This window comes from Pontixanthobacter luteolus (assembly GCF_947494915.1).
Taxonomy (GTDB): Bacteria; Pseudomonadota; Alphaproteobacteria; order Sphingomonadales; family Sphingomonadaceae; genus Pontixanthobacter; species Pontixanthobacter luteolus.
Map to the genome: position 1 here is coordinate 904,733 of NZ_CANLWR010000002.1, position 54,125 is coordinate 958,857.

General features: G+C 59.2%; 62 protein-coding genes and 2 tRNA genes (2 of these 64 running past the window's edge). 32 read left to right on the forward strand and 32 right to left on the reverse strand.

The window, feature by feature from the left end; genetic code table 11:
- Positions 1-349, reverse strand: partial view of a DoxX family protein gene (locus PO778_RS13290; protein ID WP_271439983.1) — the 5' portion only. 113 nt of this gene lie to the left of the window's left edge; the window shows 349 of its 462 coding nt (coding positions 1-349); its start codon is at positions 347-349; its stop codon lies off the left edge, out of view.
- A gap of 44 nt (positions 350-393) precedes the next feature.
- Complete coding sequence (locus PO778_RS13295) at positions 394-678, reverse strand: BufA1 family periplasmic bufferin-type metallophore (protein WP_160730795.1); 285 nt, start codon at positions 676-678, stop codon at positions 394-396.
- A 199-nt stretch (positions 679-877) separates the two neighbouring features.
- On the opposite strand from PO778_RS13295, the gene bufA2 reads away from it, so the two are divergent.
- From bufA2 to PO778_RS13315, 4 genes are all read left to right on the forward strand, one after another.
- On the forward strand, positions 878-1,156 hold the full coding sequence (gene bufA2 / locus PO778_RS13300; protein ID WP_160730794.1) for a BufA2 family periplasmic bufferin-type metallophore: 279 nt from the start codon (positions 878-880) through the stop codon (positions 1,154-1,156).
- Between the two features lie 126 nt (positions 1,157-1,282).
- Positions 1,283-2,119: an MNIO family bufferin maturase gene (bufB, locus tag PO778_RS13305; RefSeq protein WP_271439984.1), complete on the forward strand. Its 837-nt coding sequence runs from the start codon at positions 1,283-1,285 to the stop codon at positions 2,117-2,119.
- The gene (locus PO778_RS13310; RefSeq protein WP_271439985.1) at positions 2,119-2,895 is read left to right on the forward strand and encodes an HvfC/BufC N-terminal domain-containing protein; all 777 of its coding nucleotides are present in this window, start codon (positions 2,119-2,121) and stop codon (positions 2,893-2,895) included. The genes bufB and PO778_RS13310 overlap by 1 nt, the downstream gene beginning before the upstream one ends.
- Positions 2,896-2,958: 63 nt before the next feature.
- Positions 2,959-3,891 (forward strand): alpha/beta hydrolase, encoded by a 933-nt coding sequence (locus PO778_RS13315; protein WP_271439986.1) that lies wholly within the window; start codon positions 2,959-2,961, stop codon positions 3,889-3,891.
- Here PO778_RS13315 and PO778_RS13320 read toward each other — a convergent pair.
- The gene (locus PO778_RS13320) at positions 3,888-4,403 is read right to left on the reverse strand and encodes a GNAT family N-acetyltransferase (RefSeq protein ID WP_160730791.1); all 516 of its coding nucleotides are present in this window, start codon (positions 4,401-4,403) and stop codon (positions 3,888-3,890) included. The two genes, PO778_RS13315 and PO778_RS13320, sit on opposite strands and share 4 nt — an antisense overlap.
- A 53-nt stretch (positions 4,404-4,456) precedes the next feature.
- Complete coding sequence (locus PO778_RS13325; RefSeq protein ID WP_160730790.1) at positions 4,457-5,689, reverse strand: mechanosensitive ion channel; 1,233 nt, start codon at positions 5,687-5,689, stop codon at positions 4,457-4,459.
- 136 nt (positions 5,690-5,825) lie between these two features.
- Between PO778_RS13325 and PO778_RS13330 the strand changes: the two genes are divergently transcribed.
- The gene (locus PO778_RS13330; protein ID WP_271439987.1) at positions 5,826-6,893 is read left to right on the forward strand and encodes an isoaspartyl peptidase/L-asparaginase family protein; all 1,068 of its coding nucleotides are present in this window, start codon (positions 5,826-5,828) and stop codon (positions 6,891-6,893) included.
- A gap of 3 nt (positions 6,894-6,896) precedes the next feature.
- On the opposite strand, the gene PO778_RS13335 is transcribed toward PO778_RS13330, so the two are convergent.
- The 8 genes from PO778_RS13335 to PO778_RS13370 form a co-directional block, all read right to left on the reverse strand.
- A complete protein-coding gene (locus PO778_RS13335) occupies positions 6,897-7,364 on the reverse strand; it encodes a GNAT family N-acetyltransferase (protein WP_271439988.1) in 468 nt (155 codons plus the stop codon).
- Positions 7,361-8,284, reverse strand: a complete 924-nt coding sequence (locus PO778_RS13340) for an RDD family protein (protein ID WP_271439989.1) — start codon at positions 8,282-8,284, stop codon at positions 7,361-7,363. Before PO778_RS13340 ends, PO778_RS13335 begins: the two co-directional genes overlap by 4 nt.
- Positions 8,281-9,342 (reverse strand): stage II sporulation protein M, encoded by a 1,062-nt coding sequence (locus PO778_RS13345; protein ID WP_271439990.1) that lies wholly within the window; start codon positions 9,340-9,342, stop codon positions 8,281-8,283. The genes PO778_RS13340 and PO778_RS13345 overlap by 4 nt, the downstream gene beginning before the upstream one ends.
- Positions 9,339-10,667 carry a DUF58 domain-containing protein gene (locus tag PO778_RS13350; protein WP_271439991.1) on the reverse strand — a complete coding sequence of 443 codons (1,329 nt, stop codon included), beginning with the start codon at positions 10,665-10,667 and terminating at the stop codon, positions 9,339-9,341. Before PO778_RS13350 ends, PO778_RS13345 begins: the two co-directional genes overlap by 4 nt.
- Before the next feature lie 12 nt (positions 10,668-10,679).
- Positions 10,680-11,636: an AAA family ATPase gene (locus tag PO778_RS13355; RefSeq protein ID WP_438944410.1), complete on the reverse strand. Its 957-nt coding sequence runs from the start codon at positions 11,634-11,636 to the stop codon at positions 10,680-10,682.
- Positions 11,637-11,668: 32 nt separating this feature from the next.
- Complete coding sequence (locus PO778_RS13360; RefSeq protein ID WP_271439992.1) at positions 11,669-12,931, reverse strand: DUF4350 domain-containing protein; 1,263 nt, start codon at positions 12,929-12,931, stop codon at positions 11,669-11,671.
- Complete coding sequence (locus tag PO778_RS13365; RefSeq protein WP_160730783.1) at positions 12,928-13,590, reverse strand: hypothetical protein; 663 nt, start codon at positions 13,588-13,590, stop codon at positions 12,928-12,930. The genes PO778_RS13360 and PO778_RS13365 overlap by 4 nt, the downstream gene beginning before the upstream one ends.
- Positions 13,591-13,657: 67 nt before the next feature.
- Positions 13,658-14,566, reverse strand: a complete 909-nt coding sequence (locus PO778_RS13370) for a prephenate dehydratase (protein WP_160730782.1) — start codon at positions 14,564-14,566, stop codon at positions 13,658-13,660.
- Positions 14,567-14,771: 205 nt separating this feature from the next.
- Here PO778_RS13370 and PO778_RS13375 point away from each other — a divergent pair, with 205 nt between their 5' ends.
- A complete protein-coding gene (locus tag PO778_RS13375; RefSeq protein WP_160730781.1) occupies positions 14,772-15,443 on the forward strand; it encodes a c-type cytochrome in 672 nt (223 codons plus the stop codon).
- 28 nt (positions 15,444-15,471) lie between these two features.
- Here the strand turns inward: PO778_RS13375 and PO778_RS13380 are convergent, their stop codons facing one another.
- On the reverse strand, positions 15,472-16,137 hold the full coding sequence (locus PO778_RS13380; protein ID WP_271439993.1) for an RlmE family RNA methyltransferase: 666 nt from the start codon (positions 16,135-16,137) through the stop codon (positions 15,472-15,474).
- Positions 16,134-17,342 (reverse strand): Ppx/GppA phosphatase family protein, encoded by a 1,209-nt coding sequence (locus PO778_RS13385; RefSeq protein ID WP_271439994.1) that lies wholly within the window; start codon positions 17,340-17,342, stop codon positions 16,134-16,136. The genes PO778_RS13380 and PO778_RS13385 overlap by 4 nt, the downstream gene beginning before the upstream one ends.
- Before the next feature lie 200 nt (positions 17,343-17,542).
- On the opposite strand from PO778_RS13385, the gene PO778_RS13390 reads away from it, so the two are divergent.
- Positions 17,543-17,616 (forward strand) — tRNA-Gln (locus tag PO778_RS13390).
- 47 nt (positions 17,617-17,663) lie between these two features.
- Here the strand turns inward: PO778_RS13390 and PO778_RS13395 are convergent.
- Together PO778_RS13395 and PO778_RS13400 are read right to left on the reverse strand one after the other, a co-directional pair.
- Positions 17,664-18,005: an ArsR/SmtB family transcription factor gene (locus tag PO778_RS13395; RefSeq protein ID WP_160730778.1), complete on the reverse strand. Its 342-nt coding sequence runs from the start codon at positions 18,003-18,005 to the stop codon at positions 17,664-17,666.
- Positions 18,002-18,658: a peroxiredoxin gene (locus tag PO778_RS13400; RefSeq protein ID WP_160730777.1), complete on the reverse strand. Its 657-nt coding sequence runs from the start codon at positions 18,656-18,658 to the stop codon at positions 18,002-18,004. The genes PO778_RS13395 and PO778_RS13400 overlap by 4 nt, the downstream gene beginning before the upstream one ends.
- Positions 18,659-18,733: 75 nt before the next feature.
- On the opposite strand from PO778_RS13400, the gene PO778_RS13405 reads away from it, so the two are divergent.
- From PO778_RS13405 to PO778_RS13465, 14 genes are all read left to right on the forward strand, one after another.
- Positions 18,734-19,666: an MBL fold metallo-hydrolase gene (locus PO778_RS13405; protein ID WP_160730776.1), complete on the forward strand. Its 933-nt coding sequence runs from the start codon at positions 18,734-18,736 to the stop codon at positions 19,664-19,666.
- Positions 19,663-20,112 carry a YeeE/YedE family protein gene (locus PO778_RS13410; RefSeq protein ID WP_271439995.1) on the forward strand — a complete coding sequence of 150 codons (450 nt, stop codon included), beginning with the start codon at positions 19,663-19,665 and terminating at the stop codon, positions 20,110-20,112. Before PO778_RS13405 ends, PO778_RS13410 begins: the two co-directional genes overlap by 4 nt.
- The gene (locus PO778_RS13415) at positions 20,109-20,525 is read left to right on the forward strand and encodes a DUF6691 family protein (RefSeq protein ID WP_271439996.1); all 417 of its coding nucleotides are present in this window, start codon (positions 20,109-20,111) and stop codon (positions 20,523-20,525) included. The genes PO778_RS13410 and PO778_RS13415 overlap by 4 nt, the downstream gene beginning before the upstream one ends.
- 2 nt (positions 20,526-20,527) lie before the next feature.
- Positions 20,528-20,941: a protein tyrosine phosphatase family protein gene (locus PO778_RS13660; protein WP_333908199.1), complete on the forward strand. Its 414-nt coding sequence runs from the start codon at positions 20,528-20,530 to the stop codon at positions 20,939-20,941.
- A 21-nt stretch (positions 20,942-20,962) separates the two neighbouring features.
- Positions 20,963-22,192: an NAD(P)/FAD-dependent oxidoreductase gene (locus tag PO778_RS13420; protein WP_333908200.1), complete on the forward strand. Its 1,230-nt coding sequence runs from the start codon at positions 20,963-20,965 to the stop codon at positions 22,190-22,192.
- Complete coding sequence (locus PO778_RS13425; RefSeq protein WP_271439997.1) at positions 22,156-23,949, forward strand: SulP family inorganic anion transporter; 1,794 nt, start codon at positions 22,156-22,158, stop codon at positions 23,947-23,949. Before PO778_RS13420 ends, PO778_RS13425 begins: the two co-directional genes overlap by 37 nt.
- The gene (locus PO778_RS13430; RefSeq protein WP_271439998.1) at positions 23,949-24,098 is read left to right on the forward strand and encodes a helix-turn-helix domain-containing protein; all 150 of its coding nucleotides are present in this window, start codon (positions 23,949-23,951) and stop codon (positions 24,096-24,098) included. Before PO778_RS13425 ends, PO778_RS13430 begins: the two co-directional genes overlap by 1 nt.
- Position 24,099: 1 nt before the next feature.
- A complete protein-coding gene (locus tag PO778_RS13435; protein WP_271439999.1) occupies positions 24,100-24,540 on the forward strand; it encodes a DoxX family protein in 441 nt (146 codons plus the stop codon).
- A 188-nt stretch (positions 24,541-24,728) separates the two neighbouring features.
- Positions 24,729-25,274, forward strand: a complete 546-nt coding sequence (locus PO778_RS13440; protein ID WP_271440000.1) for a ferritin-like domain-containing protein — start codon at positions 24,729-24,731, stop codon at positions 25,272-25,274.
- 73 nt (positions 25,275-25,347) lie between these two features.
- Entirely contained in the window at positions 25,348-25,977 is a 630-nt protein-coding gene (locus PO778_RS13445) for a peroxiredoxin (protein ID WP_271440001.1), read from the forward strand.
- An 87-nt stretch (positions 25,978-26,064) separates the two neighbouring features.
- Positions 26,065-27,537, forward strand: a complete 1,473-nt coding sequence (locus PO778_RS13450; protein ID WP_271440002.1) for a cytochrome ubiquinol oxidase subunit I — start codon at positions 26,065-26,067, stop codon at positions 27,535-27,537.
- Positions 27,537-28,544 (forward strand): cytochrome d ubiquinol oxidase subunit II, encoded by a 1,008-nt coding sequence (gene cydB / locus PO778_RS13455; protein ID WP_271440003.1) that lies wholly within the window; start codon positions 27,537-27,539, stop codon positions 28,542-28,544. Before PO778_RS13450 ends, cydB begins: the two co-directional genes overlap by 1 nt.
- Positions 28,544-28,666 carry a DUF2474 domain-containing protein gene (locus tag PO778_RS13460; protein WP_160730768.1) on the forward strand — a complete coding sequence of 41 codons (123 nt, stop codon included), beginning with the start codon at positions 28,544-28,546 and terminating at the stop codon, positions 28,664-28,666. The genes cydB and PO778_RS13460 overlap by 1 nt, the downstream gene beginning before the upstream one ends.
- A gap of 66 nt (positions 28,667-28,732) precedes the next feature.
- Positions 28,733-29,602, forward strand: a complete 870-nt coding sequence (locus PO778_RS13465; RefSeq protein ID WP_271440004.1) for an LOG family protein — start codon at positions 28,733-28,735, stop codon at positions 29,600-29,602.
- A gap of 1 nt (position 29,603) precedes the next feature.
- Here the strand turns inward: PO778_RS13465 and thiD are convergent, their stop codons facing one another.
- Genes thiD through glmM form a run of 3 tightly spaced genes read right to left on the reverse strand, consistent with a single transcriptional unit; the run spans position 29,604 to position 31,983 of the window.
- The gene (gene thiD / locus PO778_RS13470) at positions 29,604-30,416 is read right to left on the reverse strand and encodes a bifunctional hydroxymethylpyrimidine kinase/phosphomethylpyrimidine kinase (protein WP_271440005.1); all 813 of its coding nucleotides are present in this window, start codon (positions 30,414-30,416) and stop codon (positions 29,604-29,606) included.
- Entirely contained in the window at positions 30,416-30,646 is a 231-nt protein-coding gene (locus tag PO778_RS13475; protein ID WP_160730765.1) for a DUF1272 domain-containing protein, read from the reverse strand. The genes thiD and PO778_RS13475 overlap by 1 nt, the downstream gene beginning before the upstream one ends.
- A complete protein-coding gene (glmM, locus tag PO778_RS13480) occupies positions 30,646-31,983 on the reverse strand; it encodes a phosphoglucosamine mutase (protein WP_160730764.1) in 1,338 nt (445 codons plus the stop codon). Before glmM ends, PO778_RS13475 begins: the two co-directional genes overlap by 1 nt.
- A gap of 123 nt (positions 31,984-32,106) precedes the next feature.
- On the opposite strand from glmM, the gene PO778_RS13485 reads away from it, so the two are divergent.
- Positions 32,107-33,360, forward strand: a complete 1,254-nt coding sequence (locus tag PO778_RS13485) for a dicarboxylate/amino acid:cation symporter (protein WP_271440006.1) — start codon at positions 32,107-32,109, stop codon at positions 33,358-33,360.
- Between the two features lie 81 nt (positions 33,361-33,441).
- Entirely contained in the window at positions 33,442-34,053 is a 612-nt protein-coding gene (locus tag PO778_RS13490; RefSeq protein WP_271440007.1) for a superoxide dismutase, read from the forward strand.
- A 74-nt stretch (positions 34,054-34,127) separates the two neighbouring features.
- On the opposite strand, the gene PO778_RS13495 is transcribed toward PO778_RS13490, so the two are convergent.
- The 3 genes from PO778_RS13495 to PO778_RS13505 are packed head-to-tail and all read right to left on the reverse strand — an operon-like array spanning position 34,128 to position 36,146.
- Positions 34,128-35,291 carry an AI-2E family transporter gene (locus tag PO778_RS13495; RefSeq protein ID WP_160730762.1) on the reverse strand — a complete coding sequence of 388 codons (1,164 nt, stop codon included), beginning with the start codon at positions 35,289-35,291 and terminating at the stop codon, positions 34,128-34,130.
- Between the two features lie 58 nt (positions 35,292-35,349).
- Complete coding sequence (locus PO778_RS13500) at positions 35,350-35,961, reverse strand: sigma-70 family RNA polymerase sigma factor (protein WP_160730761.1); 612 nt, start codon at positions 35,959-35,961, stop codon at positions 35,350-35,352.
- Positions 35,961-36,146, reverse strand: a complete 186-nt coding sequence (locus tag PO778_RS13505; protein ID WP_160730760.1) for a NepR family anti-sigma factor — start codon at positions 36,144-36,146, stop codon at positions 35,961-35,963. Before PO778_RS13505 ends, PO778_RS13500 begins: the two co-directional genes overlap by 1 nt.
- A gap of 228 nt (positions 36,147-36,374) precedes the next feature.
- Between PO778_RS13505 and PO778_RS13510 the strand changes: the two genes are divergently transcribed.
- Positions 36,375-37,988, forward strand: coding sequence for a CHASE domain-containing protein (locus PO778_RS13510; protein ID WP_160730759.1), 1,614 nt, complete (start codon positions 36,375-36,377; stop codon positions 37,986-37,988).
- A gap of 57 nt (positions 37,989-38,045) precedes the next feature.
- On the opposite strand, the gene PO778_RS13515 is transcribed toward PO778_RS13510, so the two are convergent.
- The 3 genes from PO778_RS13515 to PO778_RS13525 form a co-directional block, all read right to left on the reverse strand.
- The gene (locus PO778_RS13515) at positions 38,046-38,837 is read right to left on the reverse strand and encodes a response regulator (protein ID WP_271440008.1); all 792 of its coding nucleotides are present in this window, start codon (positions 38,835-38,837) and stop codon (positions 38,046-38,048) included.
- Between the two features lie 523 nt (positions 38,838-39,360).
- Positions 39,361-39,753 (reverse strand): response regulator, encoded by a 393-nt coding sequence (locus PO778_RS13520; RefSeq protein ID WP_235903702.1) that lies wholly within the window; start codon positions 39,751-39,753, stop codon positions 39,361-39,363.
- A 159-nt stretch (positions 39,754-39,912) separates the two neighbouring features.
- Positions 39,913-41,061: an N-acetyltransferase gene (locus PO778_RS13525; RefSeq protein ID WP_271440046.1), complete on the reverse strand. Its 1,149-nt coding sequence runs from the start codon at positions 41,059-41,061 to the stop codon at positions 39,913-39,915.
- 206 nt (positions 41,062-41,267) lie between these two features.
- Here PO778_RS13525 and PO778_RS13530 point away from each other — a divergent pair, with 206 nt between their 5' ends.
- Positions 41,268-42,374 (forward strand): fatty acid desaturase family protein, encoded by a 1,107-nt coding sequence (locus PO778_RS13530; RefSeq protein ID WP_271440009.1) that lies wholly within the window; start codon positions 41,268-41,270, stop codon positions 42,372-42,374.
- Here PO778_RS13530 and PO778_RS13535 read toward each other — a convergent pair.
- From PO778_RS13535 to PO778_RS13560, 6 genes are all read right to left on the reverse strand, one after another.
- Entirely contained in the window at positions 42,359-42,877 is a 519-nt protein-coding gene (locus tag PO778_RS13535) for a GNAT family N-acetyltransferase (protein WP_271440010.1), read from the reverse strand. The two genes, PO778_RS13530 and PO778_RS13535, sit on opposite strands and share 16 nt — an antisense overlap.
- A complete protein-coding gene (gene lptG, locus PO778_RS13540; RefSeq protein ID WP_160730755.1) occupies positions 42,874-43,971 on the reverse strand; it encodes an LPS export ABC transporter permease LptG in 1,098 nt (365 codons plus the stop codon). Before lptG ends, PO778_RS13535 begins: the two co-directional genes overlap by 4 nt.
- Before the next feature lie 3 nt (positions 43,972-43,974).
- Positions 43,975-45,219, reverse strand: a complete 1,245-nt coding sequence (gene lptF / locus PO778_RS13545) for an LPS export ABC transporter permease LptF (RefSeq protein ID WP_271440011.1) — start codon at positions 45,217-45,219, stop codon at positions 43,975-43,977.
- Between the two features lie 106 nt (positions 45,220-45,325).
- Entirely contained in the window at positions 45,326-45,709 is a 384-nt protein-coding gene (clpS, locus tag PO778_RS13550) for an ATP-dependent Clp protease adapter ClpS (RefSeq protein ID WP_235903701.1), read from the reverse strand.
- 286 nt (positions 45,710-45,995) lie between these two features.
- Positions 45,996-46,442, reverse strand: a complete 447-nt coding sequence (locus PO778_RS13700) for a phasin family protein (protein ID WP_438944411.1) — start codon at positions 46,440-46,442, stop codon at positions 45,996-45,998.
- 456 nt (positions 46,443-46,898) lie between these two features.
- Entirely contained in the window at positions 46,899-48,812 is a 1,914-nt protein-coding gene (locus PO778_RS13560) for a PHA/PHB synthase family protein (RefSeq protein ID WP_271440013.1), read from the reverse strand.
- 158 nt (positions 48,813-48,970) lie between these two features.
- Here PO778_RS13560 and PO778_RS13565 point away from each other — a divergent pair, with 158 nt between their 5' ends.
- The 6 genes from PO778_RS13565 (at position 48,971) to PO778_RS13590 (ending at position 53,166) form a co-directional block, all read left to right on the forward strand.
- Positions 48,971-50,161: an LL-diaminopimelate aminotransferase gene (locus PO778_RS13565; RefSeq protein WP_160730751.1), complete on the forward strand. Its 1,191-nt coding sequence runs from the start codon at positions 48,971-48,973 to the stop codon at positions 50,159-50,161.
- Between the two features lie 114 nt (positions 50,162-50,275).
- Positions 50,276-50,827, forward strand: a complete 552-nt coding sequence (locus tag PO778_RS13570; RefSeq protein WP_160730750.1) for a helix-turn-helix transcriptional regulator — start codon at positions 50,276-50,278, stop codon at positions 50,825-50,827.
- Positions 50,828-50,866: 39 nt separating this feature from the next.
- The gene (locus PO778_RS13575; RefSeq protein ID WP_160730749.1) at positions 50,867-51,205 is read left to right on the forward strand and encodes a hypothetical protein; all 339 of its coding nucleotides are present in this window, start codon (positions 50,867-50,869) and stop codon (positions 51,203-51,205) included.
- Between the two features lie 127 nt (positions 51,206-51,332).
- The gene (locus tag PO778_RS13580; RefSeq protein WP_160730748.1) at positions 51,333-51,731 is read left to right on the forward strand and encodes a hypothetical protein; all 399 of its coding nucleotides are present in this window, start codon (positions 51,333-51,335) and stop codon (positions 51,729-51,731) included.
- Positions 51,683-52,267, forward strand: coding sequence for a JAB domain-containing protein (locus PO778_RS13585; protein WP_160730747.1), 585 nt, complete (start codon positions 51,683-51,685; stop codon positions 52,265-52,267). The genes PO778_RS13580 and PO778_RS13585 overlap by 49 nt, the downstream gene beginning before the upstream one ends.
- A 92-nt stretch (positions 52,268-52,359) precedes the next feature.
- Positions 52,360-53,166 carry a crotonase/enoyl-CoA hydratase family protein gene (locus PO778_RS13590; RefSeq protein ID WP_271440014.1) on the forward strand — a complete coding sequence of 269 codons (807 nt, stop codon included), beginning with the start codon at positions 52,360-52,362 and terminating at the stop codon, positions 53,164-53,166.
- A gap of 12 nt (positions 53,167-53,178) precedes the next feature.
- Here PO778_RS13590 and PO778_RS13595 read toward each other — a convergent pair whose 3' ends face one another.
- Positions 53,179-53,958 carry an acyl-CoA thioesterase gene (locus PO778_RS13595; RefSeq protein WP_271440015.1) on the reverse strand — a complete coding sequence of 260 codons (780 nt, stop codon included), beginning with the start codon at positions 53,956-53,958 and terminating at the stop codon, positions 53,179-53,181.
- Positions 53,959-54,094: 136 nt separating this feature from the next.
- On the opposite strand from PO778_RS13595, the gene PO778_RS13600 reads away from it, so the two are divergent.
- Positions 54,095-54,125 (forward strand) — tRNA-Cys (locus PO778_RS13600); it runs 43 nt beyond the window's last position.

A 54,125-nucleotide genomic window follows, 5' to 3' on the forward strand; every position in this document is an offset into this window, starting at 1 on the left:
ACCACGCCTCGGGGAATACCAGCAGCTGGATCACCATCGTCATGGCGAGAAGCCCCGCCGCACCGATGCGGGTGCCAATACCCAACGCGACCAGCACGGGCAGGAAGTGTTCCGCATAGGCAGTCAACGGAACGGCAATATCGGTGGGGATCGGCAGGCCGAATTCCTCGAACAGGTAATATTGCGTCTCGTCGATTTGCAGGATGGTGCCTTCGGTAATCTTGGTCCTGGCTGAACGCCAGAATACCCCTGCCAGCGCCAGCCGGTTGAGCAGCAGCGCCAGGCTTTCAATCAGCCTGCCGGAAAGAATCCGGGTTGTCCGGTCATATACCATGGTCAAACGCTGCATCGCTCAAATCCCTTGCTGGCTACGTGCTTGTTGGGGCGCTTTGCTTAGCGCTTGATCGGCTTCAGAGAGCCTTTGCCCTTGGGCGTCTTGATCGTTTCGCAGGAACCCTTGTCGACCAGCTTCCAGGCGTTGCCCTGATAATCGCGGGTCGAAGTGCCGGCGCAGCTGGTGCCGGGCCCGGCAGCACAATCGTTCTTTCCAGCCTTGGCAACGCCGTAGCATTTTTCCTTGCCGCCGCTTTGAGCCGCAGCCGGGGTCATAGCTAGACCCGCGCTGATTCCGGCGGCCAGAACGAGGGCGCCGATCTTTCCGATTTCATTGCTGTGCATGTCATATCTCCTGAATGTCTTAGGGGGACCCCGATCATGCCGGGGACGCTCAGGAGTTCGGTGCAAATACAGGTCTGGTTACATTGGTTGCAGCGGGCCGATGAAAGTTTTGCGTGTAACCTTCTGCTGCAGAGGGGCGAATTACCCAGCGTCCGAAACGGACACATACAATCCCGTTACTGAATTGAAGGATGCCCTGATGACCAACACATCGATCTTCGCTGCGACCGCAGCAGCTTTCGCTCTTTCTTCCGCCGCCGCTTTCGCTGCTGACGCACCTGCCGGCAGTTCCGGCCGCGCAATCGGCGCCAGCGACACGGTCCATTGTTACGGCGTGCATGACTGTGCAGGCAATGCAGACTGCGCGACGACTGAAAATGCCTGCAAAGGGCAGAATGCCTGCAAGGGTCACGGCTTCAAGGCAATGAAGGCCGGTGATTGCCTGACCAAGGGCGGCACGATCGGCGATATCGGTTGATCGCCGACTGACCCTCTAGATCAAACCCGCCGATCGAGCGAATGCTTGCTCGGCTGCGGCCCGGTAGTCCCGACCCCCCCCCCCCACACACACACACTGCCGGGCCGCTTTTTCACGGAGCGTAGGATGAGCGCAATCGAACCATTCTCTGGCTACGGCCTGGGATTGCGCCGGGACCATTACCGCGATTTTGAGGCTGGCAGAGTACCTGTCGATTTCGTTGAGGTAATCTCGGAAAACTTCATGGTGGATGGGGGCAATCCCCTGCGTATTCTTGAGCATGTACGTGCCGATTTGCCGGTCGCCATGCACGGAGTATCCATGTCGATCGGTTCCGCACACGGCCTTGACCGCGATTATCTGGATGCGCTGAACCGGCTTGTGCGCCGGATCGAACCGTTATGGGTGTCGGACCATCTCTGCTGGACCAGGACCAGCGCGCACAACAGTCACGACCTGCTGCCAATGCCCTATACGCACCAGGCGCTTGATCTGGTGTGCGACAATATCGATCACGCGCAGAATACGCTCTCGCGGCCGATGCTGTTTGAAAACCCGTCCAGTTACCTGACATTTCCCGAAGATGAGATGACCGAATGGGAGTTCATTTCGGCCATGGCGATGCGCACTGGCTGCTACCTGCTACTCGATGTGAACAACATCTACGTCAGCGCGCACAACCACGGATTTTCAGCGGAAACCTATCTGGCTGGCCTGCCCATGGACCGGGTGCGCCAGATACATCTTGCCGGACATACCGATGGTGAAATCAAGATCGACACGCATGACCAGCCGGTATGTGACGAAGTTTGGCAGCTTTATGCCAAGACCCGCGAGATGACCGGGCCGGTGGCGGTTATGATCGAGCGGGACGACGCCATTCCGCCCTTGCCTGAATTGCTCGCAGAACTGAATGCAGCGCGCGAGTTTGATGGGGCTTGTCCCGCGATGGCAGGCGCCTGATGTCGGCGCAGACAATCGCAGATCTGCAGCAGGACTTCATGGCCCATGTCCTCGACGATACGAGTGCCTTGCCTGAAGGCTGGACAGGCAGGCATGCACAAGGTCTGGCAATCTACCGCAATGCTTACCGGGCAAGGCTCTTCGATGCGCTGCGCGGTACGTATGAGCGGACCGCCAAATGGGTCGGTGAAGATGCGTTTCGCCGCGCGGCTGCGCATCATCTGATAACCTGCCCGCCCTGCAGCTGGACGCTGGATGATGCAGGAAATGGCTTTGCAGACACGCTCGAGCAATTGTTCGCAGATGATCCGGAGGTTGCCGAACTGGCCTGGCTCGAAGGGGCGATGCACCGCTGTTTCGTTGCCGCGGATGCGCAGCCAGTCGATGGCCCCGCATTCGCCGAAGCGACGGGCCGCTACAACGAAAACGAATGGGCGCGGCTACGCTTCAAATTCGTGCCCGGCATGGAGGTGCGGCGGGTTGACCACGATATCATCGCCCTTTGGCGTTCGCTTGGCGATGGTATCGGCGAAGCAGGCAAGTGTGCCTCTGTCGCCGGCCAATACTGCGCCGTCTGGCGTGATGGCTTCAAACCAGTGTTTATGCTGACAGATACGCACGAAGGCGAAGCCTTGTGTATGATGCTGGGCGGCCAGACTTTTGGCGAGGTATGCGCCCATCTGGTCGGCGTGACGGGTGAGGGTGAGGGGGTCGCGCAGGCGGGAGCGATCCTTGCGAACTGGCTGCGCAACGGACTGATCGCGGGTCTGGCCTAGGCTCCGCTCACTTGACCTGACGTGCGTCAACGTCTTCTCTCTGTTCACAGAGGGAGAAAAAGATTGGCCAAAGACGATATTTGCGAGCTTCGCTTCAGCAAGCCTAGCCTGAGGATGAGGCTGGGCGAATGGGTCGTCGGAAGGCAGGAAAGCGATTTCAAGGGCGCTGAAAAGTTGCAGGCGAATGTCCCGCATCGGCCTGCGCCGGTCGATGCGCCCATGCCCGAAAAATTTGAAACCCGGTTCAATGTAGAGCGCTGGACGGCGTCAGATCAGCCGGTGGTCACACTTCATCCCAAGGGCGGCAAGGGTGAATGGCACATCATCTATTTTCATGGCGGCGGGTTCTTCCTGCCCATGTTCAAGGAGCACTGGCCGCTGGTCGCCGCAATGGTCGATGCAACGGGGGCAAGCATATCCGTGCCGCTGTACAATGTGGTGCCGGAACACGATTACCGATCCGTCCATGCGCAGGCAGATGAGGTCTATGAGGCCGTGAAGGCCGATTGGGGCGATGAACGGATCGCGCTGAGCGGTGACAGCGCGGGAGGCAATCTGGCGATTGCGACTGCTCTGTTGCGCCGCGATGCCGGTAAGTCATTGCCAGCCAGACTGATTCCCTTCGCCCCATGGCTCGACATGGGAATGAGAGACGAAGCAGCCCGCGGGGTAGAACCGCATGACGTAATGCTGGAAGTGGACAGCCTGCGCGTCCTTGGCCAGTGGTGGGCGCACGATCGGCCGCTCGATGATCCGGTTGCAAGTCCGCTTTATGCCGACCTTTCAGGCCTGCCGCCGATGGCCATTTTCCAGGGGCGGCACGATGTGTTCATGGTCGACAGCAGGACTTTCGCCGCCAAGGCCCGTGCTGCAGGTGTCCCGACGCGTCTGCTAGAATATGAAGGCGGCCCCCATGTATTCATGGCGCTTACCTTCACGCGGGAGGCGAAAGACACATTCGCAGAAGTCAGAAATTTTCTGGAAACCGGCGCTTAATCGAGCCTGAGTTCAAACAGGAATTCATGGTCGCATTGCTTGCCGACCCAGAATTCAATGTCGGCGATCTTGGCAAATCCATAGCGCTGGTAGAATTTCTGCGCGCCGAAATTCTCGCTGTAGACCGATAGCTGAACCGCATCACAGCCGCGCTCACGGGCCTCTCCCAGTGCCCAGTCGGTCAAAGCAGCGCCAATGCCCTGTCCGGTGCGGTCCGGTGCTGTGTAAAGCTGGTATAGTCCCATCGGTTTGCGGGCATCGGAATGTTCGGCGTACCCGCTTTCGATAGCGATCTTGCAATAGCCGATCAGGCCGGTTTCATCTTCCGCCAGGCGGTAGATGAAGTTCGGCTCGTTGAAGTCTCCGGTAACCCCTTCGATGGAATACACTTGCTGCAGGAATGGCTGGAGATCGCCTTCATCATAGAGATGTTCGAATTTGGCGCAAAAGCTGGATCGGCCCAGTTCGGCCAGAGCAGGTATGTCGGACAAAGAAGCGGGGCGCAGGATCATGACCCTGCGCCCCTACCGTTGTTCGCCGCTTTGTTAAAGCTGGCCAGTCAGCATTACGCCCCTGGTGGGAGCGGCTTGTCCGATTTTGGCGCGGCTTTCTTCTTCGCTTTCGGGGGATTGCCGGTTTCCGTGCCGTCCATCTGGTCCAGCTTGCGGGCAGCCCAGTCGCGGCCGCCAAGGCCGAACGCCAGGGCGCCTGCCACCGACATACCGATCACGATTGCCGAAAACGCTGTTTCGGTAATGATCTCGCCAACGCCGGTATATTGCAGGCCCATGAAGGTGAAGAGGACGATCGTCGCCCAGCGAACGATGGTGCTGGCCATCGATCCTTCGTCGGTTCCGCTGACTACCTTCGCCAGAAGGTTTGCGATCAGGAAGCCGACACCGATCACGACCGCACCGAATATCACCCGTCCGCCAAGCTCGAGGATCTGGTCGAGGATGTTGGTAAGTTCCGGAAAGCCGAGCAGGCGCGTCGCAGCAATTGCGAAGAACAGCACGATGGCGATCTGGACAACGCGGCCGATAATGTCGGTCGCGGTGGTGCCTTCGGGCAGGAGGCCGGTTGCACCCAGCGAACGATCAACCCCGAGGCCGCCAAGGACTTCCCGCAGCACATCGGCGACGAAGCGGCTGATGAGGTAACCGATGCCCAGCAGCAATGCCGCACCGATGATGTTCGGGATCGCGTTGAAGATCATCCGCAGCATATCGCTGGCCGGTGCCGAAACGCTTTCGAGTTGCAGCGTATCGAGAGCCAGGATCGAGATGAACACGACGATCAGAGAGTAAACGATCGTCCCGATCGTTTTGCTGATGGTGCTGTTGCCGGTGACGGTATCGACACCGCCGCGATTGGCCCACTTGTCGAAATCGACCGTGGTCAGCGCAGTGATGATGATGTCACGCACGATCTTGGCGATCATCAGACCGACAAAGAAGATCAGCGCGGCCCCGACAAGGTTCGGGATGAAGCCCATGATATTGTTGAGCAGCGTTTGCACAGGGCTCATCACCCCGCCCAGATCGAACACCTGCAATATCGCAAGCAGGCCGAGCAGCCAGATAAGCAGGCTGACAATCTTGCCCAGAGACTCGCCCAGGCTCGAACCGCTGCCGGTGCTCCTTTGGAAGAAACTGACATTGTCGACTAGCTTGGCAAAGGCCCATTTCGCTGCCTTGGCCAGTGCCCATACAACAATCAGGATAAGCGCGGCCTCGCCGAGCTTGTAAAGTAGCTGCATCGCCACTTCCTGATCAAAAACATAATTACCCAAACGCATGTCCATTCTCCCCAATAGAACGAAAAAGAAACTTACCATGCCGCCGGTGAAAGATGAAATCGGTTAATGATTGCAGTGGAAAACCCTCTGTTTGATTGGGCTGGTCATGGCCGCGTGACCTGCTAGTTTTCGCGTCATGCGCTATTTCACCATACTCGCGGCCGTGCTTGCCGTATTCGCCGCAACACCCATCGCCGCACACGATCCGGCAGACCAGCCGCGTTGGTCGATCGCCATTCACGGCGGGGCCGGGACGATGGACCGTGACAAGATGACCGAGCAGCAACAGGCCGCATACAAGGCCGCGCTGCAATCTGCGCTCGATGCCGGGATAGCGGTGCTGGAAGAGGGCGGAACAGCCATGGATGCGGTGAAGGCGGCGATTATTCCGATGGAAGATGATCCCAAGTTCAACGCAGGCAAGGGCGCAGTCTACACCTGGGAAGGCGTGAACGAGCTGGATGCCGCGCTGATGGACGGGGCATCGCGCAAGGCGGGCGCGATCACCGGTGTGCGCCGGGTGAAAAACCCGATCCTGCTGGCAGAGGCCGTGATGCAGGACGGGCGTCATGTGTTCCTGAGCGGTGAAGGTGCAGAAGAATTCGCGGCTGATGCAGGTATCGAACTGGTTGAGCCAGCGTGGTTCGAAACCGAACACCGCAGGAAAGCGCTCGAACGCATGAAAGCGGAAAAACTCAGCGCGATGGATGTCGATCACAAGTTCGGCACGGTCGGCGCGGTCGTGCTGGACACTCGCGGTAATCTGGCCGCCGGCACGTCGACTGGCGGGCTTACCGGCAAGCGGTGGGGGCGGATCGGGGATGCGCCGATCATCGGAGCGGGCACCTATGCGGACAATCGCAGCTGTGCGGTTTCCGCGACCGGGGCGGGCGAATATTTCATCCGTGCCGGCGTCGCGCAGGAAATCTGCACCCGGCTGCGTTTGACCGGGCAGATGGCGCTGGATGATTTTGGCGGAAGTGATGCTGACGGCCAGGCTGCCCGTGTCGGACTGACCGGCGAGATTATTCAATCAGTGGCCGACGCCGTCATGGCAGAGGTGAAGGATCTCGGCGGTGATGGCGGGGTGATCATCGTCTCTCCCGAAGGCGAGGCGATCTTCAGCTTCAACACCCAGGGTATGTATCGCGGCCGCGCGACCAGCGGCGGCCTGAACGAAGTTGCCATATTCGATGACGAATGACCGTTAGAGGCGAAGCTCCATACACAGGCTGAAATCATCGGAAACATAATCGCCGAACGGTTCGCATTCGGTAAAACCGTGTTTCTGGTAAAGCCGCTGGGCGGGGATGAATTCTTCGTGCCGGCCAGTTTCCAATCCAATCCAATTGGGCCCACGCGCTTTCGCTTGGGCCAGCAGGTGAACGAGGATAGCCTCCCCCGCGCCGCGGCCGCGAAATGCGGGGGCCGCACGCATGGATTTGATCTCGCAGCGGGCGTCATCGATTTGCTTTAGCGCGCCGACCGCCGCGAGGTCTTCCCCGTGCCAGGCGGCGAAAAATGTCACATCAGGCTGCTGCAGGCGTTCGACTGGCATTGCGTGCACTTTGCAGGCCGGCGACCAACGATGCATTTCCTGCAAATGCGCCGACAGCAGGTCTCTTACCTGCGGCTGGTCCAAGGCACCTTCGCGAATGTCGAAACCGCTTGTCATGCGAATTTGTCTACCTTTCGCTTGCCGAAGCGCATGTCGCTTTCCAGCTTGGCCCGCAGCTGGGCATAGAACGCTTCGAGAAAGGCGCGTTCATCCCCTGATCCGGGATTCCAGCCGATCTTGCGGCAGATCGTCTCGGCAACCGCCTCAATCGCTTCGGGCCGCCCATCACGCAGCACCCGTTCAAGGGTCTGCAGTTCATATTCGCCATAGACGGCCAGTTCTTCGTCGCCAAAGCGATATGCCGCGCCGGTGAGCTGGCTGGAGCCATGAGCGGCAGCCCCGCCGGTGGATATCGCATCGTCAAGCCGGGTCTTGGGCACTTCCAGCACCCATGTTCCGGCAATCAGGTCGCCGGCGCGCATCGCATCCTTGTTGAAGAACGGGAACAGCAGGAAAACCAGGAACCACAGCATCGCGGCCCAGCCGGCCAGCCCGGCTTCACCAGAGGGGGCAGTCAGCAGGAATACCAGCGGCAGGAACAGTTCCACATCGCGCAGCAGATTGCGCGCGACGACGGCTTCCGGTGTCAGGCGATCTCCCGCCCGTGATGCCACGCGTATTCCCACGGCCCGTTTTCCGGGAGTTGCGCCTCGCGGCCCCATTTCAAAGAATATGAAATAGCCGTTCCAAGCGATAAACCACATCAGCGACCAGACCACGAACAGGAACTCGGTCGATCCGGGCAATTCGGTCAATTCGGTTTCGACCACGGTACCCGAAGCAATCCAGATCAGCAGCAATGTCAGCACCGTTGTGGTGACCGACAGAATTGTGAAATCGAGCAGCAAGGCACCGGCACGGGCGCTTCGCGATGCAATCGTCAGGGGCAGCGCAACGCCTTCGGGAGTGACGAGGGTTCGCTGGCGTTTGGCCAGTCGCTCGCGGATTTTGGCCGGGTTTGAAGAAGAGCGGCTCATGACGCAGGCCTCTTGCGGCCGAGGCCGTAGCCGAAGAAATAGGCGAGCCAGAACAGCAGCATGAACACGCCGATAATCGCGCGCGCCTCGGTCCCGGCAAGCTGGCGCGGGAAAGCCTCGAGAACTGCGGCAAAGATCAGCATGGTGACCACGCCAATCATGACCTGGGCAGCGCGCTGCCCGCCCTCTGCAGCGGCGGCCATGATCGATTTCTTGCCGGGGAACGCCATCTTCCGTCCGATATGCATTCCAGCCGCCCCGGCGAGAAGGATGGCGAACAATTCGGTGGTTCCGTGGACGCTCAGCCACGCGGCAAATTCCCAATGCAGACCGACGCTCGCATACAGCCACATCATCGCGCCGAGTACGGCCATATTATGCACCAGCAACATCAATGACGGTATTCCGAAGGCGAAGCCCAGCGCGAAGGCCAGGATCGCGACCCCGGCATTGTTGCTGAACAATTGGGCTGCGAAAGCGGACATGCCCTGTGCGCTGTCTTCAACCTTCAGGCTTTCCAGCAATATCTCGCGGCTGGCCCCGGGAACACGGGTGTCCGTGAATTGGGTCGGCACCAACGAATAATACCATTCGACGTTGCGGCTCACCAGAATCCAGCCGGTAATGGTGCCCATGATCATGACGAACAGCGCCACACAGATGTCCAGCCAGATTTCGCGGATCGACTGGCTCAGTTGCCCGCCGAAGAACTTGCGCATCCAGGATGTCAGGCCCTGGCGGGGGCCGTACACCTGAAACCATGCGCGCTGGACCAGCGTTTCGAGATAACCCAGCGTAGAAGCGTCGAGCGATGTCTCGCGCGCTACTGCCAGACTGGATGCTGCCATCCGGTAAAGTGCGGGCAGGGCAAGCACGTCATCGTCCGAAAGTTTGCGCAGCCGCCCGCTTTCCAGCCGGTCGAGAATTTCTTCCAGCCTGCGCCATTCATTTTCGCGCTGCAGCCGGAATCTGTCGGACCGCAGGGTTGCGGCCTCGATGTCCGGCGCGGTGGCCATTTCCTGCTTGCGCTTGAAGATATTCAAACTGGGCGCCTTCATCCGATTGCCCCGCTGCGTTTGATGTCGAGATATGCGTCGATCAGCCGGTAACCGATCTGGTCATACGGTGCCTCGATGATGTCGACCCCCATCTGCCGCAGCCTTTGCAGCACGACTGCGCGCTGACGGGAAAGCGTGTCGGCGGTAACTGCGGCAGCCAGATCGCTCATCGTGGCGGGGTCCTGATCGGCCAGCTCTGCCAGTTCTGCATCTTCGATTGTGACGAACAGGACCAGATGTTTTTCCGTCAGCCTGCCGACGCTTTCGACCATGATTTCCGCCCCGGTCGGGTCGGTAAAATCGGTGAACAGGACGATCAGCGACCGCCGCTTCAGCTTGGCGGTGAGCGAGGCAAGGGCGAGCGTGAAGTTCGGCTCTTCCGCATGATAGTCGAGGCCCGCCGCGGCTGACTGCAATTGATAGAAAGCGCGCGTGTCGCTGATAAACGGAGTGATCACTTCAGGGCGCTGGGCAAATCCGAACAGCGAAACCCGGTCGCCCCCCTTCAGCGCGACATAGGAAGCGGTCAGCGCGGCGGTCACTGCACGGTCGATCCGCGGCAGGCCGTCGACAGGTTCACACATGGCCTGTCCGCAATCGAAAGCGAAAACGATCTGGTTGTTGCGCTCGCTCTCGTTTTCGCGCGCATACAGACGTGTGTGGCGGGCGCTGGCTTTCCAGTCGATCCGCCGCCGGTCCATGCCGGGTTCGTATTCGCTCAGCGCCTCGAACTGGGTGCCTTCACCGCGAATGCGCCGCGCGATCAGACCGAATTGCGCGTCACGCAGGTAATTCTGCAGCTCTGGCGAGCGCACCGGAGACAAATCGGGCCAGATGCGGATTTCATTGTCCAGCTCATGGCTCACCTGCCTGGCCCCAAGCCCCAGCGGCCCCGACCATCGCAGCCACATCTGCCCGATACCCGCTGTACCCCTGCGATTGGGCACTGGTTCAGCCAAGCCTTGCCATGTGTCAGCCGCAGTATCGAATTCCAGCAGCGTTTCGATACTGCCTGTTTCTGCGAGCCTCGTGTCGACCTGCAACGCCGCTTCGGGCCGCGACCATGCTGCGCGCCCGCGAAATTCCGCCAGAATTCCCAGTTTCAGTGGCTCGCCCACCTCGCAATCGGCTGGTGCAATGACACGCCAGTCAGTCAATTTTCCGGCGAGCAAGCCATCCAGCACCACGAGCACCAGCAAGGCAACCGCAGCAGCAGGCACCATCAGCCAGGCATCGGGCGCGGTTGCGGCGATCACGATGGCAATTGGCGCTGCCAGTGCGGTCAGCCAGGCCGCGCGGGCCGTGGGAAGGATGGGGAATTTCACGCGGTTGTGCTCTTACCTTGGCGCCTCTGTGCTTTCGACCAGCTCCGCGACGAGCGCTTCCACTTCGCGGCCCTCGATTTCGGCGGCCGGGCTCAGGACGAGACGATGGCGCAGAACCGCAGTTGCCAGCGCCTTCACGTCATCGGGTATCACGTAATCGCGGCCTTCCAGTGCGGCCCGCGCTCGCGCAGCATTGGCCAGCAGCACGGCTGAGCGCGGGCTGGCCCCGCTGGTCAGGTCTGCATTTTCGCGCGTCGCGCGGATCAGGCGCACGATGTAGTCGGTTATCTCCGACGCGACGGTTACCTGCGCCAGCGCAGCGCTGGCGCGCCCGAGCCTTCCCGTATCTGTAACTGCCTCGATCCCGAAATCCGCCGGGGTTTGCGGACCTTGCCTGTCGCCGAAGCGGGTGACGATGGCGGCCTCTTCCTCAAGGCTGGGGTAATCGATCAACACCTTGAACAGGAACCGGTCAAGCTGCGCCTCGGGCAGGGGGTAAACGCCCTGGTTCTCGATCGGGTTCTGCGTTGCGACAACCATGAACCGGTCCGACAGGCTGTGCGTTTCACCGTCCAGCGTCACGCGCCGTTCCTGCATCGCCTCGAGCAAGGCGGCCTGCGTTTTCGGCGGTGTCCGGTTGATCTCATCGGCCAGCAGCAGTTCGCAGAAAATGGGTCCGCGCGTCAGCGTGAAGGTGCTGGTCTGGAAATTGAACAGGTTCGAACCGAGGATATCGCCCGGCAGCAGGTCAGGGGTGAACTGGATACGGCCATAGTCGAGACCAAGCGCAGCACTGAAGCAGCGGGCAAGGAATGTCTTCGCGGTCCCCGGCGGGCCTTCCAGCAAGACGTGGCCTTCGCTGATGAGTGCGATCAGCAGATGGTCGACGGTCTCAGTCTGGCCTACGACCGCTTTCGACACCTGCTCGCGGATCGACGCGGCGAGACCGCGCACTTCGTCGAGCGTCATTGCCGTATCTGCCGATTTCATGGTTGTATCGGTCATTGGGTCAGCATCCTTTCGATGGATTTCAGCGCGGCAGCAGCGCGCAGTATTTCATTGGGTGATTTGGCATTCCGCAAATTGGCGAAAGATTGCGAGAAAGCGGGTGCTTCAGGCGCACGGCGCGCGACCGCGCTGTCGATCGCCTCGTCATCTGCGTTCTTCAGGCCCAAAGCTTTCACGATCCGTTCGCGCAGCATGTTCGCATAGGGCCCGGAAAGCAGATGCGTCCGTTTCGACCGTTCGATGAAGCCAGCGCTGTTCCTGACCAGCCGCGACTTGCCGAATGCGATTGCGCGCTCTTCCGCGGCCGGCGGACCGAACCGGCGGAAGGCCCGCCAGGCGACGACCACCATTGCCAGCAGCAAGCACAGGGTCGCTGCAAGGAACGGCGGCGAGAATGCGAGGGTCAGCAAATTCTGTGCGGCACCAAGGCCATTCAGCGTCAGATCGACAGTGATCGACAGATCCTCACCTTCCATCGCCAGATCGACAATCTCGTGTGCGATGTCGGCTCTTTGTTCACTGGCGAAACCGTAATTGTTGAACAGGTCGGGTTCGAAAACGAACATCACGTTCCAGCGGTCGATTTCTGCGTCGGCATCGCCCTGAACTCCGGCGGCTTCCTCCAGAACGGGATAGGCATCGCCGTCGTCGAGATAGCCGACCAGCTGATCGCCATTTTCCGCCATGATAATCGGCACGATCTGTGAGGAATTGGCAGACATCGCGGCGTCCGGCTGGGGCAGCTGTCCGCGCTGGCCAAGTCCGATCCAGCCGGTTTCCTTATCCTTCAGCTGCAGCTCGATGCCATAATCAAGATCTTCGACCCAGTCTGGAACTATTGGATCGGCCAGGACGACCCAGCCTTCCTTCACATCGCTACCGATTTGGGTCGGCGGACTGTAAGCCAGCCATTTGGGCAGCACGACGATGGTCGGGCCGAGATACCGGCGCTTTTCGATCAAGGCCTTTATCTCGTCGCCATCTGCATAGGCGGGCGGGGTGATGATCAGAATGCCTTCGTCGTCCAGCCTGCCCGCGCTGCGTGAAACTTCGGGTTCGTGCCCCTCTTCCTCGAGCAGCTGGATAAGCGCTGCATATCCATTGAGGCCGCGCCCATAAGCATGCGCGCCGCCGTCGTTGGTGCCGCGGCTGGTTTCACCCACCCCGATGAAATACAAAGTCGCAACGAATGCGATCGCGCCAAACAGCAGCAGTCCCAGCACGATTTTCGGGTCAAAGGTTTTGCTGCTGCTCATCGCGCATCACCATTCAGGCGCTGAAGCGCGAATTCCGCATAGGCTGAGCGGGCCGCCTCCCAGTCCTCTGCACCGAGCCGTTTCAATGCGAACAGGCTGCGTTCTACCCGGTCGGCAATAGTGGCGAAGGCCGTGCGCGCTGCCAGCGGAAGCGATGGCAGCACAGCCAGCTCCCGTGCGGTGCTCGACGGATCGACCCAATCGGGCCGCGCCTCTGCAATTTGCCCAACGCTGCGCTTCAACAACAGGTGTGTGGCAGCATCGTATTGGCCGGCGGCGGCAAGCCTGTCCGCTTCATCGAGCAGGGCCAGCGCCTCTTTCTCTGCCGGAACCCAGTCATCAGTTTCTGCAGGTTTGCTGGATTTGCGCAAATCCAGCACCGGAGCAAGTAGCTTCCACAAGAGATACAGTAGCAGGGCAACCGCCGCTGCGAGCAGGACCCACTTCACGATAAACCAGGACGCGCCGAACATTCGCCCGACAGGTTCGAGCAGCTCGCCGAGCCACCTGAAGAAATCTTCCAGCCAGCCGGGCGGTTCCGGCCTCTCCGGCTCTGTGATGGGGGAAAACTGGATGGAATCGTCTGCGCGCACGGCGTCATAGCCGCTTGCAGCGTTTTCTTCGCCGCCCCCCTCAGTCAGACCCCTACCTGTCGTCACAGCGGCGTTGGTGGCAGAGCGTGAAGTGAGGCGCAAGCAATTGATACCCCCAAGCCGTTGAAATCGTTCAGCCGCGTGGGCGTGCCTGGCGGTAGGTCCCCAGAATGCGCATTTCCTTGCTGTGAAACGCCAGTTCTTCCAGCGCCCGGTCCACCGCCGGATCGCCGGGTGCGCCGACGATATCGGCATAGAACATGGAGGCGGAGAAACTCGCGCCCCTTTGGTAACTTTCCAGTTTGGTCATGTTGACGCCGTTGGTGGCGAAACCGCCCATCGCCTTGTACAGTGCGGCGGGAATGTTCTTCACCTCGAAGATGAAAGTCGTCATCGCTGTTTCGCCATCAAGACTGGCAGGATCGAGCGCTTGTTTAGACAGGATCACGAAACGCGTCATGTTGTCATGCGCGTCCTCCACCTTGTCCTCTGCAATGCTCAGACCATAAAGGTCGGCGGCCATTTTGGGGGCGATTGCAGCCACCGTGGGATCTGCCATTTCGGCGACATAGGCAGCAGCGCCCGCCGTGTCGGCATGGCTTAGCGGCACGATCCCGCGTTCACGCAGAAACTTCCGCGATTGGCCCAGTGCCTGCGGGTGACTGTAAGCTGTCGTGAATGGGCCAAGCGAGCCGTCGCTGTGCGGTACAGCCATCAGTGCATGTGTGATCGGCATGAAATGCTCGCCGACAATCGACAGACCGCTTTCCGGCAGCAGGAAATGGATATCTGCGACGCGGCCATGCTGGCTGTTTTCGATCGGGATTATTGCGCAACCGGCCTGATCCGATTTTACCGCTTCCAGTGCGTCTTCGAAACTGAAGCATGGCAAGGGAAGGTAATCGCCGGCGGCTTCGCTGGCTGCGCGGTGAGAATTTGCGCCGGGGCATCCCTGAAAGGACACGGCCCGCATCGGGTTGGCGCTGGCTGCCTGGCGCATCTGTTCGACCATGGCGGCGGCGGGTTTGGGTATGCTTTGCATCGTGCCGATTCGCGTAACCAAGCTACCGGCAGGGGGCAATCTTTATCCGCATCGGCTTCGCGCCAAGGTGTGATAAAGGCGCCAGCCTAACGGGGGATGCGCATGCAGCAACAGAACTTGCAATCGCAGCTATTGCAGTATCGCCGCCCTGTCCCTAAAGCGACGCGCACACACGCCACAGCAAATTTTCGCGGAATATCTACGCATGGACGATCGTTTCAATACTGCCGCCGGATGGGTTCTGTTTGCCGGGATCATCGCACTGGGTCTTTCATCCATAAGTTCGAGGGTTTTCCACGCCGAACGCCCTGAGAAACTGGGTTACCCGGTCGAAGTCGCCGAATCCGCAGGCGGCGGCGGTGAAATGTCGATCGAAGAAGCTCTCAGCCTGGCGAGCGTCGAGGCTGGCGAAGCGGTCTTCGCCAAATGCGCTGCATGTCACACGGTGAATCAGGGCGGCGCCGACGGTATCGGCCCGAACCTGTGGGGCATCATGGGCAAGCCGATCGGCAACCACGCACCCGGTTTCGCCTATTCCAGCGCGCTTGCTGAAAAAGGTGGTAACTGGGATTGGACAAACATGAGCGAATGGCTGAAAAACCCGCGTGGTTTTGCCAATGGCACTAAGATGAGCTTCGCTGGTCTGTCCAAGATCGAAGATCGTGCGGCGATCGCACTCTATCTCAATGCCAACGGATCGAACCTTCCTGTGCCCGCCTACACTGCGCCTGAACCGGCAGCAGAAGAAGGCCTGGACGGCGCGGGTGAAGGACCGGGCGCGGTCAGCGGCGCACCTGTCGACGCAGTGGAAGCTGCCGGTGCAATGGGTGCAGAACAGCCCGTCGCCGGTGCTGGCACGACCGCACCGGTCGAGTAACCAGCAAGCCTTAATTTGCCGGGGGGCGCTAGTCGCGCCCCTTGAACCCTTGAGCAATCACGTACCACTCGGAAGAGCCCTTGCGGCTCGCCGGTGGTTTCGCGTGTTTGACTGTCTTGAAGTGCTTCTTCAACAAAGTGAGCAGTTCGGTGTCGGTTCCCCCGGCGAGCACCTTGGCAATATATGTGCCGCCTTTTTCCAGCGTTTCTGCCGCGAACCACGCGCCGGCTTCGACCAGCCCCATGGTGCGCAGGTGATCGGTCTGTTTATGGCCGACAGTGTTCGCCGCCATGTCGGACAATACCAGATCGGGCGGCCCGTCCAGCGCGGCTTCCAGCGCAGCCGGGGCCTTGTCGTCCATGAAATCCATCTGAAGAATCGTCACGCCTTCGATCGGGTCGGTTTCCAGCAAGTCGATCCCGACGATCGCCGCTTTAGGGGCGATCTTGCGTACGACCTGGCTCCATCCGCCCGGCGCGATACCCAGATCGACGACCCGCTTTGATCCTTTGAGCAGATTGAATTTTTCATCCAGCTCGATCAGTTTGTAAGCAGCGCGGCTGCGATAGCCGTCGGCTTTGGCCCGTTTGACATAGGGGTCGTTCAGCTGACGCTCCAGCCAGCGCACCTGCGATGCAGTGCGGCCCTTGCCCGTACGGACACGTTTTCCAAGATCGCGGCCAGACCTGCTCATCGCATATTCCTCAATTCCTGCCGGGCTTTTTCGCCCTCTACATCTGCCGCCATCAGGCTGCGCAGGATACCTTCGCGGATGCCCCTGTCTGCCACACCCAGCCGGGAAGCCGGCCAGATGTCCAGGATCGATTCCAGAATTGCGCAGCCGGCCACGACCAACTCGGCGCGGTCATTGCCGATACATGGCAATGCGCCGCGTTCCTCCGGTGATATCGATGAGAGGCGCGTGCTGATTTCTCGCATGGACGACGATTCGACGATCAGGCCGTCAACCTCGCGCCGGTCGTAATGCGGCAGTTCCAGATGCAGGCTTGCCAGTGTTGTGACGGTGCCGCTGGTGCCGAGCAAGCGGATATCTTCGCCGCCAGAAGCGCGCTTGGCGATCCGCTGGGCAAAGGGGGCGAAGCTTTCCGAAACGATCCGGCGCATTTCGGTATAACGATCCAGTCGCTGCTCGCGGTTGTCTTCCGCCGCGCTGACAGTATCGGTCAGCGAAACGACGCCCCACGGCACGCTTTGCCAGTCTAGGATGTGCGGAACCTTCTCGCCCGGTTCGATCAGGACCAACTCGGTCGATCCGCCGCCAATGTCGAAGATGACTGCCGGGCCATCGCCGCCTTCCAGCAGGATATGGCACCCCAGCACAGCAAGCCGCGCCTCTTCCTGGGCCGAGATAATATCGAGAGCGATGCCGGTCTGTTCGCGGACCCGTTCGATGAAAGCGGGTCCGTTCGAGGCCCTGCGGCAGGCTTCCGTCGCGACCGAACGCGCAAGGTGAACATTGCGCCGGCGCAGCTTCTCTGCGCACACCTGCAACGCGCCGAGCGTGCGGTCCATTGCCTCGTCGCTCAGCTTGCCGGACATGGCGAGCCCTTCGCCAAGTTTCACCACCCGGCTGAATGCATCGATCACGGTGAAATTTTCCCCTGTGGGCCGCGCGATCAGCAATCGGCAATTGTTCGTGCCGAGATCGAGCGCGGCATATGCCTGCCGGTAATGCGGTTTCCTGTTTCCGGGATTTTGAAAAGAAGGCTGCGCAGCGGATGCATTGCTGCCCCCGCTTTTACGTTTGGAACCCTTCGACCGGTTCCTCTTTTCGGGCTGAGAGGGGGCACGGTAACGAAAATCTGCCACCTTGCCGGACTTTGCGGCCCCTTTTGGACCAGCCCCGTTATTTCTGTCCGGCGGAGAAAATTCCGCCATTTTCCAGTACTTTCTTTTTCCTCCCGCAAATAGTTCGCGGGGACTTGGCGCTGATGCTAACGGCACAATGCAGATTGAGCAAGCCAGCACGGCAGTGCGGCCTTGACCCTGGTGTCACTTGAAACTATTTGCGCCCCTCGCAGCAGGGGAATAGCGATTCCCCGAGCCAACACTGGCCGGACACCCCGCAGCGAAAATGATGCCCCGTCGTCTAATGGTAAGACTACGGACTCTGACTCCGTCAATTGAGGTTCGAATCCTCACGGGGCATCCATAAACACCCGCACATTCAGTGTTCTATTGCCTTGCTGACCTGCCGCGTCAGGTGACCAGTCGCGCGAAATTGGCGGCGCCTTTGGACCTTTCCGGCTTGTCGGCGGATCTGCCGGTTGCTGGCTCCCCAAGGAACGCCAGCGATTCCAGAACGGTTTTGGCGCGGTCCTTGTCGATGGAATAATACACCAGCTTGGCTTGCCTGCGGGTCTCAACCAGACCGGCCTTCCGCAAAACGGCAAGCTGCTGTGATAGCGTGGGCTGGCCGATGCCTGTCGCGCCCTCGATTTCGCCGACATTCTGATCGCCTTTCGCCAGCGCATCAATGATGGAGTAGCGCAGCGGGTGAGCGATCGCTTTCAAAGCCTCGATATGCGGTGCGTCGCTCATTTCACTTTCCCCGCTGGCAGTTCCTGAAGGAACCAGTCGGTTTCCCCTTCCGCCGAAAAAATTGCAGCGAGATCGGTCAGGGGCGGGGCAAGCATGGCCTCGCCAGGCTGCCAGTTGGCCGGCGCCAGCGCTGCGTTTTCGTCGACCGCCTGCAAAGCGTCGAGCGTGCGCAGCATTTCCGGGGTCGAGCGTCCGACATTGGCAGGATAGCAGGTCATAGCCCGGATCGTGCCTTCCGGGTCGATGAAGAAAGTCGTGCGCACTGTCGCGCTATCATTGTCGTTGGGCGCGACCATCCCGTATGCCCGGCCGATGACCAGCGTCGGGTCTTCCACGATGGGAAAGCGCACTTCCACGCCGAACCGGTCGCGAACCAGCCTGAGCCAGGCAAAGTGGGAAAACAGGCTGTCGACCGACAGGGCCATGAGCGCGCAGCCACGGTCTTCAAAGTCATGTGCGGCCTTTGCCAGCGCGACGAATTCCGTGGTGCAGACGGGCGTAAAATCCGCTGGATGCGAAAACAATATCAGCCATTTGCCGCGGTAGTCGGACAACTGGATGTCGCCGCTGGTGCTGCGCGCTGTGAAGTTCGGGGCCTGATCACCAATCCGGAGGCCAGTATTGGTCGGGGCGCTGTGTTGTTGTTCCTGCATGCACCCCTAATATCACTTGACAGAACAATTGCAATACATATACATATTTTATGAAATTGAGTATGGAGAGACGCTATGAGCGACCATGATTCGAATCTTTCGGCTGCTGCCGCTCAGGTTGAGCGTGCGCAGGCAAACAAGGCTTTGCGCCCGTCAATTGCGGGCTTTTTCGACGAGGCTACCAACACCGTAAGCTATGTTGTGCATGATCCGGCAACGAACGACGCAGCGATCATCGACTCGGTGCTAGATTACGAGGCCGCATCAGGCCGCACATCGCACGGGTCTGCAGATCTGATCGTTGAGTATATCACTTCGAATAATCTGAAGGTGAAATGGCTGATTGAGACGCATGCGCACGCGGACCACATTTCGGCCGCACCCTATCTGCAGGAAAAGCTCGGCGGGAAACTGGCGATCGGCGCGGATATCATCCGCGTGCAGGAAGTCTTCGGCAAGCTGTTCAATGCGGGCACCGATTTCGAACGCGATGGCTCGCAGTTCGATAAACTGTTTAACGATGGCGAGACATTCAGCCTTGGCGAGATTGAGGGTATCGCTCTGCATGTGCCCGGCCATACCCCGGCCGACATGGCATTCATCATCGGTGATGCAGCGTTCGTCGGCGATACGATTTTCATGCCTGACTTTGGCACGGCCCGCGCCGATTTTCCTGGCGGCGATGCACGGCAATTGTTCCAGTCGATCAAGCGGCTATTGTCGCTCCCCGAAGCTACGCGGTTGTTCCTGTGCCATGACTACAAGGCTCCGGGCCGCGATGAATATGCGTGGGAAACCACGGTCAAGCAGCAGCGTGAAGAGAACGTCCATGTGAAGGACGGCGTGACCGAAGATGAATTCGTCGAAATGCGGACAACCCGTGACAAGACGCTGGCGATGCCGAACCTGATCATGCCCAGCGTGCAGGTAAACATTCGCGGCGGGCGCTTGCCCGAGCCTGAGGATAATGGCGTCAGTTACATCAAGATTCCGGTGAACGCGGTATGATGCTTCCCGGATTTCCCGATGCGGCTCCCTTCGCCGGTCTTGGCGGCGGCATTCTGATTGGCCTGGCTGCGGCGCTTATGCTGCTAGGTGCCGGGCGTATCGCCGGTGTTTCCGGCATAGCTGCCCGCGCGCTGGGCATCAGCGACAGCGGTATGTCCAAAAGCAGCGCGTGGATGTTCATCATCGGGCTGCCGCTTGGCGCGTTTATCGTGGCCGTTTGGTCTGGCGGACTGGATGCTAAGTTTGCCGGTACCGGCGCCTTGATCGCAGCCGGCTTGCTTGTCGGGATCGGCACACGGCTGGGCAGTGGTTGCACCAGCGGACACGGCGTTTGTGGTGTCAGCAGGTTGTCGCAGCGTTCTGTTGTGGCAACGGTGACTTTCATGGCCGCGGGGATCGCCACAGTCGCGATCATGAACGCTATGGGCCTGGAGGTGCTGCAATGATCGCGCGTTATCTCCCACCGCTTCTTTCAGGCACCTTGTTCGGGGGCGGCTTGGCCTTGGGCGGCATGACCAATCCGGCGCGGGTTCGCGGCTTTCTGGATATTTTCGGCAACTGGGATCCAACGCTTGCCTTCGTGATGGGTGGTGCGGTGATCGTGATGGCGATCGCATGGCGGATACAGGCGCGTCTCGCGCATCCGCTGTTCGCGCCGAAATTCGCGCTTCCGACCCGCACTGACCTGACACCCAAGCTGATAGGCGGGTCTGCCCTGTTCGGTATCGGCTGGGGCGTTGCCGGTCTGTGCCCCGGACCTGCCGTGGCGGCACTGGTTATCGAACCGGCCTCCGCTGCGACTTTCGTGGCGGCGATGATTGCCGGCATGGGCATTGTCCGCCTGATAGAGAGAGACTGATCATGGATATTCGCACTGTCGACCAAGGCTTCGCAGTTGCCCCTCAATTCCAGCCGGCCGAGATGCAGACGCTTGCCGATGCCGGATACGTCGCGGTCATCTGCAACCGGCCCGATGGCGAGGAGGAGGGCCAGCCCACGATCGCTGATATGCGCGCTGCAGCGCAGGATGCGGGTCTGGCTTTCCATCACATCCCGGTCTGGGGCGGTCAGTTCCCCGAAGCTGCCGTCGCTGCGTTCGGCGCGGTACGGAGGGGGACCGATGGCCCGCTGCTGGCCTATTGCCGGACTGGCACAAGGTCGATCACCCTCGATACGCTGGCCAATACTGCTGGCCTCGATGCGGATGGCCTCATCGAACGCGCTGCTTCAGCCGGATACGATCTTTCCCAATTTCGCGACCGGCTGGGCAAGTAAGCCGCACTCAGGAGAACACGCATGGCTGAAGCCAAATCTTACGACGTTGTTATCATCGGCGGCGGCGCGGCTGGCATTGCCACCGCAGCGTCGATGCTCAAGCGAAACGGTGACGTCTCCCTGGTCATCGTCGATCCAAGCGAAGATCACTACTATCAGCCAGGCTGGACCATGGTGGGCGGGGGCGTCTTCGAACCGCAAGTGACCCGGCGCGCGATGGCTGATGTCATCCCCTCTGGCGCACAGTGGATCCAGAAAGCGGCATCGACCTTCGAGCCGGAACAGAACCAGGTGACCTTGGAAGATGGCACGCAGCTGACCTACAAGGTGCTGATCGTTGCGCCGGGTATCCGCCTCGCGTGGGAACAGATCGAGAGTCTCGAAGAGACGCTTGGCAAGAACGGCGTCACATCGAATTACCGGTATGATCTTGCCCCTTACACCTGGGAACTGGTCCGCAATCTGAAAAACGGACGGGCTATATTCAGCCAGCCACCAATGCCGATCAAATGCGCCGGCGCGCCGCAAAAGGCGATGTATCTTTCCTGCAATGAATGGGAAGATCGCGGGGTCCTCGGCGATATCAAGGTCGAGTTTTGCAATGCTGGCGGCGTGCTGTTCGGTGTCGATGCGTATGTTCCGGCGCTGATGGAATATGTCGAACGTTACGGTATCGATCTGCGGCTTGGGTCGAAGCTGGTTTCAGTCGATGGCGACAAGAAGGTCGCGACATTCGAAACGGCAGACGGTCTTGATCAACGCGAGTTCGACATGCTGCACGTCGTGCCGCCGCAGGTTGCGCCGCAATTCATTGCCGACAGCCCTCTGGCCGCCGAAAGCGGTTTCGTGGATGTTGATCAGGCAACCCTGCAACACACGCGTTATTCCAACATCTTCGGGCTGGGTGATGCTGGCAGCATGCCCAATGCCAAGACCGCAGCGGCCGCCCGCAAACAGGCCCCGCTGGTGGCGGTTAACGCATTGGCAGTTCTGGCCGGGCGCGATCCACGCTGCGAATATGACGGCTACGGTTCCTGCCCGCTGACGGTGGAGCGCGGCAAAATCGTGCTCGCAGAGTTTGGCTATGGCGGAAAATTGCTGCCAAGCTTCCCATCGTGGCTGATCGACGGGACCCGTCCTGCCCGCCTGTCGTGGATCCTCAAATCCGAAATTCTGCCATGGGTTTACTGGAACGGAATGCTCAAAGGGCATGAATGGATGGTCAAACCCAAAGAGAGCCGCAGCGCCTGATGCTGGGACGGTATTTCCCGATCCTTGAATGGGGCCGGACCTATAACAGGTCGGTTCTGACGAATGACATGATGGCGGCGGTGATCGTCACGATCATGCTGATTCCGCAGAGCCTTGCCTATGCGCTGCTGGCAGGCTTGCCGCCGGTTGTCGGCCTGTATGCCTCGATCCTTCCGCTGGTCGCTTACGCAATCTTCGGTACCAGCCGGACCCTGGCGGTCGGGCCGGTTGCAGTTGTATCGCTGATGACTGCGAGTGCAGCCGGGGCAGTGGCCGCGCAAGGCAGTGCGGAATATCTCGAGGCGGCGATTACTCTTGCTGCCATTTCCGGAGTCATGCTGGCGATCCTGGGGTTCCTGCGGCTCGGTTTTCTCGCAAACCTGTTGTCCCACCCGGTGATCAGCGGGTTCATCACAGCCAGCGGTATTCTGATTGCGACCAGCCAGCTGAAGCATGTTCTCGGGATCAAGGCTGGCGGTGACAACTGGCCGGCGATGCTCGGTTCGCTCGCTAGCAACATCGCCGATATCAACATCTGGACGCTGATGGTCGGCGTTCCCGTGACCTTGTTTCTGTTCTGGGTGCGCAAGGGCGCGAAACCGGCGCTGATGGCCCTGGGTCTGAAATCGCGTGCCGCCGACATGACGGCCAAGGCCGGCCCCGTCGTTGCAGTTGCGCTGACAATCATTGCGGTGATGGTGTTCGACCTGGACGCAAAAGGCGTAAACATTGTCGGCGCGATACCGCAAGGGCTGCCGCCCTTCGCACTCCCGTCGACCGATATGTCCTTGATCGAGAAGCTGTGGGTTCCCGCCCTGCTGATCTCCATCATCGGGTTCGTCGAAAGTGTATCGGTCGCCCAAACGCTGGCCGCCAAGCGCCGTCAGCGTATCGCCCCCGACCAGGAATTGATCGGGCTGGGCGCATCAAACATCGCCAGCGCATTTTCCGGTGGCTATCCCGTTACCGGCGGATTTGCGCGCTCGGTCGTCAATTTCGATGCGGGGGCGGAAACGCCCGCCGCCGGTGCCTACACCGCTGTCGGCATTGCTCTGGCCTCGCTGTTCCTCACGCCGCTGCTGTTCAATCTGCCGATCGCCACTCTTGCTGCCACGATCATCGTCGCGGTTCTCAGTCTCGTCGATCTCAAGACCCCGGGGCAGTTGTGGCGTTATTCAAAGGCTGATTTTGCGGCACATGTTGCAACCATCGGGATCACCTTGTTGGCCGGGGTCGAAATGGGTGTGATTGCCGGTGTCGGGGTCGGGCTGTTGCTGTATCTATGGCGCGCATCGCGGCCCCATGCCGCGATTGTGGGCCGCGTGCCGGAGACCGAACATTTCCGCAATGTCGAGCGGCACAGCGTGTTCACCGTCCCGCACGTTCTTTCGATCCGGATTGATGAGAGCCTGACTTATCTCAACGCCCGGTGGCTGGAAGAATACGTGCTGGAACGTGTCGCCGAACGGCCCCAGCTGCGGCATGTCATCCTGATGTGCAGCGCGGTGAACGAAATCGACGCATCGGGTCTCGAAAGTCTGGAGGCGATCAACCACCGGCTTGGTGATGGCGGGATCGGATTGCACCTTTCCGAAGTGAAGGGCCCTGTCACCGATCGTCTCAAACGGACGCATTTCCTGGAGGAGCTGAACGGCAATCTGTATCTTTCGCAGGACCGCGCGTTCGCGGATCTCATGAAAGATACGGGTGAGCCCGCCCCGCCAGTGGATCACTATCTTGCCCGGGGTATGATTTGATGGTCGCCATTCACGACAAAGATCGCAAATGCCGCGAAATCGCCGCGCTTATCGCTAGCGGCAAAGGCGTGTGCGAGAGTTGCCGCGAAATCGGTGTTTCGGAGAAAACCTTCGGCCGGTGGCGCAAGGCGATGCGGGAAGCGGGCTGACATGCTTGAACGCATCGAAACGATATTGACGCCCTCTGGCCCCGTAGCGGCGCTGATCGATCCGGTGTTCCGGGTTTTGACCAGCCTGATCTTCATCATCGGCGGTCTCGGCCATTTCGGCATGCACCAGATGATGCTGGACAGAATGGCGGAATCCCCATGGCGCGATGTGGTCAACTCGATTGCCGACCCTTCGTTATTGCTGTGGTTGAGCGGCGCGGTATTCATCGTTTTCGGGATCAGCCTGGCGCTGGGTTTCATGACCCGCCTGTCGGCTGTCATTATTCTCCTTACGCTGGTGCCGATTACATTTTTCACGCACATAGCTCCGGGGCACACAGGCCCGCTGTTCAAGAACATCGCGATCATGGGGGCCTTGGCCTATTTCTGGTTCAGGGGCGGCGGCGCGTACGCCCTCGACAATCGCCTTGCGCAGCATTGACTTCTGACCAGTACAATTAATCAAAATACATAAGTGAAGCTCGGATTATCGCTCCTTTCCGCCTAAAATCGCCCAAATAAGCCGCTTTGACGATAGATTGAGAATTACGATTTATGTAATCGTATAATCGTTCTGGCCTTTCCTGCGGGATCATCCTATCAGGGTGGGGACAAGGAAAGGACGTGGAAATGAGACTTTTCAAAATTCTCCCGCTCGCCGCAGCGCTTGCTCTTTCGGCACCCGCTTGCTCGACGCCAGCAGAATCTGCCCCGGCAGCCACCGATGCCGAGGCGCTCGAACTGGCTTTGGCTGACGAATATCTCGCCGAGGCGACCTACACTGCTGTGCTGAAAAAATTCGGCGATGTGCGCCCGTTTTCGAACATCATCAGTGCCGAACGCCATCATGCGGATCTGGTAAAAGCCGAGATGGACCGGCTCGGGCTAGAATATTCGCCCGGCAATGACCTGATCGGCCAGATCGAAGCGCCGGAGACGCTCCTGTCTGCGTGTGAAACCGGGGTGACCGCCGAGGAGGAGAACATTGCGCTCTATGACCGGCTACTTCCGGGCATCGTGGACCCGCAAGTTCGGGAAACTCTGACAAAGCTGCAATGGGCGTCCCGAGAGCGGCATCTTCCAGCCTTTGAACGCTGCGTCGCCCGCGGCGGGCAGGCCGGGCAGGGCGCGGGACAAGGTCGCGGATTTGGTGGCGGCCCTGGCCGGAACAACTGAACCGGAACTGCGGAGGCACCGCCAACCGCAGACTGAACCAATCAACTATTAAATCAAAATTGGAGTATGGATTATGAGCCTTCACATTGGAGATATTGCGCCGGACTTTACCGTCGACACACAAGTGGGGCCGATCAGCCTGCATGATTGGGCTGGGGATTCCTGGGTGTTCTTTTTCAGCCACCCGGCGGACTTTACCCCGGTTTGCACCACCGAAATGGGACGCACCGCCCAGCTTGCGGACGAGTTTGCCAAACGCAACACCAAGCCGCTGGGCTTGTCGACCGATACCGCCGAGGAACACAGCAAGTGGATTGCGGATGTGAACGACACTCAGAATACAGATCTGCAATTTCCGATCGTCGCCGACGCGGACCTGTCGATTGCACGGATGTATGACATGCTGCACCCGGATCAGAGCGACACCGCTGCTGTACGGTCGGTATTCATCATCGATCCGGACAAGAAGATCCGCCTGATGATGACTTACCCGATGAGCTGCGGGCGCAATTTCGACGAAATTCTTCGTGTGATTGATGCGCTGCAACTGGCCGATGCAAAACGGATTGCGACGCCGGCTGACTGGCGCAGCGGGGACGAGGTAATCATTCCCCCGTCGATCGCTGATGAGGAGGCAAAGGGCCTGTTCCCGCAAGGCTGGACCGCACACCGCCCCTACCTTCGAACCACCCGCGTCGACTAAAACCCTTGCCAAGAGCAGTGCGCAGTAGCGCACTGCTCTTGCAGTATTTACATTCGAGACGAAGCAAAACCTTCGGTAGGATACCTCATGTTCGACGGTCTAGACGCTCTGCTCCTTGCCAGGATTCAATTCGCGTTCACGGTAAGTTTCCATTTCATCTTCCCGGCCTTTTCGATTGGCCTGGCCAGCTACCTGATGGTCCTTGAAGGGCTGTGGCTGAAAACCGGCAAGCAGCTGTATCTCGACCTGTTCAAATACTGGTTGAAGATTTTTGCGATCGCGTTTGCCATGGGCGTCGTGTCGGGCATCGTCATGTCTTATCAGTTCGGGACCAACTGGTCGGTCTTTTCCGACATAGCCGGGCCGGTGATCGGCCCGTTGATGGCATATGAAGTCCTGACCGCGTTCTTCCTCGAGGCGGGATTCCTGGGGGTGATGCTGTTCGGCATGAACAAGGTCGGCAAGAAATTGCATTTCGCCGCCACCTGCATGGTCGCGCTGGGCACGTTTATCTCCGCATTCTGGATTCTGTCCGTGAACAGCTGGATGCAAACGCCGGTCGGCCATGTCATGGGCGAAAACGGTCAATTCCTGCCGGGCGAAAGCTGGCTCGCCATCATTTTCAATCCCAGCTTCCCCTATCGTCTGGTGCACACGCTGATGGCGACGTACCTGACGACCGCGTTCGTGGTTGGTGCGGTGGGCGCGTGGCATCTGCTGCGCGACCGTACCAATCCCCACGCGCGCAAGATGTTTTCGATGGCTATGTGGATGGCGGCCATCGTCGCACCGCTGCAGATTTTCGCCGGGGATATGCACGGCCTGAATACGCTGGAGCATCAGCCACAGAAAGTCATGGCGATGGAAGGTCATTTCCAGAGCCATCCCGACGGTGCCCCTCTGATCCTGTTCGGCATACCTGACAGCGAGGCGAAAACGGTCCGTTACGCGATCGAAATCCCCAAGGCATCTTCGCTGATCCTCAAACACGATCTCAATGCGCCGCTGGCCGGTCTGGACACGATCCCCGACGATGAAGAACCGCCTGTTGGCGTGGTCTTCTGGTCGTTCCGAATAATGGTCGGGATCGGTTTTGCGATGCTGGGGATCGGTATGTGGAGCTTGCTCGGACGTCTGCGGAAGCGGCTCTATGATTGGTCATGGCTGCACCGTGCGGCGCTGGTCATGGGGCCTTCGGGTTTCGTCGCTGTCATTGCCGGCTGGATCACGACAGAGGTTGGGCGCCAGCCATACGTGATTTACGGCCTCTTGCGCACTGCCGATGCGGCAAGCCCGCTCGATGCCCCGGCAGTTGGTGCATCGCTGCTTGCATTCATCCTCGTTTATTTCGCCGTCTTCGGTGTGGGCACCTGGTACATTCTGCGCCTGATGAGCCACAAGCCGCATACCGGCGAAACCGGGGTCAAGCGCGGCGATAGCGGGCCGATCCGCACAGCCGGTATCACGCCGGGACCAACCCAGAACCCGGGGCAGCAGGAAACACTGCCAACGGAATCGGGGCCAACGGATTCGGGACCAACGGATAGAGGAGACGCCTGATGGCATTTGCTATCGATCTGACCACCATCTGGGCGTTCATCATTGCCTTTGCGGTGTTCGCCTATGTCGTCATGGACGGGTTCGATCTGGGCATCGGCATCCTGTTCCCGACATTCAAAGTCGGGTCGGAGCGGGACCGGGCGATGAATTCGATCGCCCCCGTTTGGGATGGCAATGAAACCTGGCTGGTGCTTGGCGGGGGCGGACTGTTCGCTGCATTTCCGCTCGCTTATGCGGTTATCCTGCCGGCGACATATCCGCTGATCATTGCCATGCTGCTTGGTCTAGTATTCCGCGGCGTTGCATTCGAGTTTCGCTGGCGCGATCCCGGCCATCGCCGTTTCTGGGATGCGGCCTTTACCGGCGGTTCTTTCGTTGCTGCGATGGCGCAGGGCATGACGCTGGGCGCATTGCTGCAGGGGATCGAGGTTTCGGGCCGGTCATATGCTGGCAGCTGGTGGGACTGGCTTACCCCGTACACCTTGCTGACCGGTATCGGCACCGTGGCCGGATACGCTCTGCTGGGCGCGACCTGGCTGGTGTGGAAGCTGGACGGAGAGAGCCAGGACCACGCTCGTAGCCTGGCAAAGAAAGCCGCGCTGGCCACCTTCGTGCTGATGGGCGCAGTCAGTCTCTACAATCTGGTGCTGAATTCCGAATACGCTGCACGCTGGCTGACCGAGCCTGAAATCTATTTCGCCGCGCCGGTACCGATCCTGACGGCAATCGTTGCGGTCACCTTGCTCCGGTCGCTGTCTGTATCGCGTCATTCCAAGCCATTCTGGCTTGCGATTGCCTTGTTCTTTTTGGGCATGGCGGGGCTTGGCGTGACGATGTGGCCCTATGTCGTTCCTCCGGGAATCACCATCTGGGACGCGGCATCGCCCGAAAGCAGCCAGATATTCATGCTGGTGGGCGTGGCGATCACCATGCCGCTGATCATCGGCTATACTGCTTGGGCATATTGGGTGTTCCGCGGCAAAGTTGACGACGCGGGGTATCACTGATGCCGGACCCCGAAACCACGCCCCTGTGGCAGCGGCTGGGATGGATGGCGGCGATATGGCTAGCCAGCGTCACTGTCTTGGGGATTGTCGCCTGGATCATCCGGTTGTGGATCAACGCGTAATCACACTGCGCCGGATTTGCGATTAGCTATCTTGTGCGGAGCGGCGGCTGCTCCTATCGCGCGGGAATGACTGATAAAGAAAACGAATTAAAAGATCGCAAGTTCTACCCCGCCGAAAAAGAAGCCGAATTTTTCGAATCCGAACCGCACAGCACTCCGCAGACACAGCATCCGGCATACAAGCTGGCGTTTCGCGACACGGACTTCCTGTTGCGGGAGGAACTGCGCCCGGTACGCTTCCAGCTGGAACTGCTGAAACCGGAAATGCTGCTGGACGAGGCCGGTGTCGGATCGACTCTGGTGGTTTACGGTTCTGCGCGTATTCCGTCCCCGGAAAAGGCTGAAGAGCTGGTCGCAAACGCCGATCCCGAGAACAAGGCTATCGCTGAAAGCCTTGCGGCCAAGTCGAAATATTACACCGAAGCGCACAAGCTGGCGAAGCTGGTTAGCGAAAAGGCGATCGTCGAAGAAGGCAAACGCCAGTTCGTCGTATGTTCAGGCGGCGGCCCGTCGATCATGGAAGCTGCCAATCGCGGCGCATCGGAAGCGGGTGCCGAGTCCATCGGTCTCAACATTATCCTGCCGCATGAACAGGCACCGAATTCTTATGTGACGCCGTACCTGTCGCTCAACTTCCATTACTTTGCGCTGCGCAAGATGCATTTCCTGCTGCGCGCGCGTGCAGTCGCGGTCTTCCCAGGCGGTTTCGGCACATTCGATGAGATGTTCGAACTGCTGACGCTGATCCAGACCGGCAAGATGAAGCGCATTCCGATTGTCCTGTTCGGCAAGGAATTCTGGAACCGGGTGGTCAATTTCGAAGCAATTGCAGAAGAAGGCACCATCAATCGCAAGGATCTTGATTTGATCCATTGGTGCGAAACGGCTGAAGAGGCATGGTGTCACATCGCCGAATTTTACGAGCTCGACTGCTGATTCAGTCGAGCCGGCGAACGGCGTGGTGACCCAGCGGCCCATTGCCGCCGCCAAAGCCCGGTGCCGCCTCAATCGCGCGGTAGACAAATTTCCGCCCCAGCCGGACTGCATGTTCGAGCGGCTGGCCGTGCCCCAGTAGCGTCGCGATCGCCGAAGACAGGGTGCATCCGGTGCCATGGGTATGCGGCGTATCGATTCGTGCGTGGTCGAAGGAAGCAGCGCGTTCTTCTCCCGGACCGATCAGCGTGTCGATAATCCGCTGGTCGTCGGTGTGGCCGCCCTTGGCCAGTACCGAACAGCCATATTGCTCGGCCAGTTCCAGCGCCGCATCGCGCATCAATTCGGTCGTGCGCAATGTTCGCCCGGCCAGGTGCTCCAGTTCCGGCAGGTTGGGGGTGACCAAGCGGGCGCGCGGGAAAAGTCGTTCTCTTAGCAAGGCGACTGTCTCTGGCGTGATCAGGGCCGCGCCGGAAGTTGAAATCATCACCGGATCAAGAACGACCGGGATGCCCGCGTCCAGCCGGTCCAGTTCATCTGCCACATGGGCCACGATATCGGGGTCGTGCAACATCCCGATCTTGATCGCATCCACGCCGATATCGCCGGTGCAGGACCGGATCTGCGCCGCCACGAAATCGCCGGGGAACGGTGTAATGGCCTGAACCCCCAGCGTGTTTTGTGCTGTCGCCGCGGTGATCGCAGTCATTGCATAGCCGCCCAGCATCGAAATGGTCTTGATGTCGGCCTGGATGCCTGCGCCGCCGGAACTGTCGGAGCCGGCGATCGAAAGAATGCGCGGCGGTGAGCCTGCCATCAGTTCTTGCCCCCGAACCTGCGATCGGTGCTGGCGGGAAATTTTTCCTGCATTTGTTTCGAGCGGGTGGGGCGATCCATCAACTCGCCGCCGCAATTCGGGCAAATATCGTCGAGCGCATCGGTACACTCGGCGCAGAAAGTGCATTCAAAACTGCAAATGAATGCGCCGGGTGTTTCCGCCTTCAGATCGGTGCCGCACCGCTGGCAGTCAGGTCGCATTTCCAGCATCAGCAGGCATCCCGCACAGCATCGCATATCCGGTCGACCACACGGTTCACCTGCGCCTCGTCATCGCCCTCTGCCATGACCCGGATGACCGGTTCGGTACCTGACGCACGAATGACCAGACGGCCCGTGCCAGCCAGCTCGGTTTCCGCCTCTGCAATCACGGCTTTGACCGATTCATTATCCAGCGGAGAGCCGCCTTCATAACGCACATTCTTGAGCAATTGCGGCACCGGATCGAACAGGTGCATCAGCTCGCTTGCTTTCACGCCCGAACGGACAAGACTAGCGAGGATCCGCAGCGCGGTGGTCGTGCCGTCGCCGGTGGTCGCGTAATCCATCAGGATCATGTGGCCTGATTGCTCGCCGCCGACGTTGAAGCCGCCTTCGCGCATTTTTTCGAGCACGTACCGGTCGCCGACCTTTGCCCGTTCCAGCGTCAGGCCCTGCGTCTGGAGATACCTTTCAAGGCCTAGATTGGACATGACCGTGGCCACGATCCCTCCGCCGCGCAGGTCGCCTTTTTCATGCATCCGGGTTGCGACCAGCGCCATGATCTGGTCGCCATCGACCGTCTGGCCTTTTTCATCGACCACGATCAGCCGGTCGGCATCACCGTCCAGCGCAATGCCGATATCGGCGCCTTCTTCGACCACCTTGGCCTTCAGCGCGCCAAGCGATGTCGAGCCGACGCCGTCATTGATATTGGTGCCGTTGGGCGACACGCCCAGGGTCACGACTTCGGCACCCAGTTCCCAGATGGCTGAGGGGGCGACCTGATATGCGGCACCGTTGGCGCAATCGACCACCACTTTCAGCCCGTCGAACCGCGTTTCATCGGACACCGATTGCTTCACTGCGTGAATGTAGCGCCCCCTCGCATCCTCGATCCGGCGGGCGCGGCCGATGGCAGAGGCCGGAACCAGATCGGGCTGGTCTTCGATCATGCGTTCGATTTCCGTCTCCGCCTCGTCGGAGAGCTTGAAGCCGTCCGGGCCGAACAGTTTCAGCCCGTTGTCCTGATACGGGTTGTGGCTGGCAGAAATCATGACGCCCAGATCGGCGCGCATTTCGCGTGTCAGCAACGCGACTGCCGGGGTCGGCAGCGGCCCGGTCATGATCACATCGACGCCGACACTGGTAAAACCGGCCACCAGCGCGCTTTCGATCATGTAGCCCGACAGGCGTGTGTCCTTGCCGATCACGACCCGGTGGCGGTGATCGCCGCGATTGAAATAATTGCCTGCAGCCTGCGCAACGCGCATGGCCATAGTCGCGGTCATCGCGCCCTTGTTGGTTTCCCCGCGGATACCGTCGGTGCCGAAAAACTTGCGTGCCATTGATATTTTCTCGTCGTCAAAAAGTTCGCGCTGTGCGCGCAATGATCTATCGGGATTTGCCACGCGCTTCTGGCGCGATTAGGCCTGAAAGGAAAGGGCTGGCACAGCAATTGGGGCAATGATTTGAACGAGACATTAAAGGGGCCGGTCGAACTGGTAACCATCCGCCTGCCGGTGTGGTGGACCTTCGGCGGTCTGATAGCCGGGCTTACGCTTGGCCTGATACTTGCCAATTCCAGCCTGATCGATCCGCTGCTGGCGCTCGCGCGTCCGGTCGGCACGCTGTGGCTTCGCGCCTTGCAGATGACAATAATTCCGCTGGTTGCAGCCTTGCTGGTGCTGGGGATTTCGCAAATGGCGCAAGCTGCCAAGGCGGGCAAGGTCGCCCGGACCATGCTGGCGCTAATGCTTGGGATGCTGGTGCTCAGTGGTTTGGTGTCGGCGCTGTTCATGCCGGCATTGCTTGCGGCATTCCCGATTCCGGATGCGGCATCATCCATGCTGGTGGCAGACAATGTCGAGGCGCAGGCAGTGCCCGAAGTGGGCGATTTCATCACCTCGTTGATTGCGCCGAACCTGATCGCGGCGGCAGCGGAAACCGCGATGCTGCCACTGACCCTGTTCTTTGCCATATTTGCTGTGGCCATTTCGCGGCTTCCGTCCGGTCAGCGCGAAACACTGGTCGGGTTTTTCCATGCGCTCGCCAATGCCATGCTGACGATCATCGGCTGGGTCCTCTGGCTTGCTCCAATCGGGGTCTTCGCGCTGGCGCTTGGTGTTGCGGCGCGCAGCGGGGGCGGGGCGTTTGCTGCCTTGGCGCACTATATTCTGAGTGTTTCGGCAATGGGCGCAATCGTCCTGCTGGCTGCTTACCTGCTGGCTGCGCTGGGCGCGCGCAAATCCCCGCTCAGATTTGCCCGCGAAATGCTTCCCTCGCAGGCAGTCGCAATTTCCACGCAAAGTTCGCTGGCGAGCCTTCCCGCAATGCTTGCAAGCGCCAAGCGCCTCGGCGTGAGCGATACGACTGCGGACTTTGTTCTTCCCCTGGCGGTGGCGATTTTCCGGGTCACCAGCCCTGCGATGAACATGGCGGTGGCAATCTATGTCGCGACGCTGGCGGGTGTGGAGTTGACCCCGGCATTGCTTGCCGCCGGTATCGCGGTGGCGCTGATCATCAGCGTCGGTTCGGTCAGCCTGCCGGGATCGATCAGCTTCGTCGTATCCATCGGCCCGATTGCGCTGGCGATGGGTGTCCCGATCGAGCCATTGGCAATCCTTGTTGCGGTCGAGATGCTGCCGGACATCATGCGCACGCTCGCCAATGTAACCATGAACGTCGCGGTCACCGCGACTGTCGATCACGCACAGGAAAATTGATCACTTTCCTGCAACGATTTTGCTGACTAGGCGTTGGTTGGCTAAAGACTAACAACAATTCGATTGATCGAAGGAGATATCATGGCTTTCTCACTCACCCCGCTCCCTTATTCCGACACGGCACTGGCGCCGGTCATTTCTGCTGAAACGCTGTCGTTTCACCACGGCAAGCATCATCAGGCGTATGTTACCAAGACCAACGACGCGATCGAGGGTACGGATCACGCAGACAAATCGCTGGAAGAAGTGATTGCCGCGGCGCGCGGTTCCAATCAGGGCCTGTTCAACAATTCCGCGCAGAGCTGGAACCACGGGTTCTACTGGCATTCGATGGCCGAAGAGAGCTCTTCGCCTTCCGCAGAACTCACCGCGATGATTAATGAAGCATTCGGCTCGGTCGACGATCTGAAGAGCAAGCTGGCAGAACGCGGCGCGGGCCACTTCGCCAGCGGGTGGGTGTGGCTGGCTGAAAAAGACGGCAAGCTGTCGATCGAAGAAACCCACGACGGCGACACTCTTGCAGACAGCGATTTCAACCCGCTTCTGACGATCGACGTGTGGGAACACGCCTATTATCTGGACCACCAGAATGCGCGTCCGGCCTACCTCGACGGAGTGATCAACAAGAAGCTCAACTGGGCATTCGCGTCGGAAAATCTGGCGCGCGGCACGACATGGAAATACCCTTCCTGATCACAGCCTGATCGAACAAACAAAGGCCCGCCAGTGTTGCTGCACTGGCGGGCCTTTTTGTTGTGAATGATGGTTCAGTCTGTTGTTTCGTCGGAACCCAGTGCCATCAGACTTGTCGCGAATAGCGGTTCACCGAATATGAAGCCGATCAGGTTTGGTCTGCCTACGTGGTCGAAAAATGCGGTCAGCATCAGCAAGATCGGCACGGACAGCAGCGCACCGAACACGCCCCAGATCCATGAGAAGTAGCTAAGCGCAATCAGGATCAGGACCGGGTTCATGGTAAATCGTGCACCCAGGATCGAAGGCGTAACAACGTTTGCCTCGATGGTGTGCAGGCCAAGATACGCAGCGGCCGGAATGAACCCCAGAACCAGTGTCTCTGCAGTGCCGATGCCGAACAAGGTAAGCAGCGCGGTCATAAGCAGCGGCCCGATATAGGGCAGGAAGTTCAGCAACATGGCCAGCCCGCCCCACATAACCGGGGCTTCTACCCCGAGCATCCACGCGCCGAGCGCGACCACGATTCCGACCGAGGCATTGATGAACGTGACGGTGAGAATGTAGGCGGCAACACGGTCCTGAACCTCGCGCATGACGCGTGCGGCCTTGATGCTGGTGCCGTGTGTCGCGCGGTCAAACAGCAGGTGCCTGCGCAGGCGAACCCGCGCTTCGATCATGAAAAACGCCATCAGCAAGGTGAGGAGGGTTTCGATCAGCAGACTCGGGGTTGCAAAGGCAAGCTGTTCGATCACCGAGGGGCTCGCCAATACCACTTCGCGAGCACCCGATTGGCCCATCAGGGCCGACAATTGCTTGTCCGCCATGGCGATCCATTCGAATTCATCCCGCAATGCGGTGAAGCGGTCACCCACTTGCCGCGCCATTTCCGGGACACTGTCAAACAGTGCCACGGCCGGTTGCAGGATCAGCGCGAGTGCCAGCAACAACAGAGCAAAGAAGAATAGCAGCGCGCCCAGTGAGGCGAGGACGTTGGGGATTCCCCATGCAGCCAGCCTGTCGGCCAGCGGCGACAGGATGATCGTCAGGATTATCGCGGTTGTCACCGGCAGGAATACGACCGAACCTATCGAGAGGACAAAGGGCAGTGCCAGAAACAGGCCCAACCCTATAAGTAGCACCAGTGCCGAAATAAGGCGCAATTCCTGCTCGGCAAAAGCCATCCGGCGGCTTGGGCGCGATTGGCCCGCGCCCGTTGCTGAGTTGTCCCCGCTCATCTGCCTAGTGTGGCGTCTTAATGCGCGGGGGACAAGGTGCGGTTGTCAGGCAATCGCGTCAGGCCTTGGCCGCAGCTTGACCGTTGCCGGCTGCCACTTCGTCCAGTTCCTCCAGGATTGCGCGGTGCGCTCTCTCGTCGTTGATGGAACGCTGCGGGATGTCACCATCTTCGAGCATGGACGATAGCGTTGCGCGTGCACGCCCGACACGGCTCTTGATTGTGCCGATTGCACAGCCGCAGATGCTGGCCGCTTCCTCGTAGGAAAAGCCGCCAGCGCCCACCAGCAGCAGAGCCTCTCGGCGTTCAGGCGGAAGGGTCAGCAATGCACGGTGCATGTCGGACAGATGGATGGGTTCTTCCTGACCGGCAGGTGCCGTCAGAATTCGTTCGGCAACACCTTCGTCATATTCGCCGCGGAAGCGGTTGCGCCGCATATCGGTAAGGTAGGCGTTGCGCAGGATCACGAAGGTCCAGGCACGCATAGATGTGCCCGGTTCAAAGCGTTCTTGCGCAGCCCAAGCCTTCAGCATGGTTTCCTGGACAAGGTCGTCGGCCATATCGGGGCGGCCGCACAGGCCGCGTGCAAATGCGCGAAGGTGAGGGACGACCTCGGTTAATTCGCGTTTGAAATCGGCCTTCTCGGCGGCCGTCCGCTTGGATTCGGCCATCAGGAATTGTCATCCAGTTTCGACAGCAGGTCCTTGAACGCATCCGGAAGCGGTTCATCCACCACGGAATCGTACAACTGCTTCAAACCATTCGCCCATTCCGGCGAGGATTCCTTTGCATTCTTTGCCGCAGCGGCCTCGTTTTTCGAGCCCGGAGGCCCGCAATCTTTTCCATCAATGCTCATCAAAGCTCCAGAGACCCTCTGTCAAATCCGGCCCTCGCCGAATATACCCATAACTGATGCGGTTTAATTGGGGAACGATGGGGCCTCTCTTTGGTTCCAGCCACACGAGCATGAAGTTTTATGAAGCCTAGCCGGCGTCCTGTTATCGTTTTCCTTGTCTGCCGGCCAACGTGAAAGGGTGTCTTGGTTCAGCAGTTTCCAAAAGAACGTAAGGCCAGACGCCTGTTGATGCAGTTCCCCCGCGCGGTTCCCGTTGCGATATTCCTGCTTATTGCGGCGATCACCAGCCTGAGCGTTTATGCTATCGAGGATGGCGAGCATCAGCGTGAGCATGCTGAGCTGCGTGAACGTGCGCAGGCTGTTGCTTCCGCGCTGGAGCGACGTGGCGGCTCGACAGCCTCGTATCTGCGTGCAGGGGCTGCGTTGTTCAGTTCGGTCGATGATGTCAGCCCGGTCTTGTTCAACCGGTTTGTGAGCAATCTGCGGGTTGATTCCGCCTATCGCGGATCGGAGGGGTTTGGCTGGGCCAAACGCTTGCGCCCGTCGGAGGTCGACGAATTCGAGAGCCAGTACATCAAGCAATATGGAAGCCGGATCGAAGTGTATCCCAAGTCTGCCGAGAACGAGACGCAGATTATTCCCGTCACCTATATCCGTCCTGATAATGAGCGGAACCGCCGGGCTATCGGATACGACATGTATTCCGATGCCACGCGCAGGGCGGCAATGGATGAAGCCGAGCGGACGAGCAGCCCCATCGCATCGGGTAAACTCGTCCTGTTGCAGGAAGGGGCCGGGTCAGATCCCGGGTTCATCATGTACATGCCGGTCTTTCAGGACGGCCGCTCGCCACAGCGCTTGAAAGGCTTCGTTTACAGTCCGTTCAGCGCCCAAGACATTCTGTCGTCGGCACTGGAACTCGAAACGCGCGGAGAGAAAGGCCTTCGCCTGTATGACGGCGAAGTCGCCCCCGGCCAGCTTATGGCGGAGATTGAGCCGGCGCTGTCCACCGGGCTTACCGTTACCGAACCAGTGACGATCGGCGGGCGGGAGATGCTGCTCGAAGTTGAATCCGCCAGAGGAAACACATTGTCGCGGCTTTCCATGCTGACTTTGCTGTTCGGTATCCTCGTCGCGACACTGCTGATTGTTGTCGCGCGTTTGCTGACCCGCCAGGCGCTGGAAGACCGGGCATCGCTCAACTGGTTCGAAGAGCAGAATTCGATCCGTAATTCGCTGACCCGCGAACTCAATCACCGGGTCAAGAACACGCTGGCCAACGTCTTGTCGATCATCGCGCTGACCCGCCGCCGCTCAAACAGTCTCGACGAATTTGCCGACAGTCTGGACGGCCGTATTCGCGCGCTTTCGGCCACGCATGATTTGCTGACCCAATCGGACTGGGGGACCACCCCGATACGTGCGCTGGTGGAAGCGGAAATGGCCCCTTATGCGCGGCACCACGACAAAGTGCTTGAGCTGGAGGGCCCGGACGTCGAACTGGCGCCCAATGACGCTCTTTCGCTGGGCCTCGCTATCCACGAGCTTGCGACCAATGCTGCCAAGTATGGCGCACTGAGCACTGCGGGCGGTAAAGTGACCGTCAAGTGGAGCAAGCTGACGGACAGTCTCGCCGAAGTATTCTGGACGGAAAGCGGTGGTCCGCCCGTGCCTCAAAACAGGCAGAACGGATTTGGCACAAATCTGATCGAAAAGATTGTTGCGCACGAACTGCGCAATCCGGTGGAACTTAGCTTCAAGCCAGAGGGTGTAACCTGCCGGTTGGTGGTTCCGCTGCGGCGCCCGAGCGAATTCTCGATCAGGGCAAACCGGCTGAAATAGCCGGTCGGGAAACTGGCCCGGCCGTGTGGCCGGGCGCAGCTTCGTCTCAATTTTAGCTCAGAGCGGCCGGCTGGAGCCGAAGAACAATGCCTGGCTGATCGCTGTGCGAACAGTCTCTTCCTGGAATGGCTTGGTGACCAGATAGGTCGGTTCCGGACGGGTGCCTGTCAGCAAACGTTCCGGGTATGCGGTGATAAAGATAACCGGGACGCTGGAAATCGCGAGGATATCGTCGACCGCGTCGAGGCCTGAAGAACCATCAGCCAGCTGGATATCTGCAAGGACAAGGCCGGGTGTCTTGTTGGCGACAACTTCGGCAGCCTGTGTCCGTGTCGCGGCAGTGCCGCACACTTCATGACCAAGCGACGTCACCAGATCTTCCAGCTGCATCGAGATCAGCGGCTCATCTTCGATGATCAGCACGCTGGTTGCCGATTCATCGTCAATTTCACGCACTGCTTCCTTGATCAGGGATTCGACGTCTTCGGACTTCATATCCATGATGGTGGCGGTATCGGTGATGCTGAAATCTTCCAGCGTCGTCAGCAGCAATGCCTGACGATTGAGCGGAGTGATCCGGCCGAGATGGTCCTGGGCAGCAGCTTCATGCCCGGTCAGCGCATCGCCTTCCGGCTCTGCTTCTGTGTAGGAGCTGGCCCAGACCTTGTTGAAAGCGCGGTAGAGCGGAACTCTGCCGTTCTCCAGCGATGCTTTCAGCTCGTCATCGGCAAGAGCGGCTTCCAAAGTTGCGGTAACGTATGTGTCACCTGTCTTTTGTGACCCGGTCAGTGCGCGGGCATAGCGCCGCAAAAATGGCAGATGCTCGGCGACGCGTTTTCCAAGTGACATGAATACCCTTCCGTTTGAATTCTGTGCGTGCGTGAAACGCTCGCTCACCCCTATTGTTCCAGTCATTCCACCAAGAAAAATCAATTCGCCAATGGTGATAACAAGCGGATTGGAATGATGCTGGGAGACTTATAACGCGCGAGAGCGATCGAACAAGCGGATGACCGTTTGGCAAATTTTCCATGCAGTAAATCAAGGACTTGGAAAATTTTTGCAGCAAAACGAACGGTGCCGGGAACCGACTAAATTGCCGAGCATTATTCTTGTATCACCGCCGAGACCCCCCTCCCGTCCAAACGGCTGGTGATATGATCCCGAAAGGCCTCCTTTCTCCATGAGAGAAAGGAGGCCTTTCTATTTTTACTGATGCCATCTTCGCGTCGAGCGCGAGAAAATCACAAGTCAGCTGGCCAATTCTCTACGGAACGGTGGGTGGATGCAGTGCGGTTCGCTCCGGCTCAGTTACCGGTTTTGCGGCGGCGCTGTGGTTTGGATCTGGGCGGCACCGAGGTGCTGACAGCGGTCAGTTGCTGCTGGAGATCAGCCGTTTGAGAATGCCTTTTGGCTTCCCTTCAATTGCGGCGAGCAATTCCTCGGGCTGATACGGTTTTTCCAGTATCTTGCCGAGTTTGGCTACACTCGCCGGTATTTCCTTCGGCGAACCGGTGGAAAAAACGATACGCGGCGACCGCGGGCTGAGCAGCGAGACGATTTCCGCGATTACATATCCATCGTCGGCATCTGCAAGATGAATATCGATGATCACTGCGTCCGGGCGTTTTTCGCGCAGGTGATTGACCGCTTCTTCCGTGCTCGCACAGCTATAGACCGACTTCACGCCAGCTTCGATCAGCGTCTGCTCCATCGACAGTGCAAGAACGGTGTCGTCTTCCACGACAAGAACGCACTCAGGCATGGTGCGGTCGCGTGGCTGTGAAGCGGCTTTGACCATATGGGCCCTATGCGTCTGAAGTTGCGTGATACATTGATAATTAAAGTCGCGGCGATGCGGGTGGTTCCCGCAACGGATGTAGTTTGGTCGCGGCGGCAAAACGCCTTAGCCCTGCGAAGACCGTCAGAGGTCCTTTCGGAAGATCACGTATTCGCGGTTCACCTTGCTGCCAATGGCATCGGCGATTGCAATCATTCCCTGATTATCGTCGAGAATCCAGCCGATCTCGGCCCGTTTTGTGTCGAACGCGGCGCGTGCGTCTTGTCGCACTGCATCAATCATCATGAAAGCCAGCTGGCTTGCCAGGCGCGAATTGTGAAATTCCTTCAGCACGCCCATCAGCGGAACGCGCATGTCGCTCCCCATCGGATTTCTCGACCAGCGGAGCAATTTGAGCCAGCCGAACGGCAGCATCTTGCCGCGAATTTGCGAGAGGACGCGGTTTACATCGGGGAGCGCGATCATGAATGCGACCGGGCGTCCGTCAAGTTCCATGATCCGGACAAGTTCCGGGTGCACCAGCGGTTTCAGTTTCTTCGCCGCATAGGATATTTCGCGCTCTGTAAACGGAATGAAACCCCAATTGTCTGACCACGCATCGTTCAGGATGTGCAGGATAATCCGGACTTCATCTTCGAAATTTTTCTTGTCCGCACTGCGCAGGTGAATGCGGTCATTATTCTGACCGGATTTAACGATGCGCCGGATGAGCGGCGAAAAATTAACTTCCACGTCCAGATCGTAGGTGAGCAGCTTCTTCGCTTCACGGTAACCGGCACTCTCTATCCAGCCCTGATAGTGGGCGGGGTGGTGGCCCATCATGATCAGCGGCGAATGATCGTGGCCGAAGGTCAGCAGGCCCGGCTCTTCCCAGATCGACAGGCTGATCGGGCCGAGGACATGGGTCATGCCCTGCGCTCGCAGCCAGTCTTCTGCGGCAGAAAGCAGCGCGTGACCGGTCTGTTCATCTTCTGCATCGAAATAGCCGAACATACCGGTGCCGCGGCCCATTCCCTGCTCGGCGGGCAATTCCAGCGCGAGTTCGTCGATATGCGCCGAAATTCGGCCGACCGGCTTTCCGCCCCTGAACGCCATCAGCAATTGAACGCGGGCATGTTCGAAAAACGGGTTCTTGGCCGGATCGACAAGTTCCAGCATTTCGCTGCGCAATTGCGGAACACTGTGCGGCGTCGCCGCTGCAAACTTGCGGCCAAGGTCGACGAAGGCGGCGCGCTCCTTCTTGCTCTTCGCGGGGGCGATAACTATCTGCATGTCGTTCACTCTAGTACCCTTGCTTGACCTTGCGGCCTGACGCTTTCTGCGCCCTGTTCATGCTGGATTAGCCCTGTGTGTGCATATCCTGTCTTGTCAAGCGACCCAGGTCAGTCTCGCCCAGAGTGCCCGCATGCGGCATGACAGGCGACAAGGACTGTCGCGAACCGCCGGATTGCGGTATGGGCCCTCTCGGATTTGAAATTATGACTATGCAACAAACGATCGATCCTGCGGCAAACGCACGCGCCACTGCCGAGCCGGCAAAACGCGCGCGGATTGCCGACGACAAGGATATGCTGCGCGCCGCCCGCGACCTGACGAAGGATATCGCGGAGGCAAAAGCGTCAATTTACTGGACCGATATGCTGCTTTCGGCAGGCTTGGGTTATGCGGCGCTGGCATTGGCGATCCTTGCGGACAGCGTGCCATTGGCAATCGCTGCGGGCCTCGCATCCGCCCTGCTGCTGTACCGTGCGCTGCTGTTCATCCATGAATTGTCGCACATCCACAGGAACGCGCTACCGGGATTTCGCAAGGCGTGGAACTTGCTGGTTGGTATCCCGATGCTGACCCCGTCCTTCATGTATGAAGGGGTTCACACCTTGCATCACAAGCGCACCCAGTACGGTACAATCGAAGACCCTGAATACCTGCCCCTGGCATTGATGAAGCCGTGGTCGCTGCCATTGTTCGTGCTGATCGCGCTGCTGGCGCCGCCAGCGCTGGTTTTGCGGTTTGGCATTCTGGTTCCGCTTGGCGCGGTTTTCCCGCCGATCCGCAAACTCGTATGGGAACGTGTCTCGGCGTTGTCGATCAATCCCGATTTTCGCCGCCGTCCGCCGGAAGGCGAGTTGAAGCCGCGCGTTTTCTGGCAGGAAACGCTGGGAATGATCTGGGCGTGGTGCCTGATCGGCAGCATCTTTGCTTTCGGCTGGAAACCGATCCTCGTCGCACTTGCCGTGTTCTCGTTCACCGCGGTTCTCAACCAGCTGCGGACGCTGGTCGCGCATCTTTGGGAGAATGACGGCGAAGCGATGACGGTGACTGCGCAGTATCTGGATTCGGTCAATGTCCCGCCGCCGGGCAGGATCGCGGAAATCTGGGCACCGGTCGGCCTGCGTTATCATGCGCTGCACCACCTGATGCCCAGCATGCCTTATCATTCGCTGCCGGAGGCACACCGCAGGCTGGCCGCGCATCTTGGCGCTGGATCGACGTTCGACGGTGCGAACCACAAAGGTATGTTCACGCTGGTTGCGCGTATCGCGCGCAGCACCATGCGGGTTAGCCGGGATCAATCGATAAAATAGATCATTGCGCAGCGCAGGCTTCGCGGCAAACCGTTCGTCTCTTCGCTGGCCAGTTCGCCCGCAAGCCGTGGGTGCGCGTCGAGGTTGCTGACTTCCGCAAACCCCAGTCGCGCATAGAATGCGGCGTTCCACGGAATATCCCGAAAGGTGGTCAGCGTCAGCGCGGAAAAGCCTGAATTGCGCGCATCGATCATGCAGGCGCGCAAGAGTCCGGCGCCTATCCCCATCTGCTGATAATTGGCATGCACCGACATTTCGCGGATATGCAGTTCCCGTCTGTGAGGTTCAGCTGCAAGAAACCCGACGATCTTTTCGTCGGCAGATGAGACGAGGGAATGGCCCTTTGCAATCAGGGCTTCATGCTGCGCAACGCTCAAGACATCGCTGAAATCGATGCCTGCAAGTTCGGGATTTTGCGCGAACAGCGCGCTGGCTGATCTTTCTATGCCCGGCAGATGCGCAGCATCGTCCCGCCGTGCCAGGCGTAGCGACCAGTCGGTCACTCCTCGGTACGGATAAGCACCGTCTCACCGATCAGCGTAAACAGGAAGAACGGGGCCCAGGCCGCCAGAAATGGCGGGTATCCGCCGAAATTGCCCATCGCCAAGGCGGCATTGTCGACCACGAAGTAAGCAAAACCCAGCGCCATGCCGATAATTGCGCGCAGGAACAGCTGGCCCGACCGGGCAAGCCCGAACGCCGCGATCGAACCGAGTAACGGCATCAGGAAAGCGGAAAGCGGACCCGATAGCTTGTGCCACCATTTTGCCCGCAATTCGCTGGTGCGCCGACCGACGGCTTCGTAGGCATCGATTGAGCGTGACAACGAAAAGAAATCCTGGGCATCGGGATCGACGCTATCCAGTTCTATCTGGGCAACGGTCAAACCTTCGCCGACGATCATGGTGTCCTGCGCTCGCGTGTCGGCAGAGGCAACATCGAAGCTTTCGATATTCTCGAGCTTCCAGCCGGGCGCGGCATAGGTGGCGCGCTCTGCACGCACTTGCTGGGCCAGCATTCCCGAACTGTCGCGGCTGTACCAGGTGACGCCTTCCATCCGTATGGCTTCGCCGGTTCCGGTCAACCTGCTCGCGGCGAGGATATTGGCGCCGTCGGTCAGATAGACATTCGTCTTCACGGCGGAATCTTCGGGTATCGGCCCAAACTCCGCGCCTTCCCATGCCTTCAGCGTGGCAGTGGCGCGGGTCACGATACGTTCGTTAAAGGCAAAGCTGACAACGGAAACTATAGCGGCAGTGAGCAACAACGGTGCCAGTACCTGATGCGCAGAAAGCCCGGCCGCCTTCATCGCCACGACCTCGCTGTTCTGGTTGAGCGTGACCAGCGTAATCAGGGTGGCAAGCAGAACCGAATACGGCAGGAAACGCGAGATCAGCTGCGGTATTCGCAGCATCGCATAAGTCAGCAGTTCCGATTGTCCGTTGCCGGGTGCGGCAAGAATTTCCCCGGTGGTGCTGAGCAGGTCGAGCGCCATCAGCACCAGGACAAGCACCGCCAGCATCGCGAGAATGCGCACGACGAACAGTTTCGCCAGATAGAACGTCAGCGTTCGCGAAGGGAAGAAGTCGAGCTGCATGGTCTATTCTGCCGGTGCTGCTTCTATGGCCGGTCCGGCAAGCCGGCTGCGTTTCTTGCGGCCGAATAGCTTGCGGACGCGTTTGCCCATCTTGGCGCTCGCTGCCTCCAGCGCGCCGATGGCCTGACCGCCGGGCACGAAAGCGACCCGGTAATACATCCACAAGATCAGCGCGGCGAATAACAGGAACGGGCCCCACAAGGCGACGACCGGTTCAACCCGGCCAAGCGCGGCGATGTCTTCTCCGTACTGGTTCACTTTGTGATAGGCGACGACCATCACGATCGACACAAAAACCCCGAGGGCCGATGTCGATCGTTTGGGCGGGATCGCCAGTGCCACCGCCAGTAGCGGCATCAGCAACATCATGACCACTTCGACCAACCGGAAATTGAAGCTGGCCTGGCTCGCATCCCGTTTGGCCTCGCTTTCATTGTCCGACCAACCGATACTGAGCAGTTCGGGCAGAATATACTCGCGCTCCGCATCGCCGCGGTCGCGGAATTCCTCGATCCGGGGCAGGTCGATGGGCAGGTCGTGACGAGTAAAGCTGAGCACGCGCGGGGTCGATTTCTCGCCGCCCGTGTCCTGCACGATCGTGCCATCGGTCAGCCGCAGAATGATTGTGTCGGGGCTGTCGTTGGTGGCCAGGAAATTGCCTTCGCGCGCGGTGATGGACAGCACCTGACCTTCGCTGTTCGATGCGCGGGCAAAGATACCCTTCAGCCGCCTGCCATCGTCTTCGCTTTGTTCGATCCGCAGCGCCATGCGGTCAGCGAGGGTGGTGAATTCGCCGACCTTGATCGACGCGCCCAGCGCGCCGGAGCGAAGTTCGTATTCGAGCTGTTCGTAATAATACCGGCTGACCGGCTGGATATAGAACACCAGCGCGACATTGACCGCCATCAGCACCGCAGTGATGATATACGGCACCCGCAATAGCCGGCCATAACCCAGCCCTACTGCCCGCATCACGTCGAGCTCGCTGGAGGTGGCGAGTTTGCGAAATGCCAGCAAAATGCCCAGCAGCAACCCGAGAGGAATCGCGAGGCTCGCATATTCCGGGATCAGGCTGGCGAGCATTTTGAAAACGATGCCTACCGGCCCGCCTTCTGTTGCGACAAAATCAAACAGGCGCAGCATCTTGTCGAGCAGCAGCAGCGAGGCGGCAATCGCAAACACGCCCAGCATCGGCAGGATCACCAGCCGGAAAATGTATCGGTCAATGGCGGGAATGAAATTGAACACGCTTACGCGGCCTGGCTCGTTATTGTTGTCGCTGAAACAACTCTAGCGCGTATTTCGCCCGCGGTCATGCCCCGCGATGCACAGGCAGCACAATATTGCTGGTCGGTCAGGCTTTTTCCAGCGTGCACTGGAGCGGGTGCTGGTTCTCTTTGGCGAAATCCATCACTTGGTTCACCTTGGTTTCAGCAACCTCGTAGGGGAATATACCGCACACGCCGACACCCTTCTGGTGGACATGCAGCATCACTCTGGTCGCTTGTTCCAGATCCATCCGGAAAAACCGTTTGAGGACCATCACGACGAATTCCATCGGCGTGTAATCGTCGTTCAGCAGCAGCACTTTGTACTGGCTGGGCTTTTTCGGTTTCGCTTTTGACTTGGTCGCGATGCCGACCTGGCCTTCACCGATATCGCCATCGTCAGGCGAATCCTCGCCAGCCGCGCGATTCGCGGTATGGGCGGCAAGTTGGCAGGGTGGGGTCGTGATCATTGCGTGGCCAATATCGTATGCGGCGCGCGAACTGCAAGGGCCAGTTGGGCGCTGCGGGGGCAGGTGGTCGAATTCTGTTCTTGCCGGTGACAAATTAACGCCTCGCAAATGGCCGGGGCAAATGGCCGGGCCGTTCAAGTCTCACGCCCAAAGAGATGTCGGACCCAAATAGAAAGCGGGCCGGACGGTATTACCGTCCGACCCGCAGGAGGAATAGCCGGAGAGGGAGAGGGAGAGTTCCGGCTGAAACCTCGTTCCTGTTCAGCCCTTTCGGGCGATCAGGAGATTAGGCAGCCTTGCGGATCTTTTCCGCAGCCAGGCTCATGCGGCTGGAAATCGGAGCGAATGCTTCGTTAGCCAGCTTGACCCATGCTTCGGTGTTCTTCGAAACGGCAGCGACGGTTGCGTCGAAATTGCGCGAAGCGAACTTGCCCTGAAGCTGGACGAATTCAGTCGGCGAGCGAACAGCTGCGACTTCCTTGACGTCTGCGGTCATGGTTTCAACTGCACCCTTGGCGTCTTCGACATAGGTCTTGCCCATGTCCTGCATGCCGGAAGCGAGGATCTTGCCCGATTCAACGACTGCTTCGACATTGCCCTTGGTGAATTCGCCCATTTCAGCGGCGTATTCGGTGCCCTTGTCGTAAACCGTCTTAGCGCGGGTCTGCAGGTCAGCGAGACCTTCTTTTACCTGTGCGGTGTAATCGGTGGCTTTGGTCTGTGCTTTGGTCATAATGGTTTCCTTTGCGGGAGATTTCGTGATTTTCTTGACGGCAGCCTTGCGTTTCGCAGGCGCTTTCTTTGCGGTTTTCTTGGCTGCAGGCTTTTTGGCAGCAACCTTCTTCGCCGCAGCTTTCTTTTTGGCCGGAGCCTTTTTCTTCGCGGGTGCCTTCTTGGCCGGAGCAGGTTCGTCCGCCTTCACGGCTTCCGCGATTGCCTTCACGCTGACATCCGACTTTGCGTCTTCAGCAGCAGGCTTGACGTCTGTCTTCTTGGCAGCAGCTTCGGCGTATGCCTTTTCAGCAGCAGCATCGATTTTACTGGCGTTGGTAGCCATGGTCAGTACCTCTTGCTTCGCGGGTGCAGCACCCTTTTGTTGCAGTGCACAAAATAGGGATTGCGACTGCGAAGTCAAGAAGTTTTTGTGCAGTGCAGCATAGCCCTGCAAGATATTGTTTATAAAGCAGAACTAGCGGCTCTTTACATAGCGTCCAGGCGCGTCTTCAATAATTTTGTCGCCTCTACCGCCCGGTTTTCGCTTGCCTGTCGCGGGTATAAGAGTGTTGTCCTGCTGTTTGAGCCAGTCGATCCAGTCGGGCCACCAGCTGCCGGGCGTTTCTGTCGCCCCCTCACGGAATTCCTGCAACGAAGACACATCCGCCTCGTTGGTCCAATACTGATACTTGCCCGATCCGGGCGGGTTGACCACTCCGGCGATATGGCCCGAACCTGCCAACACGAAACGCATCGGCCCCTGAAAGTGGTCGGTAATGTGCCAGACGCTTTCGGCAGGCGCTATATGGTCTTCCTTGCCAGCCTGAACATAGCACGGTGTTTCGACCAGCTTGAGATCGATAGCGGTTCCGTCGGCGTTCAACGCATCGCTCTGCACCAGCTTGTTGTCGCGGTAGAGGTCGCGCAGATATTCCTGATGCCATTTGGCAGGCAGATTGGTGACATCGCCATTCCAGTGCAGCAGGTCGAACGCCGGATAATCTTCGCCCAGCAGATAATTGTTGATCCAGTAATTCCAGATCAGATCGCTGCCGCGGAGCATGTTGAATGCCGCCGCAGTGTATCGGCCATCGAGATAGCCGCAATTGGTCAGCTGCTCGATGCCTGACAACTGCCGGTCATCAATGAAGTTGAGCAATTCGCCTGCTTTTGCAAAATCGACCTGAGCGGTGAAGAAGGTCGCGCTTTTGACCTTGTCCTGTTCGTCCCGGCGGTGGAGGATCGCCAGTGTTGCTGCCAGCGTAGTGCCGGCCACGCAGTAACCGATGGTGTGGACAGACGGTACCTTCAGCCGTGCACGAATGTGGTTGATCGCATCGATTTGCGCGCAAATGTAATCGTCCCACACGACATCGGCCATGCTTTCGTCCGCGGATTTCCAGCTGACTACGAAGGTGGTCACGCCTTGTTCGACGGCCCAGCGGATGAAGCTCTTTTTGGGATTGAGGTCGAGAATATAGAAGCGGTTGATCCAGGGCGGAAAAATCACCAGCGGCGTTTCCAGCACTTCGTCAGTAGTCGGTGTGTACTGGATCAACTGGTAGAGATCGGTTTCGTATACGACCTTGCCCGGGGTAACCGCGATATTCCTGCCGAGTTCGAACGCATCGGGATCGACATGGGTCAATTGCCCCTTTTTCATGTCGTCCGCGAAATGCTCCATACCCTTGACCAGGTTTTCGCCCTTCTGCTCCAGCGTCTTCTCGATCACGATCGGGTTGAGCATCGGAAAGTTTGCCGGACTCAACGCCTCGGTCACCGCGCGGGTGGCAAAGCGCAGCTGTTCGCGCTGGCCTTCATCCAGCCCTTCCATTTCATCGACCATGCCGGACAGCCGCTCGGCTATCAGCAGGTAAGTCTGGTGGATCAGGGCAAAAGCAGGCTGGTCGCTCCACCGCCGATCGGCAAAGCGGCGGTCCTTGCGCGGCAGCTCGCGCTCGTCTTCGGTGACCGCTTCTGGCCCAATCCCGTATCTGCCGAGCACTGTCTGCCAAAGTTCAAGGCTGTCTTCCCATAGCTTCTTCTGGTTCGCAGGTTCGGTGATCGGCATCTGGCGATACCAGTTCTGCATTGCACCAAACCATTCGAGCGGATCGACAATCGCCAGTTTCGGCTCTGTCGATTGCGCTTGCTCAGCCTGCAGATCCATCCACATTTTCTGCAGCTTGCCGAACACTTCGTGCCAGTGATCCATGTCCGCTGGCGCACCCATGGCGCCGGGCGTCATCGGTGCGGCACCTGCGAATGGCGATGACCCTGCGGCGCCTGTCATCCCCGGCATGAATTGCTGCAGCATACCTTGCATCATGGCCGCCTGGCCTTTCATCAGTTCGGCGAAGGGGGCAGTCGGATCTTTGGGGTCGGTCATGACAGTCCTGCGGTGCGAGGGCGTGGTACGAATCTATCTCTGGATATAGATTGCGGCTTGCGTGATTGTAGCTGACCTTGGATAGGTCACAACATTGAAACAGCAGATCTTCTGTTTCTGAATAGGAATTCCAAGCGAAAGGCCCTGCAGGTAACAAAATGAACACCGACTTCTACCGCATGAAACGACTGCCACCCTATGTCATCGCCGAAGTGAACGCGATGCGGGCAGCCGCGCGGCATGAAGGGCGCGACATTATCGACCTGGGGATGGGTAATCCCGACCAGCCGCCGCCGGCGCATGTGATAGAGAAGCTGTGCGAAGTTGCGCAGAAGCCAGATGCGCATGGATATTCGCAGTCAAAAGGCATTCCCGGGCTGCGCAAGGCCAAGGCGAATTACTATGCTCGGCGGTTTGGCGTCGATGTCGATCCTGAAACAGAAATCGTCGTGACCATGGGTTCGAAAGAAGGTCTGGCCAGCCTGGCGAATGCGATCACTGCCCCGGGCGACGTTATTCTGGCGCCAAATCCATCCTATCCGATCCATACGTTTGGTTTCATCATTGCCGGTGCAACGATCCGCGCAGTTCCGACGACGCCCGATGAAGAATACTGGCGCGCGCTGGAAAATGCCATGGCGTTCACCGTCCCGCGGCCCAGCGTACTGGTGGTGAATTATCCGTCCAATCCGACTGCGGAAGTGGTCGATCTGGCATTTTACGAACGACTTGTGGCGTGGGCAAAGGAGAACGAGGTCTGGATCCTGTCCGACCTCGCCTATTCAGAGCTGTATTATGATGGCAATCCGACACCGTCGATCATGCAAGTTCCCGGCGCGAAGGATGTCGCGGTCGAATTCACGTCCATGTCGAAGACATATTCGATGGCCGGCTGGCGCATGGGTTTTGCCGTGGGCAACAAACAACTCATCGCCGCGATGACGCGCGTGAAATCCTATCTCGATTATGGCGCCTTCACCCCGATTCAGGCCGCCGCCTGTGCGGCACTGAACGGCCCGCAGGATATCGTCGAATCCAACCGGTTGCTGTATCAGAAGCGGCGCGACGTAATGGTCGAGGCATTTGGCCGTGCCGGTTGGGATATTCCGCCACCGCCCGCCTCGATGTTTGCATGGGCGCCGTTGCCGCCAGCGCTCAAAGACATGGGAAGCCTGGAATTTTCCAAGCAACTCCTGACCAATGCTGAAGTAGCTGTCGCCCCGGGCGTAGGTTACGGCGAGATGGGCGAGGGGTTTGTGCGAATCGCCATGGTCGAAAATGAGCAAAGACTTAGGCAGGCTGCGCGTAACGTTAAGCGTTACCTTACCTCGCTTGGCGTAAATGGCTGAACGCTTCGCTCAAATATAAGGATTTTTATTGTCTGGACCGAATCGGTGCCTCTGTGCGTTGATTCGGCGTGAACAATAATTTACTCTTTGCACCATGAGGACATTCCCTCACCCATGACATCGGCAGCCACCCTTGACCTGACCGAGAAGCAACGCGCCGTGCTCGAGCGTGTGGATCGGCGCGTGCCAATCAAGGTAATCGCCGCCGAACTCGGCGTGTCCGAGGCGCGCATAAACCAGCATATCCGTGCACTGAAGGATAAATTCGAGGCGGAAAGCCTCAACGCGCTGGTCGAGGCGTACAGGGCGGAACCAGACTACGAATACAAGGGCGAAGACCCCTATAGAAAACCTATATACAGGAATTCTCAGCTGCCGGATGAACCGATCTTCCCCGATCAGGGTTCTCGGGTCGACCCCGGCGAGATCGTCCTTTCTGATGCGCATCACGTCCTCATCGATGTGCCTTGGTCAGGACCCCGGGAGCCGGTGGTCGTCCCAACTGCGTTAGATGGTGAAAACGCCGTTCTTTTGCGCTTGGCTGCAATGATCGGCATCGCTTTCGGAGTGGTCGCCGCGATCATCCTGGTCGTTTCGGCGGCTGTATCGGTCGGCGAAGTTCTGGACGGAAAAGCCTCCATCGACGCGAGTTCTCAAGACTCGTGAATGTAATCTTCGCGGGTCTCAACCCGCCGGAGATTTTCAATGAACGACACAATGCGCAATGACGCCTTGAACATTAAAAAGCTGATCCGCGAAGCCGAAGCCCTTTCGGATGAAGCGATGATCGCATGTTCCAAGCTCAAGCAGGCGATGATTTCAGCCCGCCAAAATCCTGACATCGCAATCGATGTTGGCCAGAAGGCGGTTCTTCGTCTGACCCAGGCTGAACAGCAAGCGATGTCGATGTCGACCAGCCTGCTGCGCGTGCATGACGAACTGAGTAAGATTTATCGTGAACATGCCGGGTCGGACGAAGGCGTCCCCACTGTAATCCCTGCTTCCGCGCTCGACGCTGTTTTGGTAGAGAGCGAGCTCACCTGAAGAAGCGGAAGGTAATGCTCTGGCTGCGCTAAATTTCTGGAACGAATATCGGGAAATTGGGCAGTCGGTGGCGGTTTTCCTCCTCGTCCTCGCCGCGTTTCGTTTCGGACGCGGGCCGGAACGAGGAATGAGCCTGGTACTACTCTGGATGATCCTGTCCGATGACGTGTACCATTTGTTCGTTGCCCGTGATCTCTCCTTGCAAGGTGTGGATTTCGGACATCTGTTTATAGATTTGTCCGCATGCGCCGCGATGATCGTAATCGCACTGCGGGCCAACCGGATGTACACCCTATGGCTGGCTGGCTTACAAATTCTGGCATTCCTGGCACATCTGGCGCGGGAACTGGTGGAGACGATCTCTCCGATTGCCTACGCGATCCTCTACATGGGTCCGTTCTATTTTCAGATCATCATCCTGGCGTTCGGGATATGGTTGCACCACCGGCGGGTCAGCCTCCACGGCAATTACAGGCAATGGCGGAGCTCCTCTCGCCCTTCGCGGGAGAGCGCTCGGGCGAGCTAGCAGAAGTTTTGAAGGGCCGCTTCGGGTCGCTCGCACAGGCGCTTGCCGCGCCCCCTTCGGAATTGCGCGAAGTCGGCGGACAGTTCGGTAATGCCTGCGAAATGCTGGTCGCTGCCAAAACCATCGTAGAGGCTGCGCAGCGCGAACAACTGCAATCCGTTCCGGTCGACCCGCTTAATCCGCAATTGCTGATCTATCTGCGCTCGCGCCTGTGCCGGGCGAACGAGGAACGTTTGTTGGTCGTATTTTGCGACGCGGAGCAGCGCTACCTGGTCGATGAGGAGATGGGCTGGGGCAATGACCACCAGGTCCGCTGCGATGTTTCCAGGCTGTTCAAACGGGCGCTGACGCTGGATTCCAGCAAGATCCTGCTCGCCCATAACCACCCGTCCGGCGATTGCCGCCCCAGCGATGACGACGTGAATTCCACCCGGCAGTTGGCGCTGACCGCTCAGGTGCTGGGTATCAAGGTTGTCGATCACCTGATCGTGACGTCCGACCGCGCCTACAGCATGCGGTCTGGCGGACGCTTCTGAGGCGCAGAGCCCAAGAAGGTCTGGACAGCAAACGCCGCATCCGCAACCATGTCTGCCAATCGATAATCAGAAAGAATCGGCAGGTGACGAGCATGGAATTTCAGCAGAACGAGCGTGTCTCGATCAAACTCGGCGATGACGGTGTTGCGCAGGTCCGTCTAACCCGCGCCGATAAGATGAACGCGCTGGATCCGGAGATGTTCGAACAGATCATCAAGGCCGGTCAGGCATTGCACACTATGAAAGGCCTGCGGGCGGTTGTGCTTTCGGGCGAAGGGGCAAGCTTCTGTGCGGGCCTCGACACGTCGAGCTTCGGCCGCGAACCATCATCTGACGAGCCTTCTCTGACCGAGCGGACCTTCGGCAATTCGAACAAGTTCCAGCAGGTCGCAACCCAGTGGCGCAAGCTCCCCGTCCCGGTGATCTGTGCGATCCACGGCGTGTGTTTCGGCGGCGGCATGCAAATTGCCAGCGGTGCGGACATCCGGGTTGCTGCACCCGATTCCCGCATGGCGATCATGGAACTCAAATGGGGCCTGGTACCGGACATGGGCGGTTACGCGTTGTGGCGCGGCCTGGTGCGTGACGATGTGCTGAGGGAACTGGTCTACACGAACCGCCAGTTCACCGGCGAAGAAGCGCAGGAATATGGCCTGGCGACTTTCGTGGACAGCGATCCGCATGCCCGGGCCACTGCGATTGCGACCGAAATTGCCAATCGCAACCCGCACGCAATTCGCGCGGCCAAACGGCTGCACAACAAGATGGCTGATACCGCGGGCGACGAATTGCTGATGGAAGAAAGCATCGAGCAGCACGGCATCATGCGCACGAAAAACCAGATCGAGGCTGTGATGGCCGGGATGGCCAAGCGTGCACCAAAGTTTGAAGACGTCTAGCGCGTCGGCGCGCTAGCCAAAAATCGCAACTGCCTGAATGCCGGATAGCATCTGCTTCCCATCGGCATTCCATAGCCGCAGGCGCTCACTCGAATAACCTTCGTCGGCGTGGTCGCTGGCTGTTTCTGCCAGCCACCAGCCATCGCGCGTCTTGGGCTGGTGATCGAGCAGGTTGAACGACCAGTTGATTGAGCTGATCGGTCCGCGCCGCTGCATGATCCGTGCAGCTGACGGGGGTAGCGTGTCGCCCATCAGGATGAGTTCGGAGACCGGATCGACGTCTGCGGGCTCTTTCAGCCGGGTCCAGCGCCTGACCACGGGCTCGTCTGCCCCGCGCCGTTCGGGTGTGTAATGCACATCGTAATTGTTGCGCAGGAATTCAGGTGCGCGGTCGGTGTTGGCCGGCCGCGAATCTTCCGGTCTTCCGGGATCGGGGCTGGGGCCGGGCGCAGGATGGACAGCATTCGGTTCGCGCGCTGTGCCAAACAGCCAGAACGCGGTCAGCGCTACCTTTCCTTCTGACAGGATTTCGCTCCGCAATTGTGCGACATTGCGGCCCTGCCGGATCATCTCGCTGCGCAGTTCGAATGTCTCACCCACCGGTGCGACGAACCCCACCTGGCCCGCGCGGAGCGGGGGAAGATCGGGAAAGGCCCGGATAGCTGCGGTGTATGCGATCAAGGCGGACGCGCCGCCATACAGCGTGCGGCCCTGCATCCAGCTTTCGGCGTTGTTCAGTGTTACGCTGCCACCAGCAGCGGTAATCGGATCTATCAGACTGTTCACACTCATTCAGGTTTCATAGCGAAACGCGTCTGATGTGCCAGCCCGCTTTTACTATCGGTAGACGGTCAAGAATCGCATTGCCTATCAGTGCGCGAGACGCTAGATGCCCGCTTCCGCCATGGGCCTTGCCCATGGGAACAGAGGCCCGATGGCGGAGTGGTGACGCAGCGGAT

Coding starts and splice junctions, on each gene's coding strand:
- PO778_RS13360 (WP_271439992.1), bottom strand. CDS start 12,931: ATGAGCAGCAGCAAAACCTTTGACCCGAAAATCGTGCTGGGACTGCTG.
- bufB (WP_271439984.1), top strand. CDS start 1,283: ATGAGCGCAATCGAACCATTCTCTGGCTACGGCCTGGGATTGCGCCGG.
- thiD (WP_271440005.1), bottom strand. CDS start 30,416: ATGGCAGGCTCACCGCCGCGCATTCTTTCGATCGCCGGCTCCGACAGT.
- PO778_RS13515 (WP_271440008.1), bottom strand. CDS start 38,837: ATGTCACTTGGAAAACGCGTCGCCGAGCATCTGCCATTTTTGCGGCGC.
- clpS (WP_235903701.1), bottom strand. CDS start 45,709: ATGATCACGACCCCACCCTGCCAACTTGCCGCCCATACCGCGAATCGC.
- PO778_RS13425 (WP_271439997.1), top strand. CDS start 22,156: ATGGATGGTCAAACCCAAAGAGAGCCGCAGCGCCTGATGCTGGGACGG.
- PO778_RS13565 (WP_160730751.1), top strand. CDS start 48,971: ATGAACACCGACTTCTACCGCATGAAACGACTGCCACCCTATGTCATC.
- PO778_RS13325 (WP_160730790.1), bottom strand. CDS start 5,689: ATGCGTTTGGGTAATTATGTTTTTGATCAGGAAGTGGCGATGCAGCTA.
- PO778_RS13370 (WP_160730782.1), bottom strand. CDS start 14,566: ATGCAAAGCATACCCAAACCCGCCGCCGCCATGGTCGAACAGATGCGC.
- PO778_RS13475 (WP_160730765.1), bottom strand. CDS start 30,646: ATGCTGGAAATGCGACCTGACTGCCAGCGGTGCGGCACCGATCTGAAG.
- PO778_RS13430 (WP_271439998.1), top strand. CDS start 23,949: ATGGTCGCCATTCACGACAAAGATCGCAAATGCCGCGAAATCGCCGCG.
- glmM (WP_160730764.1), bottom strand. CDS start 31,983: ATGGCACGCAAGTTTTTCGGCACCGACGGTATCCGCGGGGAAACCAAC.
- bufA2 (WP_160730794.1), top strand. CDS start 878: ATGACCAACACATCGATCTTCGCTGCGACCGCAGCAGCTTTCGCTCTT.
- cydB (WP_271440003.1), top strand. CDS start 27,537: ATGGCATTTGCTATCGATCTGACCACCATCTGGGCGTTCATCATTGCC.
- PO778_RS13420 (WP_333908200.1), top strand. CDS start 20,963: ATGGCTGAAGCCAAATCTTACGACGTTGTTATCATCGGCGGCGGCGCG.
- PO778_RS13295 (WP_160730795.1), bottom strand. CDS start 678: ATGCACAGCAATGAAATCGGAAAGATCGGCGCCCTCGTTCTGGCCGCC.
- PO778_RS13530 (WP_271440009.1), top strand. CDS start 41,268: ATGACTATGCAACAAACGATCGATCCTGCGGCAAACGCACGCGCCACT.
- PO778_RS13575 (WP_160730749.1), top strand. CDS start 50,867: ATGAACGACACAATGCGCAATGACGCCTTGAACATTAAAAAGCTGATC.
- PO778_RS13400 (WP_160730777.1), bottom strand. CDS start 18,658: ATGCAGGAACAACAACACAGCGCCCCGACCAATACTGGCCTCCGGATT.
- PO778_RS13460 (WP_160730768.1), top strand. CDS start 28,544: ATGCCGGACCCCGAAACCACGCCCCTGTGGCAGCGGCTGGGATGGATG.
- PO778_RS13450 (WP_271440002.1), top strand. CDS start 26,065: ATGTTCGACGGTCTAGACGCTCTGCTCCTTGCCAGGATTCAATTCGCG.
- PO778_RS13440 (WP_271440000.1), top strand. CDS start 24,729: ATGAGACTTTTCAAAATTCTCCCGCTCGCCGCAGCGCTTGCTCTTTCG.
- PO778_RS13660 (WP_333908199.1), top strand. CDS start 20,528: ATGGATATTCGCACTGTCGACCAAGGCTTCGCAGTTGCCCCTCAATTC.
- PO778_RS13700 (WP_438944411.1), bottom strand. CDS start 46,442: ATGACCAAAGCACAGACCAAAGCCACCGATTACACCGCACAGGTAAAA.
- PO778_RS13560 (WP_271440013.1), bottom strand. CDS start 48,812: ATGACCGACCCCAAAGATCCGACTGCCCCCTTCGCCGAACTGATGAAA.
- PO778_RS13520 (WP_235903702.1), bottom strand. CDS start 39,753: ATGCCTGAGTGCGTTCTTGTCGTGGAAGACGACACCGTTCTTGCACTG.
- PO778_RS13500 (WP_160730761.1), bottom strand. CDS start 35,961: ATGGCCGAATCCAAGCGGACGGCCGCCGAGAAGGCCGATTTCAAACGC.
- PO778_RS13510 (WP_160730759.1), top strand. CDS start 36,375: ATGCAGTTCCCCCGCGCGGTTCCCGTTGCGATATTCCTGCTTATTGCG.
- PO778_RS13570 (WP_160730750.1), top strand. CDS start 50,276: ATGACATCGGCAGCCACCCTTGACCTGACCGAGAAGCAACGCGCCGTG.
- PO778_RS13375 (WP_160730781.1), top strand. CDS start 14,772: ATGGACGATCGTTTCAATACTGCCGCCGGATGGGTTCTGTTTGCCGGG.
- PO778_RS13445 (WP_271440001.1), top strand. CDS start 25,348: ATGAGCCTTCACATTGGAGATATTGCGCCGGACTTTACCGTCGACACA.
- PO778_RS13580 (WP_160730748.1), top strand. CDS start 51,333: ATGAGCCTGGTACTACTCTGGATGATCCTGTCCGATGACGTGTACCAT.
- PO778_RS13415 (WP_271439996.1), top strand. CDS start 20,109: ATGATCGCGCGTTATCTCCCACCGCTTCTTTCAGGCACCTTGTTCGGG.
- PO778_RS13355 (WP_438944410.1), bottom strand. CDS start 11,636: ATGACGCTCGACGAAGTGCGCGGTCTCGCCGCGTCGATCCGCGAGCAG.
- PO778_RS13335 (WP_271439988.1), bottom strand. CDS start 7,364: ATGACAAGCGGTTTCGACATTCGCGAAGGTGCCTTGGACCAGCCGCAG.
- PO778_RS13490 (WP_271440007.1), top strand. CDS start 33,442: ATGGCTTTCTCACTCACCCCGCTCCCTTATTCCGACACGGCACTGGCG.
- PO778_RS13405 (WP_160730776.1), top strand. CDS start 18,734: ATGAGCGACCATGATTCGAATCTTTCGGCTGCTGCCGCTCAGGTTGAG.
- PO778_RS13495 (WP_160730762.1), bottom strand. CDS start 35,291: ATGAGCGGGGACAACTCAGCAACGGGCGCGGGCCAATCGCGCCCAAGC.
- PO778_RS13310 (WP_271439985.1), top strand. CDS start 2,119: ATGTCGGCGCAGACAATCGCAGATCTGCAGCAGGACTTCATGGCCCAT.
- PO778_RS13320 (WP_160730791.1), bottom strand. CDS start 4,403: ATGATCCTGCGCCCCGCTTCTTTGTCCGACATACCTGCTCTGGCCGAA.
- lptG (WP_160730755.1), bottom strand. CDS start 43,971: ATGCAGCTCGACTTCTTCCCTTCGCGAACGCTGACGTTCTATCTGGCG.
- PO778_RS13345 (WP_271439990.1), bottom strand. CDS start 9,342: ATGAAGGCGCCCAGTTTGAATATCTTCAAGCGCAAGCAGGAAATGGCC.
- PO778_RS13380 (WP_271439993.1), bottom strand. CDS start 16,137: ATGAGCAGGTCTGGCCGCGATCTTGGAAAACGTGTCCGTACGGGCAAG.
- PO778_RS13590 (WP_271440014.1), top strand. CDS start 52,360: ATGGAATTTCAGCAGAACGAGCGTGTCTCGATCAAACTCGGCGATGAC.
- PO778_RS13595 (WP_271440015.1), bottom strand. CDS start 53,958: ATGAGTGTGAACAGTCTGATAGATCCGATTACCGCTGCTGGTGGCAGC.
- PO778_RS13435 (WP_271439999.1), top strand. CDS start 24,100: ATGCTTGAACGCATCGAAACGATATTGACGCCCTCTGGCCCCGTAGCG.
- PO778_RS13385 (WP_271439994.1), bottom strand. CDS start 17,342: ATGGCGGAATTTTCTCCGCCGGACAGAAATAACGGGGCTGGTCCAAAA.
- PO778_RS13505 (WP_160730760.1), bottom strand. CDS start 36,146: ATGAGCATTGATGGAAAAGATTGCGGGCCTCCGGGCTCGAAAAACGAG.
- PO778_RS13395 (WP_160730778.1), bottom strand. CDS start 18,005: ATGAGCGACGCACCGCATATCGAGGCTTTGAAAGCGATCGCTCACCCG.
- PO778_RS13585 (WP_160730747.1), top strand. CDS start 51,683: ATGGCGGAGCTCCTCTCGCCCTTCGCGGGAGAGCGCTCGGGCGAGCTA.
- PO778_RS13465 (WP_271440004.1), top strand. CDS start 28,733: ATGACTGATAAAGAAAACGAATTAAAAGATCGCAAGTTCTACCCCGCC.
- PO778_RS13330 (WP_271439987.1), top strand. CDS start 5,826: ATGCGCTATTTCACCATACTCGCGGCCGTGCTTGCCGTATTCGCCGCA.
- PO778_RS13525 (WP_271440046.1), bottom strand. CDS start 41,061: ATGCAGATAGTTATCGCCCCCGCGAAGAGCAAGAAGGAGCGCGCCGCC.
- PO778_RS13340 (WP_271439989.1), bottom strand. CDS start 8,284: ATGAGCCGCTCTTCTTCAAACCCGGCCAAAATCCGCGAGCGACTGGCC.
- PO778_RS13410 (WP_271439995.1), top strand. CDS start 19,663: ATGATGCTTCCCGGATTTCCCGATGCGGCTCCCTTCGCCGGTCTTGGC.